The 53826-nt window shown below is 64.1% G+C and carries 45 protein-coding genes, 3 tRNA genes, 2 rRNA genes and 1 pseudogene; 26 read left to right on the plus strand and 25 right to left on the minus strand.

Translation table 11 applies throughout. The features are described from left to right. Nucleotides 1-298 precede the first annotated feature (298 nt). The 10 genes from AOG28_RS16755 to ffh all read right to left on the minus strand — a co-directional run bounded on the left by AOG28_RS16755 (nucleotide 299) and on the right by ffh (nucleotide 11062). Complete coding sequence (locus AOG28_RS16755) at nucleotides 299-2104, minus strand: single-stranded-DNA-specific exonuclease RecJ (protein ID WP_054557290.1); 1806 nt, start codon at nucleotides 2102-2104, stop codon at nucleotides 299-301. Between the two features lie 159 nt (nucleotides 2105-2263). Further along, the gene (gene thrC, locus AOG28_RS16760) at nucleotides 2264-3655 is read right to left on the minus strand and encodes a threonine synthase (protein WP_043336430.1); all 1392 of its coding nucleotides are present in this window, start codon (nucleotides 3653-3655) and stop codon (nucleotides 2264-2266) included. Between the two features lie 115 nt (nucleotides 3656-3770). Further along, a complete protein-coding gene (locus tag AOG28_RS16765) occupies nucleotides 3771-5087 on the minus strand; it encodes a homoserine dehydrogenase (RefSeq protein ID WP_054557271.1) in 1317 nt (438 codons plus the stop codon). Between the two features lie 172 nt (nucleotides 5088-5259). Then, complete coding sequence (locus tag AOG28_RS16770; RefSeq protein ID WP_054557272.1) at nucleotides 5260-6030, minus strand: DsbC family protein; 771 nt, start codon at nucleotides 6028-6030, stop codon at nucleotides 5260-5262. 39 nt (nucleotides 6031-6069) lie between these two features. Then, complete coding sequence (gene xerD, locus AOG28_RS16775; RefSeq protein ID WP_054557291.1) at nucleotides 6070-6975, minus strand: site-specific tyrosine recombinase XerD; 906 nt, start codon at nucleotides 6973-6975, stop codon at nucleotides 6070-6072. A 270-nt stretch (nucleotides 6976-7245) separates the two neighbouring features. Continuing rightward, nucleotides 7246-7602: a 50S ribosomal protein L19 gene (rplS, locus tag AOG28_RS16780; protein ID WP_043336437.1), complete on the minus strand. Its 357-nt coding sequence runs from the start codon at nucleotides 7600-7602 to the stop codon at nucleotides 7246-7248. Nucleotides 7603-7798: 196 nt separating this feature from the next. Continuing rightward, nucleotides 7799-8551, minus strand: a complete 753-nt coding sequence (gene trmD / locus AOG28_RS16785) for a tRNA (guanosine(37)-N1)-methyltransferase TrmD (protein WP_043336440.1) — start codon at nucleotides 8549-8551, stop codon at nucleotides 7799-7801. A gap of 25 nt (nucleotides 8552-8576) precedes the next feature. Next, nucleotides 8577-9143 carry a ribosome maturation factor RimM gene (gene rimM, locus AOG28_RS16790; protein WP_082388946.1) on the minus strand — a complete coding sequence of 189 codons (567 nt, stop codon included), beginning with the start codon at nucleotides 9141-9143 and terminating at the stop codon, nucleotides 8577-8579. 7 nt (nucleotides 9144-9150) lie between these two features. Further along, entirely contained in the window at nucleotides 9151-9402 is a 252-nt protein-coding gene (rpsP, locus tag AOG28_RS16795) for a 30S ribosomal protein S16 (RefSeq protein WP_043336448.1), read from the minus strand. 223 nt (nucleotides 9403-9625) lie between these two features. Beyond that, nucleotides 9626-11062, minus strand: coding sequence for a signal recognition particle protein (gene ffh / locus AOG28_RS16800; protein WP_054557273.1), 1437 nt, complete (start codon nucleotides 11060-11062; stop codon nucleotides 9626-9628). Nucleotides 11063-11447: 385 nt separating this feature from the next. On the opposite strand from ffh, the gene AOG28_RS16805 reads away from it, so the two are divergent. The 3 genes from AOG28_RS16805 (at nucleotide 11448) to AOG28_RS16815 (ending at nucleotide 15189) form a co-directional block, all read left to right on the plus strand. Then, nucleotides 11448-12245 (plus strand): cytochrome C assembly family protein, encoded by a 798-nt coding sequence (locus AOG28_RS16805; RefSeq protein WP_054557274.1) that lies wholly within the window; start codon nucleotides 11448-11450, stop codon nucleotides 12243-12245. Nucleotides 12246-12344: 99 nt separating this feature from the next. Next, complete coding sequence (locus AOG28_RS16810) at nucleotides 12345-13622, plus strand: HlyC/CorC family transporter (protein WP_043336457.1); 1278 nt, start codon at nucleotides 12345-12347, stop codon at nucleotides 13620-13622. A gap of 331 nt (nucleotides 13623-13953) precedes the next feature. Next, nucleotides 13954-15189: a multidrug effflux MFS transporter gene (locus AOG28_RS16815; protein WP_160317893.1), complete on the plus strand. Its 1236-nt coding sequence runs from the start codon at nucleotides 13954-13956 to the stop codon at nucleotides 15187-15189. 122 nt (nucleotides 15190-15311) lie between these two features. Here the strand turns inward: AOG28_RS16815 and AOG28_RS16820 are convergent, their stop codons facing one another. Together AOG28_RS16820 and AOG28_RS16825 are read right to left on the minus strand one after the other, a co-directional pair. After that, complete coding sequence (locus tag AOG28_RS16820) at nucleotides 15312-17204, minus strand: MFS transporter (protein ID WP_054557276.1); 1893 nt, start codon at nucleotides 17202-17204, stop codon at nucleotides 15312-15314. Next, on the minus strand, nucleotides 17201-17845 hold the full coding sequence (locus AOG28_RS16825; protein ID WP_043336466.1) for a TetR/AcrR family transcriptional regulator: 645 nt from the start codon (nucleotides 17843-17845) through the stop codon (nucleotides 17201-17203). The genes AOG28_RS16820 and AOG28_RS16825 overlap by 4 nt, the downstream gene beginning before the upstream one ends. 295 nt (nucleotides 17846-18140) lie before the next feature. Here AOG28_RS16825 and AOG28_RS16830 point away from each other — a divergent pair, with 295 nt between their 5' ends. Then, nucleotides 18141-18851 (plus strand): SOS response-associated peptidase, encoded by a 711-nt coding sequence (locus AOG28_RS16830; protein ID WP_082388948.1) that lies wholly within the window; start codon nucleotides 18141-18143, stop codon nucleotides 18849-18851. 140 nt (nucleotides 18852-18991) lie between these two features. Continuing rightward, complete coding sequence (locus tag AOG28_RS16835; protein WP_152965468.1) at nucleotides 18992-21976, plus strand: insulinase family protein; 2985 nt, start codon at nucleotides 18992-18994, stop codon at nucleotides 21974-21976. A 164-nt stretch (nucleotides 21977-22140) separates the two neighbouring features. Here the strand turns inward: AOG28_RS16835 and sbcB are convergent, their stop codons facing one another. The 4 genes from sbcB to minC all read right to left on the minus strand — a co-directional run bounded on the left by sbcB (nucleotide 22141) and on the right by minC (nucleotide 25699). Further along, entirely contained in the window at nucleotides 22141-23616 is a 1476-nt protein-coding gene (gene sbcB, locus AOG28_RS16840) for an exodeoxyribonuclease I (RefSeq protein WP_043336470.1), read from the minus strand. A gap of 166 nt (nucleotides 23617-23782) precedes the next feature. Next, a complete protein-coding gene (gene minE / locus AOG28_RS16845) occupies nucleotides 23783-24043 on the minus strand; it encodes a cell division topological specificity factor MinE (RefSeq protein WP_043336475.1) in 261 nt (86 codons plus the stop codon). After that, nucleotides 24040-24858, minus strand: coding sequence for a septum site-determining protein MinD (minD, locus tag AOG28_RS16850; protein WP_054557277.1), 819 nt, complete (start codon nucleotides 24856-24858; stop codon nucleotides 24040-24042). Before minD ends, minE begins: the two co-directional genes overlap by 4 nt. Before the next feature lie 82 nt (nucleotides 24859-24940). Next, nucleotides 24941-25699 (minus strand): septum site-determining protein MinC, encoded by a 759-nt coding sequence (gene minC / locus AOG28_RS16855; protein WP_054557278.1) that lies wholly within the window; start codon nucleotides 25697-25699, stop codon nucleotides 24941-24943. A gap of 525 nt (nucleotides 25700-26224) precedes the next feature. Here minC and AOG28_RS16860 point away from each other — a divergent pair. Beyond that, on the plus strand, nucleotides 26225-29077 hold the full coding sequence (locus AOG28_RS16860) for a DUF349 domain-containing protein (protein WP_054557279.1): 2853 nt from the start codon (nucleotides 26225-26227) through the stop codon (nucleotides 29075-29077). Between the two features lie 151 nt (nucleotides 29078-29228). Here the strand turns inward: AOG28_RS16860 and phbB are convergent, their stop codons facing one another. Next, nucleotides 29229-29975 (minus strand): acetoacetyl-CoA reductase, encoded by a 747-nt coding sequence (phbB, locus tag AOG28_RS16865; protein ID WP_043336510.1) that lies wholly within the window; start codon nucleotides 29973-29975, stop codon nucleotides 29229-29231. A gap of 370 nt (nucleotides 29976-30345) precedes the next feature. Here phbB and AOG28_RS16870 point away from each other — a divergent pair. From AOG28_RS16870 to AOG28_RS16890, 5 genes are all read left to right on the plus strand, one after another. Then, nucleotides 30346-30422, plus strand: a tRNA-Met gene (locus AOG28_RS16870). 52 nt (nucleotides 30423-30474) lie between these two features. After that, nucleotides 30475-30551: transfer RNA gene (locus AOG28_RS16875), tRNA-Met, on the plus strand. A gap of 43 nt (nucleotides 30552-30594) precedes the next feature. Then, nucleotides 30595-30671: transfer RNA gene (locus AOG28_RS16880), tRNA-Met, on the plus strand. A 169-nt stretch (nucleotides 30672-30840) separates the two neighbouring features. Then, a complete protein-coding gene (locus tag AOG28_RS16885; RefSeq protein ID WP_054557280.1) occupies nucleotides 30841-31176 on the plus strand; it encodes an EVE domain-containing protein in 336 nt (111 codons plus the stop codon). 134 nt (nucleotides 31177-31310) lie between these two features. Then, entirely contained in the window at nucleotides 31311-32276 is a 966-nt protein-coding gene (locus tag AOG28_RS16890) for a tetratricopeptide repeat protein (RefSeq protein ID WP_043336518.1), read from the plus strand. Between the two features lie 608 nt (nucleotides 32277-32884). On the opposite strand, the gene AOG28_RS16895 is transcribed toward AOG28_RS16890, so the two are convergent. Then, nucleotides 32885-34039: a MalY/PatB family protein gene (locus AOG28_RS16895; RefSeq protein ID WP_054557281.1), complete on the minus strand. Its 1155-nt coding sequence runs from the start codon at nucleotides 34037-34039 to the stop codon at nucleotides 32885-32887. 120 nt (nucleotides 34040-34159) lie between these two features. On the opposite strand from AOG28_RS16895, the gene AOG28_RS16900 reads away from it, so the two are divergent. The 9 genes and pseudogenes from AOG28_RS16900 (at nucleotide 34160) to AOG28_RS16940 (ending at nucleotide 41146) form a co-directional block, all read left to right on the plus strand. Beyond that, a complete protein-coding gene (locus AOG28_RS16900) occupies nucleotides 34160-34585 on the plus strand; it encodes a hypothetical protein (RefSeq protein WP_043336524.1) in 426 nt (141 codons plus the stop codon). Nucleotides 34586-35104: 519 nt separating this feature from the next. Continuing rightward, on the plus strand, nucleotides 35105-35542 hold the full coding sequence (locus AOG28_RS16905) for a universal stress protein (RefSeq protein ID WP_043336528.1): 438 nt from the start codon (nucleotides 35105-35107) through the stop codon (nucleotides 35540-35542). An 80-nt stretch (nucleotides 35543-35622) separates the two neighbouring features. After that, a complete protein-coding gene (locus AOG28_RS16910) occupies nucleotides 35623-37164 on the plus strand; it encodes an alanine/glycine:cation symporter family protein (protein WP_054557282.1) in 1542 nt (513 codons plus the stop codon). Between the two features lie 216 nt (nucleotides 37165-37380). Continuing rightward, nucleotides 37381-38403: a zinc-binding dehydrogenase gene (locus AOG28_RS16915; RefSeq protein ID WP_200906828.1), complete on the plus strand. Its 1023-nt coding sequence runs from the start codon at nucleotides 37381-37383 to the stop codon at nucleotides 38401-38403. After that, nucleotides 38400-39221, plus strand: a complete 822-nt coding sequence (locus tag AOG28_RS16920) for a hypothetical protein (RefSeq protein WP_054557283.1) — start codon at nucleotides 38400-38402, stop codon at nucleotides 39219-39221. Before AOG28_RS16915 ends, AOG28_RS16920 begins: the two co-directional genes overlap by 4 nt. A gap of 47 nt (nucleotides 39222-39268) precedes the next feature. After that, nucleotides 39269-39658 (plus strand): annotated as a pseudogene (locus AOG28_RS16925) (acyl-CoA thioesterase); the annotation flags it as partial. Nucleotides 39659-39753: 95 nt separating this feature from the next. After that, nucleotides 39754-40233: an aminoacyl-tRNA deacylase gene (locus tag AOG28_RS16930; protein ID WP_054557284.1), complete on the plus strand. Its 480-nt coding sequence runs from the start codon at nucleotides 39754-39756 to the stop codon at nucleotides 40231-40233. A 78-nt stretch (nucleotides 40234-40311) separates the two neighbouring features. Next, entirely contained in the window at nucleotides 40312-40641 is a 330-nt protein-coding gene (locus tag AOG28_RS16935; RefSeq protein ID WP_043336543.1) for a hypothetical protein, read from the plus strand. Beyond that, entirely contained in the window at nucleotides 40619-41146 is a 528-nt protein-coding gene (locus AOG28_RS16940) for a DUF501 domain-containing protein (protein WP_043336547.1), read from the plus strand. The genes AOG28_RS16935 and AOG28_RS16940 overlap by 23 nt, the downstream gene beginning before the upstream one ends. A 97-nt stretch (nucleotides 41147-41243) precedes the next feature. Here AOG28_RS16940 and AOG28_RS16945 read toward each other — a convergent pair whose 3' ends face one another. Beyond that, nucleotides 41244-42584 (minus strand): sodium-dependent transporter, encoded by a 1341-nt coding sequence (locus AOG28_RS16945; RefSeq protein ID WP_054557285.1) that lies wholly within the window; start codon nucleotides 42582-42584, stop codon nucleotides 41244-41246. Nucleotides 42585-42933: 349 nt separating this feature from the next. Here AOG28_RS16945 and AOG28_RS16950 point away from each other — a divergent pair, with 349 nt between their 5' ends. Next, nucleotides 42934-43476 (plus strand): TIGR00730 family Rossman fold protein, encoded by a 543-nt coding sequence (locus AOG28_RS16950; protein WP_043336551.1) that lies wholly within the window; start codon nucleotides 42934-42936, stop codon nucleotides 43474-43476. 133 nt (nucleotides 43477-43609) lie between these two features. On the opposite strand, the gene AOG28_RS16955 is transcribed toward AOG28_RS16950, so the two are convergent. After that, a complete protein-coding gene (locus AOG28_RS16955) occupies nucleotides 43610-45391 on the minus strand; it encodes a GNAT family N-acyltransferase (RefSeq protein WP_054557286.1) in 1782 nt (593 codons plus the stop codon). Nucleotides 45392-45603: 212 nt separating this feature from the next. On the opposite strand from AOG28_RS16955, the gene AOG28_RS16960 reads away from it, so the two are divergent. After that, nucleotides 45604-46572 carry an NAD(P)H-quinone oxidoreductase gene (locus AOG28_RS16960; RefSeq protein WP_043336555.1) on the plus strand — a complete coding sequence of 323 codons (969 nt, stop codon included), beginning with the start codon at nucleotides 45604-45606 and terminating at the stop codon, nucleotides 46570-46572. 208 nt (nucleotides 46573-46780) lie between these two features. Here the strand turns inward: AOG28_RS16960 and AOG28_RS16965 are convergent, their stop codons facing one another. Both AOG28_RS16965 and AOG28_RS16970 read right to left on the minus strand, forming a co-directional pair. Next, entirely contained in the window at nucleotides 46781-47281 is a 501-nt protein-coding gene (locus AOG28_RS16965) for a 3'-5' exonuclease (RefSeq protein ID WP_043336558.1), read from the minus strand. A 266-nt stretch (nucleotides 47282-47547) separates the two neighbouring features. Beyond that, nucleotides 47548-48033, minus strand: coding sequence for a tetratricopeptide repeat protein (locus tag AOG28_RS16970; RefSeq protein ID WP_043336560.1), 486 nt, complete (start codon nucleotides 48031-48033; stop codon nucleotides 47548-47550). Between the two features lie 317 nt (nucleotides 48034-48350). Between AOG28_RS16970 and AOG28_RS16975 the strand changes: the two genes are divergently transcribed. From AOG28_RS16975 to yaaA, 3 genes are all read left to right on the plus strand, one after another. After that, nucleotides 48351-49382 (plus strand): NADP(H)-dependent aldo-keto reductase, encoded by a 1032-nt coding sequence (locus AOG28_RS16975; protein WP_054557287.1) that lies wholly within the window; start codon nucleotides 48351-48353, stop codon nucleotides 49380-49382. Nucleotides 49383-49462: 80 nt separating this feature from the next. Continuing rightward, on the plus strand, nucleotides 49463-49915 hold the full coding sequence (locus AOG28_RS16980) for a DMT family transporter (protein WP_043336565.1): 453 nt from the start codon (nucleotides 49463-49465) through the stop codon (nucleotides 49913-49915). 107 nt (nucleotides 49916-50022) lie between these two features. Beyond that, nucleotides 50023-50811, plus strand: coding sequence for a peroxide stress protein YaaA (yaaA, locus tag AOG28_RS16985; protein WP_054557288.1), 789 nt, complete (start codon nucleotides 50023-50025; stop codon nucleotides 50809-50811). A gap of 27 nt (nucleotides 50812-50838) precedes the next feature. Here yaaA and AOG28_RS16990 read toward each other — a convergent pair whose 3' ends face one another. Continuing rightward, complete coding sequence (locus AOG28_RS16990) at nucleotides 50839-51444, minus strand: isochorismatase family protein (RefSeq protein ID WP_235507073.1); 606 nt, start codon at nucleotides 51442-51444, stop codon at nucleotides 50839-50841. 74 nt (nucleotides 51445-51518) lie between these two features. On the opposite strand from AOG28_RS16990, the gene AOG28_RS16995 reads away from it, so the two are divergent. After that, nucleotides 51519-52415, plus strand: coding sequence for a Tim44 domain-containing protein (locus AOG28_RS16995; protein WP_054557289.1), 897 nt, complete (start codon nucleotides 51519-51521; stop codon nucleotides 52413-52415). 934 nt (nucleotides 52416-53349) lie between these two features. On the opposite strand, the gene rrf is transcribed toward AOG28_RS16995, so the two are convergent. Both rrf and AOG28_RS17005 read right to left on the minus strand, forming a co-directional pair. Continuing rightward, nucleotides 53350-53465 (minus strand): 5S ribosomal RNA (gene rrf, locus AOG28_RS17000). A gap of 137 nt (nucleotides 53466-53602) precedes the next feature. Beyond that, nucleotides 53603-53826, minus strand: a 23S ribosomal RNA gene (locus AOG28_RS17005); the annotation flags it as partial.

The following is a 53826-nucleotide window of genomic DNA, read 5'->3' on the forward strand; positions in this document are numbered from 1 at the left end:
GAGAAGTCAAGCACTTGATGATGAGTCAGTCGACTGCCTCTAAGCATCATCAAGCGGTGAGGAGCGTTGCTCGATCACCTGTTCCGTAAGGAGTGCGGCGTATTCTAGCGAATCGCCCGGGATTGTCAATCGATGATATCGAAGCGGACTTCAAAAACATCAAGTAAAACAACCACCTGCAAACCTCGTTTACCGCTGGTAACGCCATGCGTCCCCGGCAGCGGATGCGTACTTTACGCAGGAATCGGTTTGATGGCAAGGGCTTTTTGGCCAGATATCGCTGTCAATTCAAACAAGCTCATGCAGGCACTGCGTGCTCCAGCATCAACTGCAGTGACTCTCTTCCCCGCCAGCGATTGCGCGACAACTTGTAAGCACACTTCAGAGAGGCCCCGACGCCGAATGTAGGCGATTCCCCCGGCGACAGCGCACGGAACCAGATCGCCTTGAGGCGCGTACGCCCGAGCGAGAGCTCCAATGACAGGTGCGTGCCATCGGCACCTACCGACCTGAGGCTCTCGACCAGGAAGCTGCCCTCGAAGAGAGGCGCCTCGAACTCACGCCCGAAGGGCGCCAGACGCTCTAACTCATCCAGCGTCTCCAGACTCAACTGCCCTTCCACCAGCTCACCATCACTGAGAATCAAGGGATTGAGCGCCCTCTCCCCCAACTGCTCCGCGGCTGCCTGTTGCAGGGCACGAGTGAAGGTATCCTTTTCCGTCAGCGGCAAGCCCACTCCGGCGGCGCCGCGATGCCCACCGAAGCGCGGCAGACACTGCGGCGCGAGATCATGGGCGCGCTGCAGCGCATCCCGCAGGTGCAACCCTTCGATGGAGCGCCCGGAGCCCGTCAACATGCCGGGCACCGCAGCTGGTGTCAGCACGACGGTCGGTCGCCCGAACTGCTGCACCAGACGCGAAGCGACGATGCCCTGCACCCCGGGATGACCATCCTCCAAGTGGACCACGATCACCTGATGCCCTTCCCGCAAGGAGGTGAACGCCAGGGCACGCGCCGACTCCACCATCTCGGCCTCGATCGCCTTGCGGGACTGGTTGTCCTGATCGAGCACTTCCAGCGCACGCTGCGCTGCGCCATCTTCCCGCGCCAACATGAAATGCAGCGCGGCGTACGGGTCATCCAGACGCGAGCGGGCATTGATACGCGGCCCCATCTGGAAGGCCAGCGTCTCGGCATTGAAGGGCACGCTATCCGCCCCGAGCCGCTCTGCCATCGCGCGCCAGCAGGGTTCCTGCATACGGTTGATCAGCGTGAGGCCGAGATTGACCACCGCGCGATTGATCGCACTCCCCCCCAGTGACACACAGTCCGCCACCGTCCCCAGCGCCACATACGACAGCCATGGCGACAGCTTGGGGGCATCGCTCGGCAACCGGCCCTGTTCGATCAAGACATTGCGGGTCAGTGACATGGTCAGCCAGGCGACCATGCAGCCGGCAATGGTCGCATCGGGATAGGCGCAGTCATCTCGTGTCGGATTGACGGTCGCGTAGGCGGAAGCCGGCGGTCCTTCCTGAGGCAACGCATGGTGATCCGTCACCACCACCTCTATCCCCGCCTCCTTGAGCAACGCCAGACGCGCCTCATCACTGGAGCCGCAGTCCGCGGTCACGATCAGAGACGGGCGCGGCGACAGCGTCATGATGCGCTCGACCAGCGGCAGACTGATGCCATAGCCATCATGGATGCGATGGCCGATCAGGCTGTGCACGCGGTCGTAGGGCACATCGAACAGCTCGGTCAGCGTGCGCAGCATCACCACATGCGAGGTGATGCCATCCACGTCATAGTCGGTGAGGATGCCGATATGCTCCCCCTCGGCGACGGCGCGCGCGATGCGCTCTGCCGCGCGCCGGCCATCGGCCAGCCGTTCGGGATGCTCGATATGCCGGAGCGCCGGCGTGACCAGCGCCTCCAGGGGGGCCTTGCAGCTCTCCAGCGTCAGGCGCCCTGCCAGCACACGTGCCTGCAATTCGCTGAGCCCGGTCGCGATGCCCTGTTGATAGAGACGCTCGTCACGCACGCGCGGCTGAATGACCCGCGCAATGCTGGCCGCAAGCGTGCGCTCGTCCGGACGGCTCATGGAATCTTGCGAGAATGGGGGCGACACGGGGGAAGTGACAGACATGAATAGCTCCTGACAAACGACATGGCCGTCATCTCGGCAGCGGACTGCAGACATGACGGCCATGAAAAGATGACTGCCGATCACCCCGAACGGGCCAACCGGCAGTTGTTGCAATCACCCGCGGCGATTCTCGCGCACGAAGTCCTGCACTGCCGCCAATTCCGCCGGCAGTACGCTGTAACGCTCCTCGCGCTCCAGCAGGTCATGCAGATGCGGCGGCAGATCGACACCAGCAAAGCCGGCACGCGCCACGGCTTCGGCAAACTTGGCCGGATGCGCCGTCGCCAGCGTGATCATCGGCGTCGCGCTATCGGTACGGCAGACCTCAGCCGCACGATAGCCGGTTGCCGTATGCGGATCGAGAATCTCACCGGTGCGATGGTGCGCCTCACGGATGACTTCGAGGATCGTCTCGTCATCGACACTGTGACTGGAGAACAGCTCACGCAGCTTCGCCAGCGGGGCATCCGCCAGTGCTGCCGGTTCCCGCGAGAAGTGCTCGAGCAGCTCACGGATCGCCTGACCATCGCGGCCATAGGCTTCGAACAGCAGGCGCTCGAAGTTGGAGGACACCACGATATCCATCGACGGTGCCAGCGTCGCCTTCAGCTCCTGACGCGAGAAGTCATTGGAGGAGATGGTGCGATGCAGGATGTCGTTGGCGTTGGTGGCGATCACCAGCTGGCGCACCGGCAGCCCCATGCGCGAGGCCAGATAGCCGGCAAAGATGTTGCCGAAGTTGGCCGACGGCACCGTGAAACTGACCTGGCGCGCCGGAGCGCCCAGCGCCACACCGGCGGCCACGTAGTAGACGGTCTGGGCCATGATGCGCGCCCAGTTGATCGAGTTGACCGCGACCAGACGCGTGCCGTTCAGGAAGTCCTGATCGGCGAAGCTGGCCTTCACCATCGCCTGGGCATCATCGAAGTTGCCTTCGATGGCGATGTTGAAGACGTTGGGCGCCAGTACGGAGGTCATCTGGCGACGCTGCACTTCGGAGACACGGTTGTGCGGATGCAGAATGAAGATATCCACATGATCGCAGGCACGGCAGCCTTCGATGGCGGCAGAACCGGTATCGCCGGAGGTCGCGCCCATGATCACCGCACGCTCGCCGCGCTTGGCGAGGAAGTGATCCAGCAGGCGACCCAGCAGCTGCAGCGCGACATCCTTGAAGGCCAGCGTCGGGCCGTGGAACAGCTCCAGCAGGTAATGGTTGCTGTCGAGCTGATTGAGCGGCACGACGGCATCGTGACTGAAGGTCGCATAGGTCTCGCGCACGATGTCACGGAAGGTCTCGTCATCGATGGCGCCATCGACGAAGGGCTTCATGACACGGAAGGCGATTTCCGCGTAGGACTCACCGGCCATCGCCGTCAGTTCTTCGGCGCTGAACTGCGGCAGGGTTTCCGGCACGTACAGGCCGCCATCACTGGCAAGCCCCGTGAGAACCACATCTTCAAAACCGAGCGCCGGCGCCTGGCCGCGCGTGGAGATATAACGCATGTCGTGTCTTCCCGTGGCTCTTGCCACCGTTATGATTCTTGCTCTTCCGGCCTGCGCCGGCTGCCCAGCGAGGCGACGCCATCACCGTCGATAGCCCCGCCCCGTTTGCCCGCGATCAGGCGTTGTCGTCGAGATCCTCGACACGAATGCGCACCACGGAACCGGCGACATCCACCAGCGCTTCCAGCTGACGAATCGCTTCGTTCATGTGCAGTTCGCGCGCACGGTGCGTGAGCAGAATGATCGGCACCAGCTCGCCTTCGGTGGCCTCCTTCTGGATGATCGCCTCGATGGAGATACCCTGCTCGGAGAGAATCGACGCGACACGCGCCAGCACGCCCGGACGATCCACCGCATGCAGACGCAGGTAGCAGGCCGTCTCGATCTCTTCCATCGGCAGGATCGGCAGGGTGTCACCGTGCTGATTGATCTCGGCGAAGGCCAGATACGGCACGCGGTAGCGGTGGTCGGTGGCGATATCGCGCGCCACATCGAGCAGATCCGCCACGACGGCAGAGGCCGTCGGCTCGGCACCGGCGCCGGCACCATAGTAGAGGGTGGGGCCCACTGCATCGCCCATCACCTCGATGGCATTCTTGACGCCATGCACGTTGGCCAGCAGGCGCTCCTTGGGAATCAGCGTCGGATGCACGCGCAGCTCAAGCCCCTTGGCCGTGGCACGGGTGATCCCCAGGTGCTTGATGATATAGCCCAGGTTGTCGGCCTGCTCGATGTCATCGGCCGTGATGCGCGAGATGCCTTCGGTGTAGGCCTTGTCGAACTGCAGCGGCACGCCGAAGGCGATCGAGGCCAGGATGGTCAGCTTGTGCGCGGCATCGATGCCTTCGACATCGAAGGTCGGATCGGCTTCGGCATAGCCCAGCGCCTGCGCCTCGGCCAGCACGTCCTCGAAGCTGCGACCTTCATCACGCATCGCGCTGAGGATAAAGTTGCCGGTGCCGTTGATGATGCCGGCCAGCCACTGGATGCGGTTGGCACCCAAGCCTTCACGCAGCGACTTGATGACGGGAATGCCACCGGCCACTGCGGCTTCGAAGGCCACCATCACGCCCTTCTCGGCCGCGGCACGGAAGATCTCGTTGCCGTGGACGGCGATCAGCGCCTTGTTGGCGGTCACGACATGCTTGCCGTTGGCGATGGCTTCCATCACCAGCTGATAGGCGACATCGTAGCCGCCGATCAGCTCGACCAGCACGTCGATCTCGGGATTGCGCGCGACCTCGAAGATGTCGTGCGTGCGGCTGACGCCGGTGATATCGCAGTCAGGATTGTCGCGTCGTGCGCCGACCTGTTCGACGATGATCGGGCGTCCAGCACGACGCGCAATCTCATCGGCATTGCGAATCAGCACGTTATAAGTGCCGCCGCCTACGGTCCCTAGACCACAGATTCCTACTTTCACCGGTTTCAACGTCGCTTTCCTCTCTTGTTACGGTATCCAGCCTTGAGGGCCGCGCCACTGTCAGCGACGGCCTTGCCGATCTCACGTCGGTCTATTATCCAGACATCCTGCACGTACGTCTGTCGTGACCACGGTAGCAAGGCAGGACGCCCTGTCAACGCGCAGTCTTGTCGCCTGTGGCTCAGTCATCGATGCCCAGCATGCTGGCAAGACGCTCCACCGGCAGGTAGCCAGGCACCATCTGGCCATCCGGCATCACAATGGCCGGGGTGCCCTGCACTCCCATGCGCGTGCCCAGCTGATACTGGCTTTGCACCGGCGCATCGCAGCTGGCTGCCTGCTTGGGCACTTCGCCTTCATTCTTGATCTGGTTCATCGCCTCGGTGGGATTGTCCGCACACCACACCTGCGCCAGTTCACGCGCGCCCTGCGAGCGCATGCCACCGCGCGGGAAGGCCAGATAGCGCACTTCGATGCCACGCGCATTGAGCTCCGGCACTTCCTGGTGCAGCTTGCGGCAATACGGGCAGGTGGTATCGGTGAAGACACTGATCACCGCCTTGACCTCACCCGCCGGGCGGAAGATGACCATATCATCTTCACTGACCTCGGCCAGCAGCTTGAGGCGCTCGCCATTGGCCTTCTGCTCGCTGAGATTGACCAGCCCCTTGTCGCCATCATTGCGGTACATCTCACCCACGATCAGATGCTTGCCGTCGATATCGGTAAAGAAGCTCTCGCCACTGGTCAGGCGCACCTCATAGAGGCCATCGATGGGGCTCGAGGCCAGCGATTCGACCGGCAGCGGCTGGCCATTGACGACGAGCTTGTCGCGCAGATCATCCAGCGCATCAGCCTGGGCCAATGGCGCCACAAGCGTCAGCATGGCGCCGGCGCTCAGGAGGCGGATCGCACGGGACAGGGCCTGCGGACGACGGAAAGACTTGCTCATCAAACACTCCTTGGCGTCCGCGCGCAGAGGGAAGGACACTCAGCCACGCGGATGATGTTCGGCATGCAGACGCTCCAGACGCGCCTGGGCCACATGGGTATAGATCTGGGTCGTGGAAAGATCACGATGTCCCAGCAACAGCTGCACGACACGCAGGTTGGCACCGTGATTGAGCAGGTGCGTGGCGAAGGCATGGCGCAGCGTATGCGGTGACAGAGGCTTGCTGATGGCCGCAGTCACGGCGTGACGCCGGATGCGATGCCAGAAGGTCTGTCGCGTCATGGCCTTGTCGTGTCGGCCGGGAAACAGTGCCGGACGCGTCTGGTCGGCCATCATCGCAGGTCGGCCAACGGACAGCCAGCGTGACAACCAGTCACAGGCCTCCTCGCCCAGCGGCACCAGCCGCTCACGATCGCCCTTGCCGGTGACACGCACGACGCCCTGGCGCAGATTGAGCGCATCGACACTCAGGTTGACCAGCTCGCTGATGCGCAGCCCCGCCCCATAGAGCACTTCGAGCATGGTGCGGTCACGCAGCCCGATGGGCGTGTCGAGATCCGGCGCCTCCAGCAGGCGCTCGACCTCTTCCTCATCCAGCGTGCCCGGCAGGCTGGGAATCACGCGTGGCAGGCGCACCTCATGCAGCGGGTCCGCCTCGATCATGCCTTCGGCCAGCGCCCAGCGATAGAAGCGCCGCAATGCCGACAGCAGACGCGCCGTGGAGCGCAGCGCATGCGACTCACGCCGCGAGTCACAGAAGGCCTGCACCTGCTGCGGTGCCACGCTCAGCAAGGACACCGTGTCAGCGCCCGTCTCCGCCTGATCGGCCAACCAGCGCCGCCAGGCCGTGAGATCACTGCGATAGGCGCCGAGCGTATTGTCACTGGCACCCCGCTCTAGCCACAACGTATCGAGAAAGGCCTCGACCAACGCATCGTCGTCCATCATTCCCGCTTCCCCGTCCTGAATGACGCGCCATCCGCGCTCGCCGTGGCCGTCATGTACAGCGGCACCTGGCCTGCGTGAGCCTCGATTCTACCGTGATGCCCTGACGATGAAATGAACCCGCTGCAAGTCACGCCGGATTTCCCTGGTGCACAAACACGAAGACCCCGCCATGCGATGCATGGCGGGGTCTTCATATGGCGGAGGAGCAAGTGGCAATTCACTCCCCCGCAGTACTGCCGAGTTCTGCAGTCAGGGAATGCGGAGCGCTTAGCCCAGCTTTTCCTTGATGCGTGCAGACTTGCCGCTACGCTCACGGAGGTAGTACAGCTTGGCCTGACGGACGTCACCACGACGCTTGACGTCGATAGCGGCAACCTGCGGGCTGTAAGTCTGGAAGGTACGCTCGACGCCCACACCGTGGGAGATCTTGCGGACGGTGAAGGCGGAGTTCAGACCGCGGTTACGCTTGCCGATCACCACGCCTTCGAAGGCCTGCAGACGCTCGCGAGTACCTTCGACGACCTTGACCTGGACGACGATGGTGTCGCCCGGTGCAAAGGCCGGGATTTCCTTGGCCATCTGCTCGTTTTCGATCGCCTGGATCAGTTTATTCTTGCTGCTCATCGCTAGCTCCAAATTCGTTAGCATCAATCCTGGGATTGATGTTCGTCATGACCCCGGCACCGCAAACGGCCTTGAACACGGGGATCGACCTTGTGTGTGACGCGCCACGGAACTCCCGCAAGATGACTCCGGGCCGTGCCGCACCTCCGCCACGGTGGCGGCCTTCTCCTGACAGCGAACCTTCGGTTCGCAGCGGTCAGGCCTTGCCTTTCCGGGCGTGCTGCGCGATGAACTCGTCGAGCAGCTTGCGCTCCTCACGAGTCAACGTGCGACTCTCCAGCAAATCCGGACGCCTGAGCCAGGTACGTCCCAGAGACTGCTGCAACCGCCAGCGCTTGATCAGGGCATGATTGCCACTGAGCAGAACATCCGGCACCCGCTTGCCGTCGATGACTTCAGGGCGGGTATAGTGCGGACAATCGAGCAGGCCATCGGTGAAGGAATCTTCCTCCGCACTGGCTTCATGCCCGAGTACGCCCGGCACCAGGCGTGCCACCGTATCGATCAGGACCATGGCCGGCAGTTCCCCGCCAGACAGGACGTAATCGCCGATCGACCACTCCTCGTCGATCTCCTCTTCCACCACGCGCTCATCAATGCCTTCATAGCGTCCGGCCACCACGATCAGACGCTCTTGCGTCGCCAGTTCGCGGGCACCGGCCTGATCCAGCTTGCGGCCTTGCGGGGAGAGATAGATCACACGAGCGTTGTCACCGCCAGCGGCGCGGGCGTCACGAATGGCGCCACGCAGGGTCTCGACCTTCATCAACATGCCGGGACCACCGCCGTAGGGACGATCATCGACCGTACGGTGCCTGTCGGTGGCGTAGTCGCGAGGATTCCAGAAATCGACCTCGAGCAGGCCCTTGTCGACCGCTCGGCCGGTCACGCCACTGGCGGTAATCGCCGTGAACATTTCCGGAAACAGGCTCACTACACCAATCCACACAGGCGTCAGCTCTCTGTGCTTAACATCAGAATTCGGGATCCCAGTCGACGCTCATGCGCCCAGTGGTGAGATCCACATCGCGAACCACCTGATCGGGAAGGTACGGCACAAGCCGTTCCTTCTCATCGATGCTGTCGTCGTTCGGCTTTATCACCAGAACGTCGTTGGCACCGGTTTCCATCAGGGTGCTCACTTTCCCGAGGCGCTGGCCATCCAGCGTTACCACCTCGAGACCTTCCAGTTGATGCCAGTAGTACTCACCGACTTCCAGCTGCGGCAGGTGCTGCTTGGGCAGGAGAATCTCCGCCCCGGCCAGCTCCTGTGCTGCTTCGCGACTGTCGATACCTTCGAGCTGTGCCACCAGGCCCTTGCCATGGCGACGTGCCTGAGCGAGGCGGGCGGGAATCTGCTTCCCGTCCAGCTTCAGCATCCAGCCAGCGTAATCGAAGATGCCGTCAATCGGACTGGTGTAGGAATACACCTTGAGCCAGCCTTTGACGCCATAGGGGCTGGTAAGCTTCCCCATTACCACGACATCATCGTCATGCGATGACGCTGCGGTCGGCTGCGGGTTGTTCGGTTGAGTAGGCATCCTGGAATCAAGCCTGCTGCTTGCCAGCTTCCTTGATCAGCTGAGCGACACGGTCAGAGACCTGTGCGCCCTGCTGCTGCCAGTGAGCGACGCGCTCGAGATCGACGCGCAGACGCTCTTCCTGGCCGCGAGCGACCGGGTTGAAGAAGCCGACGCGCTCGATGAAGCGGCCATCACGGGCTGTGCGGGAATCAGCCACAGCGAGGTGGTAGAAGGGACGCTTCTTGGCGCCACCACGTGCCAGACGAATGGTAACCATTGCGTAATCTGTCCTTCGTGTTGAAGTGAAAATCGTGCCACAGAACTCGTCTTCGCATGGAGGGTCCACACGAAGAGGCGACATTCTACGGAAATTGGCAAGCCTTGGAAACCTTTTTCCAAGGCCATACACACGCTCCGTGGCACGGGACGTGCCACGGAGCGCAATTCCTGGGGTCAGCGCCCATGTCTCATCAGCGCTGCATCGGGCATCGGGTCAGCAATCAGCGACGCGGGAAGCGTCCGCCGCCCATGCCGCCGGGGCCACCCATACCGCCCATGCCACCCATACCGCCGGGGCCGCCAGGACCACCGCCACCGCCCATCATGCCGGACATGCCACGCATCATCTTCTGCATGCCACCTTTCTTGCCGGCCTTCTTCATCATCTTGGCCATCTGCTTGTGCTGCTTGAGCAGACGATTGAGGTCCGGCACCTGGGTACCGGAGCCCATGCAGATGCGGCGCTTGCGCGACCCATTGATGAGGTCCGGGTTGCGGCGTTCCTTGGGCGTCATGGAGTTGATCATCGCCTCCAGCTTGCCCAGCTCCTTCTCGCTGGCCTGGCTCTGGGCGACTTCCGCCAGCTGACCCATGCCCGGCAGCTTGGACATCAGACTGCCCATGCCACCCATGTTCTTGAGCTGCTGCAGCTGGTCACGGAAGTCCTCGAGATCGAAGCCTTCGCCTTTCTTGACCTTGCTGGCCAGCTGCTCGGCCTTGCTCTTGTCGACGGTGCGCTCGGCTTCCTCGATCAGCGACAGCATGTCGCCCATGCCGAGGATGCGCGAGGCGATACGGTCCGGGTGGAAGGGCTCGAGGGCGTCGACCTTCTCCCCCATGCCCATGAACTTGATCGGCTTGCCGGTGATGTGACGTACGGACAGGGCCGCACCGCCACGCGCATCACCGTCGGCCTTGGTCAGCACGACACCGGTCAGCGGCAAGGCTTCGTGGAAGGCCTTGGCGGTGTTGGCGGCATCCTGACCAGTCATCGCATCGACGACGAACAGCGTCTCGTCGGGATTGACGCTGCGGTGCAGGGCGGCGATCTCGTCCATCATGTCGGCATCGACATGCAGGCGACCGGCGGTATCGACCAGCACCACGTCGTGGAACTGGATACGCGCGTGCTTCATCGCCGCTTCGGCGATGGCCACCGGCTGCTGGGAGGAGTCGGAGGGGAAGAAATCGACCCCGACTTCCTTGGCCAGTGTTTCCAGCTGATCGATGGCGGCCGGACGATAGACGTCGGCCGAGACCACCAGCACCTTCTTCTTCTCGCGCTCGCGCAGGTAGCGTGCCAGCTTGGCGACGGTGGTCGTCTTGCCCGCACCCTGCAGGCCTGCCATCAGAATGACGGCCGGACTGCCCTTGAGCGTCAGACCTTCATTGGCTTCGCCCATGATCGCTTCCAGCTCCTGCTGGACGATCTTGACGAACTGCTGGCCCGGCGACAGGCTCTTGGACACTTCCTGACCGACGGCACGTTCGCGCACTCGCTCGATGAAGGCCTTGACCACCGGCAGCGCGACATCGGCTTCAAGCAACGCCTTGCGCACTTCGCGCAGGGTGTCCTTGATGTTGTCTTCCGTCAGCTTGGCCTGGCCGGTAATCGACTTCAGCGTATGCGACAGGCGATCACTCAAACTTTGAAACATGGGCCTCTCCGGCTAGGGACGTCTGGGGTCCGCGCTGCGGGGACGAGGGCGTAAGCCACCTCGTGACCGGCGCACGGCATGACGCCCCAGCGCGTGAATGGTTATCCTGTCGCGCATTATACGCACAGGGCGGCCGTGTCTCCATGCATGCAAGACTTGCAAGTCGCCATCACTGGCGATGACATGCATGAAGGAAGCAGCGCCGACAATCGTCATGCAATGCGGAGTCTGTCGCCGCGCAGGCCTCATCGCCCGCGAGAGCACGCGACAGGACACCGCGAGTGGATGCAATCCCGGCGGCGCATTCGGTATAGTCTCTGCAGATAGACAGTGCCTCATGCGAGGCCTGATCTCCCGCTACCCTCCGGCACCTGGACAACAGCACATGCAGGCTCTGCCTTTTGCCTCTCTGGCCATCATCTTCTATCTCGGCGCCGGCCTCTGGCAGGGCCTTACCCTGACACGCCGCGTCCCGGCACGCACGCGTCTGGTGCGCAGTCTGGCGCTGATCGCCGTCGCCTGCCATGCCGTCATCGTCTGGGTCACGCTCAACCACGGTGGCGCGCTGCACCTCGGACTGTTCGAGAGCGCGTCGCTTGTCAGCTGGGCCATCTGCCTGCTGCTGGTCATCGCCAGCCTGTTCAAGCCGGTGATCGCCGGAGGCGCGGCGCTGTTCCCGGTCGCCGCCGCCTGCGTGCTCGGCGTGATGAACCTGCCGAGCGCCACCACCGAGAACCCGCTCTCCCCCGGTCTGGTCGCCCACATCTTCACCTCGGTGGCGGCATTGGCCTTCTCCAGCATCGCGGCCATGCAGGCCGGACTGCTGTCGCTGCAGCAGCACGCGCTCAAGAAGCGCCATACCCGCGGCATCGTCCAGGTGCTGCCGGCACTGACCAGCATGGAACGCGCGCTGTTCGAGCTGATCTGGGCCGGCATGATCCTGCTCAGCGTGTCGATCATCAGCGGCACCATCTATCTGGACAACATGTTCGCCCAGCATCTGGCTCACAAGACGGTGCTCAGCCTCGGTGCTTGGATCATCTTCGCCGTGCTGCTGTTCGGGCATCACGTGCTGGGCTGGCGCGGCCAGCGTGCCGCCCGCTGGACACTGGGCGGCTGCCTGGTACTGGCGCTGGCCTTCTTCGGCACCAAGTTCGTGCTGCAAGTGGTATTTTCCCACTAAGCCCTGCCACCCCGACAGAGATCGCTCGCTGCGCCTGATGCATTGCAGCGAGCGTGTCAGTATCATGCGCCTAAATCCGCCACCGAGGACCCTTCACTCTTGAGCGACGACACCCCGTTGGGGCTGCTGTTCGGCCTACTGGTCATCCTGATCATCCTGTCTGCCTTCTTCTCGAGCTCCGAGACCGGCATGATGTCGATCAACCGCTACCGTCTCAGTCACCGTGCCAAGGGCGGTGAGCGCGGCGCCAAGCGTGTTACCCGCCTGCTTTCCCGCCCGGACCGCCTGATCGGCGTCATCCTGATCGGCAACAACTTCGTCAACAACCTGGCTGCCTCGCTGGCGACCATCATCGCGATCCATTACTTCGGTGATGTCTCGGGCCCGGCCGTCTCGACCGCCGTGCTGACCATCGTGGTGCTGATCTTTGCCGAAGTGACGCCCAAGACCATGGCCGCCGTGAACCCGGAGCGCATCGCCTATCCGGCCTCGCTGGTGCTGGAACCGTTGCTCAAGCTGCTCTACCCGCTGGTCTGGCTGGTCAACGGCATCTCCAATGGCCTGCTGCGCCTGTTCGGCGTACGCGATGTCAGCGGCGGCGCCGACAGCCTGACCCGCGACGAGCTGCGCACCGTGGTCCACGAAGCCGGCAGCATGATCCCGCGTCGCCACCAGGGCATGCTGCTGTCGATTCTCGATCTCGAGAACGTCACCGTCGATGACATCATGGTGCCGCGCCAGGAGATCTTCGGCATCGACCTGGACGATGACCTCGACATCATCCTCAGCCATATCCGCGCAAGTCAGCACACGCGGGTACCGGTCTACAAGGGCGACATCAACAACATCATCGGCATCCTGCACCTGCGCAACGCGGCGCGTTTCCTGTCGCTGGACGAGGTCACCAAGGCCTCCATCATCCAGGAAGCCCGCGAGCCCTACTTCATCCCGGAATCCACGCCGCTGCATACCCAGTTGCTCAACTTCCAGAAGCAGAAGCGCCGCATCGGCATCGTGGTCGACGAGTATGGCGATGTGCAGGGGCTGGCGACGCTGGAGGACATCCTCGAGGAGATCGTCGGCGAGTTCACTACCGATGTCGCCGGTACGCATCAGGAGATCCACCCGCAGGACAACGGCAGCTACGTGATCGAAGGCACCGCCAACATCCGCGAGATCAACAAGGCCATCGGCTGGCAGCTGCCGACTGACGGTCCCAAGACGCTCAACGGCCTGATTCTGGAACATCTGGAATCCTTCCCAGATGCCCCGGCCAGTCTCGCCATCGGCACCACGCGCATCGAGATCCAGCAGGTGAAGGACAACCAGATCACCTCGGCACGCTGCTGGCAGGCGGCTCGCACCACGCGCAGCTGACGCCCTCCCGCATTGTCACGCAGCACGGCACTCTCGACGACAGGCCCGCCAATTGGCGGGCCTGTCGCGTCTGGGGCACGCCAACTCGCCCAGGTGCTCATTTGCAGGTGCTCATTTGCAGGTGCTCATTTGCAGGAGCTCAGACACAGCTGCTCAGGTGCAAGAACCAGCTGCAATACGGTGTTGCAGACCACGACACGCAAGCGGCCCGAACCCACGCTATGCTGTGCGCGTTCGCGCTGCCCGCCAGCGCCAGACGTCACGGACCTGCGCCAGAGCAGGCTGACTCACCGCTCCCCCTGCAATGCCCCACAACCTTCGAATGGCCCTCATGACTTCAGCTTCCGCCCCAACGGCGACCCCCGCCCTGCATCGACAACCTCACTTCACCGTGCTGCTGGCCCTGATGGTGGCCCTTGCCCCGCTATCGATGGATGCCTTCCTGCCCGCGATCCCCGCCATGGCCGCGGAATTCGGTGTCGATCACTCCCGCCTCGGCCTGACCATCACCTTCTTCCTGGCCGGCTACGCCTTCGGTCAGCTGAGTGGTGGCCCGCTGTCGGACAGCCTGGGCCGTCGCCCGATCGCGCTGGGCGGCATCGTGCTGTTCTTGATCGCGAGTCTCGGCTGCGCCATGACGCATAGCCTGGAATGGCTGATGGTCTTCCGTGTCCTGCAGGGAATCGCGACCGGCATGACCGGCGGCGTCTCTCGCACCGTGGTGCGCGATGTCGCGACCGGCAAGGACGCCGCGCGCCTGATGACCAACGTCATGATGGTGCTGATGGCAGCCCCGCTGGTCGCCCCCAGCCTCGGCGCTCTCATCCTGGCGCTGAGCACCTGGCAGATGGTCTTCATCGGCCTGGCCGTCTATGGCGTGATCGCCGGAGTCGCCATTCGCCAGTGGCTGCCGGAGACCCTGCCTGCCAGCGAGCGTTCACCGCTCAGCCTGCGCGGCGCATTGGCCAGCTATCGCACGGTACTGACCACGCGCGGCGTCCCCGGGCACCTGATGCTGCTGCTGTGCGGACCCGGCATCATGTTCACCTTCCTGACCAACGCGAGCTATCTCTATCAGGGCGTGCTGGGGCTGAACTCCGGTGAGTTCGCGCTGGCCTTCGGCGCCAATGTCGGCGCGATGCTGATCGGCAACCGTCTCAACCACTTCGGCCTCAAGCATCTGCGCACGCGCAAGCTGGTTCAGGTAGCGCTGTGCATGCAGGGGATCGGCATCACCTGGCTGATCTCGCTGGTCATCACCGACAACGTCCAGGTCGCCACCCTGATTCCGGGCATCCTGTTCGTGCTGGGCGCCGGCGGCATGATCACGCCCAACGTGATGGCCGACTACCAGTCGCTGTTCGCACGTGGCCATGGTGCCGCCAATGCCATCTCCGGCACGGTGCTGTATCTCGGCGGCGGCCTCTATGGCGCCCTGGCCAGCCTGTGGCTGAGCGGCGATGACATGCTGGCGGTGCCGCTGGTCATGCTGGGCGCCTGGGCCATCGGTGGCTTCGGCTTCTGGGTCACGCGCCACACCGCTCCCTCCGAGCAGTCCAGCGACTGACGCGACGCCGCGCTCGACGCCAGCAGCCATCCGCTGGTCGCCAGAACGAGAAATGCCGCCCCTGCCTGACGATCGTGTCGGCATGGGCGGCATTTTCATGCAGCACTGATAAAAGTGAGCGGCTAGCGGGAGCGCGCCAGGCGTGTCGCCTTGCGATGCAGATCACGCACCGCCTCTTCGAGCTCCACCGCCTTGGTGCCGACAGGGTCGAAGGTACGCCCGACACACAGCTCTACCCGCCCGCGCAGGCGCCGCGGAAACTTGGCGAAGGCAGGCCCGCCGCCGTGGGAGAACCAGGAGCCCCACAGACCGCCCAGCGCCATCGGAATCACCGGCACCGGATCACGCGCCAGAATCAACTCCAGCCCGCGCCGGAAGCGACCGACCTCACCGTCACGCGTCAGCTTGCCCTCGGGGAAGATCATCACGACTTCTCCCTCGCGCAGCGCCTTGCCGACTTCCTCCAGCGAGCGGCGCACCCCTGCCGGGTCCTTGCGTGAGGAATCCACCGGAATCGCCCCGGCGATGCGGAAGAACCACTTCAGCCACGGCGAGTGATAGATCTCGGCATCCATCAGGAAACGCAGCGGGCGCGGACTGGCCCCGCCCAGAATCAGCGCATCCATGAAGCTGACGTGATTGCACACCACCAGCGCCGCCCCTTCCGCCGGTATCCGCCAGCGCCCCTTGAGGTGCAGGCGATACATCAGGTGGATGAGGATGAAGATATTGAGGCGCAGGAAGGGCCGCGGGTCACGCAGCATGCAGACCACCGCGATCAGCCCGCTGATCAGGGACAGCAGCAGCAGGAAGTCCGGGATATCGCGCCCCATCACGCCCAGCACCAGAATGCCGGCACCGGCTGACAGCACCATCAGCAGGGCATTGAGCACGTTGTTGGCCGCGATCATGCGCGCGCGGTGATCTTCAGGACTGCGGATCTGCAGCAGGGTGTAAAGCGGCACGATATAGAGGCCGCCACCGAAGCCGATGACACCGAGATCCAGCCACATGCGCCAGAAACCGGCGATGCCCAGCAGCTCGATCAGCGGTGTGGCCATCTGTGCCTCGGCCAGTGCCGGGCGCAGGGCAAGATCCAGCCCGCCAGCGAAGATGATCAGCGCGCCGAAGGGCACCAGTCCCGTCTCGAGACGCCCGCGCGAGACACGCTCACAGGCCAGCGACCCCAGCCCGATACCGATGGCAAAGGCCGCCAGCAAGGCAGAGGTCGCCCCTTCAGCCCCATGCACGATATCGCGCGCATAGGCCGGCAACTGCGTCAGATAGCTGGCGCCGAGGAACCAGAAGGCACTGATGCCCAGCAGCGCCCAGCGTAGCCGGCGATTGCTCAGCCCTTCACGCATCACCGCGATGCTGCCGGAGAGCGGACGCCACGGTACGGGGCCGGGCGAAGCGGAGGGTGCCGGCGGAATCTTGCCGGCCGCCATCGCGCCCAGCAGGGACAGCGAGACCAGCGACGCGGAGAGCGCCCAGCGTGCCAGCTCGCCGCCCAGTGCCATCAAGGCCGCGGCGGCAAGGGTACCGATCAGGATGGCGAGGAAGGTGCCCAGCTCGACCCAGGCATTGCCGCTGACCAGCTCATCCGGCTTGAGGTGCTGGGGCAGGATGGCGTACTTGACCGGGCCGAAGAGCGCCGACTGGGTGCCCATCATGAACAACAGCGCCAGCAGCAACTCCCAGGCCTCGAAGATCAAGGCGCCGGCCGCCACGCTCATGGTGGCCAGCTCCAGCCACTTGAGCCGCACGATCAGGCGCTGCTTGTCGAGGCGGTCAGCCAACAGACCGCCCCAGGCGGAGAACAGCAGAAAAGGCAGGATGAACAGACCGGCCGCCAGGTTGTTGACGATGCCGGTGTCCCAGCCCCGCTGCTCGATGACCACGAAGGTCATCAGCAGCAGCAAGGCGTTCTTGAACAGATTGTCATTGAAGGCCCCGAGGGCCTGGGTCCAGAAGAAGGGCGCAAAACGGGGTCGCCGGAGCAGTTCTCGACTCATTTGCCAGCTTCCGTGGCATCCCCCGCACACGCAGCCTCGCTGCGTACCTTGAGCCCCGCCAACATGGTGTCCAGCAACTGATCGAGCAGCTCCGTCACTTCCAGTGGCTGCCCCTGCCAGAGTCCCAGACGCTCGTTCATGCCCAGCTGCACCAGACCGTGCACGCTACCCCACAGCGTGCGCGCCATGCGCTTGGCCTCGACGGACTCGACGCGTGGGGCGTACTCGACCAGGGCCCCCTCCACACGCTCGAACAGCCCTTCGATCATCGCGTTCTGACGCTGGTCCAGCTCCCCTTCCTGGGCGAGCGGGAAGTCGAACAGCAGCTGCCAGCGGTAAGGGTCGCGCTGGGCGAAGCCCCAGTAGGCGCGCGCCAGTGCCTTGAGGCGCTCCGAAGGACTCGGCGTCTCCTGTCCGGCTATCGCATCGCGCAGCCTGTCCAGCGTCGCCAGATTGACGTGCTGGAGCAGGTTGCCGAAGCTGCCATAAAGCTTGAGCAGGGTGCTGGGCGCACAACCGACTTCGCGAGCCAGGTTGCGCAGAGACAGGGCGTGAACGGGCTGCTCTTTGAGCCATTCATCGCAGGTCTCCATTACCCGCGCATGCAGCGCTTCCGGTGCATGCTGACGTGGACGGGCCATCGAATTCCTCTGATGCTTGAGATGCGTTACCGCGTAGCGAATCTGACGCGGTGTGTGTTCGGACAGCACGGGTGGGCAAAGGGTTGCGACGCCTAGCGGGCATCTCTTGGAGCACCCCGTATCGGTCATTGAATCGAACAGTGTTTCCGTCCAGCATATCGAGACTGAGCACAAACGCAAGCACCACCAAGGTGTGGCATGCTGGCATTCGTGGCGTGCAGCGCGATCCACACCCCATCTCAGGCAGCAGCTGCCGCTGCATGTTCCCTTCGCCTCATCGCCTCAAAGGATTCTCGTGGCCGGTCGTCTGTATATCCCCCCCTACCCCGCTGACCTGCCCCCCGACGAACTGTTCGGGTCGCTGGCGACTCCCGCGCTCGAACGCCAGTTGCGCAGCGAACTGCTGGTCAGCGCCAATCGCGCCCCGCGCATGCCCGCCTCGATGCTGCGCCTGGAAGGCCCCCGCCTGCGCCTGGTGCCGGCACTCTGGGGCCTGACTCCCAGCTGGCTGGAGATCATGGACCACGCCCCGCACGTGGCGCGGGCAGAGTCGCTGGAAACGCGACGCATGTTCCGCGAGTCGTTCATCAGCCAGCGGGCACTGATCCCCGTCGGCGGTGTCTATGTGTGGAAGGAACAACCGCGCATGAAGCAGCCGTTTCTGGTCACGCACCCGACCCGCGCCCCGCTGTTGCTGGCCGCCCTGTGGACGCGCCACTTCAGCGCCCCCCTGATGGAGGGGCTGCCCCCCGAGGGGCGCGACAGCTTCGCGCTGATCAGTGTCGAGTGTGCCGGGGTCACATCACGTTTGACCGATCGCATGCCCGCCGTGATCGCGCCGCATCAGGTACGCGACTGGCTGAATGCCGAGACGCCGCTGGAGACGGTACGCAGCATGCTGACGCCGAACGCCAGCCTGGCCGCCTTCCCGGTCGCACGCCTCGTCAACGACCCCGAGCATCAGGAGTGGAGCGTCGCCCACCCCACCGGCCCGATGCTGACCTGAATCCGCCTGCGCCAACGGCACGTATCGAGGATGGCGGCACTGCATCGCTCTACCGCCTCGCGCGCATGTTCGCCCAATGAGAACCATCACCGAGTCAGCGCCACCTGCCCGAGCAGCGGTGGCATGAATCAGGAGAGAAGATGTCACTGCCTTCAGGATTTCGCCCTCTTGCACTGAGCACGGCCATTGCCGCCATTGTCATGAGTGGTCTGGCGCCGGCCATCAGCCATGCCGATACCCGCCCGACTTCCGCGCCCGCGTCGTCCCTCGCGCCGGCCGCCAATTCCGCCTCAAGCACGGCGCCCGCCAGGGCCGAGCAGGCCAGTCCCGTCATCAAGAGCGAGAACGACCAGCGACTCTATCGCAGCCTGACCCTCGACAACGGCCTCAAGGTCCTGCTGGTCAGTGATGCCAAGGCCGACAAGGCCGCCGCCGCCGTCGATGTCGAAGTCGGCAGCGCCCAGGACCCCGACGATTTCCCGGGGCTGGCACACTTCCTGGAGCACATGCTGTTCCTCGGCACCGATCGCTATCCGAAGCCGGATGCCTACCAGGACTTCATCACCAAGCATGGCGGCCAGCACAACGCCTTCACCGCCAGCCAGGACACCAACTACTTCTTCGACATCGACCCGGATGCCTTCGATGAGGCACTGCCGCGCTTTGCACGCTTCTTCGTCGCCCCGCAGTTCAATGCCGACTACGTGGATCGCGAGCGCCATGCGGTCAATTCCGAGTATCAGGCACGCCTGCAGGACGATGGCCGGCGCATCTACGAGGCTGTCGAGGCGGCCCTCAACCCGGAACACCCCTTCAACCGCTTCAGTGTCGGCAGCCTCGAGACCCTCAAGGACACCGAGGCCGGCAGCCTGCGCCAGCGTCTGGTCGACTTCTATCAGGCCCACTACGGCGCCAACGTGATGCGCCTGTCACTGGTCGGGCCGCAGTCATTGGAAACGCTCGAACAGCTGGCCCGTGACAACTTCAGTGATGTGCCCGACCGCGGGCTGTCGCGCCCCGAGATCACCACGCCCCTGGCCAGCGGTGACGAGCTGCCGGCACGCCTTGAGGTCAAGGCGCTCAAGCAGGAGCGCAAGCTGTCGTTCATGTTCCCCATCGACGACCCGATTGCCCACTACCGCTCACAGCCGGTCAGCTACCTGGCCAACCTGATCGGTCATGAGGGCGAAGGCAGTCTGCTGGCGGTGCTAAAGGACAAGGGCTGGGCAGATGGCCTCTCGGCCGGCGGTGGCCTCAGTGATGGCGAGCATGCCCTGCTCAGCGTCGACATCAGCCTGACCCCGGAGGGCGCGCAGCATCAGGCGGAGATCCGTGCCGCGCTGTTCGACTATCTGGCGCTGATCCGCGCTGAGGGCATCAACGACTGGCGCTATACCGAACAGGCACAGCTGGGCGAGCAGAGCTTCCGCTTCCAGCAGCGCAGCTCGCCGGTCAATCTGGCCAGCAATCTGGCGATGATGATGACGCGCTATCCGATCGAGGACGTGCTGGCGGCGCCCTACCTGATGCAGGACTTCGACCCTGACCTGATCAAGGACACCCTCGCTCGTCTGACACCCGACAACCTGCTGGAGGTCTACTCCGGCCCGCAGGTGGAGGGGGATCAACAGGGCGAGTGGTTCAAGGCGCCCTACACCCTGACGCGCCTGACGGCGGATGCCACTGCTCAACCAGCCGGCGGCGACACCCTGGCCAGCCAGCTGGCGCTGCCCAGTCCCAACCCCTATCTGGCCAAGGACTTCCGCGTACTCGACCTGGCCGACGCCAAGCCGAGCCAGTTGATCGATGAGCCCGGTGCCGAGCTCTGGTATCAGGGCGATGCAAGCTTCGGCGTGCCGAAGGCCGAATGGCGCTTCGGTCTGCTCAATCCCGACGTCAGTCGCTCGGTGGATGATCAGGCCATGAGTCAGGTGCTGGCGGCGTGGCTGAATGACAGCCTCAACGCGCGTCTGTATCCGGCGCGTCTGGCCGGGCAGGATGCGCTGGTCTATGCCCATGGGCGTGGCATCACCCTGCAGTTCAGTGGCTGGCGTGATGGTCAGCAGCCGGAAATGCGTGAAGTGCTCGACCAGCTGGTGAATGGCGAGATGGCCCCCGCCACGCTGGAGCGCATCACTCAACGCCTGCGTCGCAGCCTGCAGAATCGCGTTCAGGCACCGCTCTACACGCGCCTGGGTCGCAGCCTCAGTGAAACGCTGGTCGGCCTGCCGAGCACCGCCGAGCAACAACTGGCGGCCCTGGACAAGATCGACGCCCAGTCACTGGACAGCTTCCGCAAGCGCTTCCTTGCCAAGCTGCACGTGCAGGCGATGGTGACCGGCAACCTGACCGCCGACCAGGCCCGCGAGACCGGCCAGCTGGTGATCAACGGGCTTGCGCCGCGCATCACGCGCGAGGCGGTGCCAGACCTGGAAGTGCGTCAGGTCACCCAGCACACGGTACTGCGCCCGGACAGCACACGCGGCGATTCCGGTGCCCTGCGCTACCTGCAGGGCAAGGACCGTACGCTGCAGTCCCAGGCCCGCATCGCGGTGCTGGGTCAGCTGCTCGAAGCGCCCTTCTACAGCCAGCTGCGCACCGAGGAGCAACTCGGCTATATCGTCTCCGCACGCTATTCGCCCATGCTCGATGCGCCGGGGCTGAGCCTGCTGGTGCAGTCGCCGTCCAAGGACAGCAAGACGCTGTTCTCGCGCATGGATGCCTTCCTCACCCGCTTCGACAACCGCTTACAGTCACTGGATGAGGCGGCGCTTGCCAGCTACCGCGACGCCGTCGTCGACAGCCTGACCCAGAAGCCCCGCAAGCTGTCCGAGCTGGCAGCGCGCAACTGGAGCGAGCTGAGCTTCGGCTGGACAGGCTTTGACCGCCGCCAGCAACTGGTCGCGACCGTCGAGCAGGTCAGCGCGCAGGATATCCGCGCCATCTGGCAGCAGCTCAATGACTCCAGCGCGCTGGAACTGGCCTTCGACCCCGGCACGCCCAGCGACTTCGACCAGCGCCTCACGAAACTGGACCTGCCGCCGCTGCCCGAGGCGCCGCGCGCCGAGACAGGCGCGACCCTGGCGGCACCCTCTGCCGAAGCCAGCGGCAATGCTCAGCATTGAGTCTCGCCGGCCCGCTAGCGGCTTGGCGGGCAAACAAGGCGCCGGCCCTCACCGGACGGGCGCCTGAAACGACAAGACCCCGACGAGGTGCAGTTCAATAACCGCGTCGGGGTCTTGTTCATTCATGCCTTGCCGGCAAGCACAGCGGGCCGGCTAGCCCGTCATCAGCCGAAGGCCTGCGGCGGCATGATGCCTTCCACGTACATCGCCAGTTCTTCGAGAATCTGCACGCGGTCCGGGTCCTGTTCGCTCTGGGCCAGCCGCTGGATCTCGCTGACGAAGCCCTTCACGGTCAGGCTCGCGACCTGCTCATCGTTCATGCGCTCCCAGCGCCACTGCTCCCAGCGTTCGCGCTCGGCGGAATTGAGCGTGTAGCCGTAGCTGCGCGCACGATAGCGGAACAGCATCTCCTCGAGTCGGCCATCCTGGAAGGCGAACGGCGTATCGTCGAGCGCCTCGGGATGGGTGGCCCGTACCCGCTCCATCTCCTTGCGGTCCGCAGGCGAGAAGAAGCCACCGGAATAGAGCATCAAGTCCGGATCAGCCGGGCCGGCCGGCGGCGCCTCGGCGAATACCTGCGCCACCTTCACGCCGACACCGGCGTTGTCCTTCAGCCACTTCCAGTGCACGCGACACTGGGCGGGGTCGATCTTGAAGCGCGCGGCGATCTCGCCGTACTCGCCCTCATGCGGCCCGGATACATCCTTGAGCGCATTGGCCGGCAGCAGCACCGGGCTCTTGTTGAGATGGATGACCTTGAGCGGAATCCGCTCCTCGCCTTCCGCGAGGTCATCGGCACTGGCGAAGACACGGGCACGAATCTCTTCCGGTGACAGCTCCATCAACGGCGCCGGGTCGACCGAGAGGTCATAGACGATCACGCCATTGGCATTCGAAGGATGCTCCGCCAACGGCACCACCAGCGCGCCACAGGCCCGCGAGGCCGGATAGCGACGCGAGATGTGCAGCATCGGCTTGCGTGCGCCGATATCCAGCAGGCTGGCGACATGGCGCTTGTTGCGTAGCTTGAGCAGATAATCGAACAGCCGCGCATTGCGCGACTTGAGCAGACGTGCCAGCGCGATGGTGGCGCGCACGTCCACCAGCGCGTCATGCGCGCCGGCGTGCTCGATGCCATTGGCCGCCGTCAGATGCTCCAGACGGAAGCTGGGCGCACCATCTTCTCGTTTGGGCCATTCGATGCCCTCCGGGCGCAGGGCATGGAAGGCGCGCACGACATCGATCAGGTCCCAACGCGAATTGCCGTTCTGCCACTCACGTCCGTAGGGATCGAGGAAGTTGCGGTAGAACAGATGACGGCTGACTTCATCATCGAAGCGCAGGCTGTTGTAGCCCAGCGTGCAGGTCCCCGGCACGCTCATCTCGTCATTGATGCGCCCGGCGAACTCGGCCTCGGGAATGCCGCGACGTTCGGCCTGCTGCGGGGTGATGCCGGTGATCAGACACGCCATCGGCTGGGGCAGGAAGTCATCGGCCGGCTTGCAATAGAGGGTCAGCGGCTCGCCGATCTCATTGAAGTCAGCATCGGTACGGATGGCCGCGAACTGCGAAGGACGGTCACGGCGCGGGTCGGCGCCGAAGGTCTCGTAGTCGTGCCACAGGAAGGTGGGCTCTGCCACAGGATGTCTCCACGCGGGCGGTCGAAAAATGAACGTGCCAGAGCACCGTCTCCAGCGAGGCTGGCACGGTGCTCTGGCAGGCAATGGGCATGGGCTGGGTCGGGACGTCGCAGGCGGTGCCCGCTCGGCAACGCCTCAGGTAGCAAGCACCCGACGCCCCGCGAACTCAGGCCTCGCCGGGGCGCGGCAGAGTGACGTTGAGTTCCAGCACCGAGCAGTCGTCTTCGCGGTCCAGCGAGATGTTGATGGCATCCTGGTCGACCTGCACATACTTGCGAATCACCTCGAGCAGCTCACGCTCCAGCATCGGCATGTAATCCGGCTGGTCACGCTGGCTACGCTGGTGCGCGACGATGATCTGCAGCCGCTCCTTGGCGACATTGGCGGTCTTCTTGCGCTCTCGCTTCAGAAAATCCAGTAATTTCACTTGCGCCCCCCTCCAAACATTCTGGCCAGCAGGCCGCGCTTCTCGACTTCATGGAAACGCAGCTGCACTTCCTCGCCCAACAGGCGGGACACGCAATCCACGTACGCCTGGCCGGCATCGCTCTTCTGGTCATGCGTGACCGGCACACCCTGGTTGGACGCGCGCAGCACGGCGTCGGATTCCGGAATCAGGCCGATCAGCGGGATCGACAGGATTTCCTGGATATCGGTCAGGTTGAGCATGTCACCGCCGGTGACGCGCGCCGGATGGTAACGGGTGATCAGTAGGTGTTCACGCACCGGGGTGTCGCCATTCTCGGCGCGACGCGTCTTGGAAGACAGCAGGCCGATGATGCGGTCGGAGTCACGTACCGAGCTGACTTCCGGATTGGTCACCACCACGGCCTCGTCAGCGAAGTACATCGCCAGCTGGGCACCGCGCTCGATACCGGCCGGCGAGTCACAGATGACGTAATCGAACTCCTCGCGCAGCGCGTCGAGCACCTTCTCGACGCCTTCCAGCGTCAGCGCGTCCTTGTCACGGGTCTGGGAGGCCGGAAGGATGTGCAGGTTGTCGATGCGCTTGTCGCGGATCAGGGCCTGCTTGAGATTGGCTTCGCCCTGGATGACGTTGACCAGGTCATAGACCACACGGCGCTCGCAGCCCATGATCAGGTCCAGGTTACGCAGGCCCACATCGAAATCGATCACTACGGTCTTGTTGCCGCGCAAAGCCAGTCCGGTGGCAATGGCGGCGGCGCTGGTCGTCTTGCCGACTCCGCCCTTGCCTGACGTCACTACGATAATCTTGGCCAAAGGTATCTTCCTTGCTGAGAGTCCCTCGCCGAGCGAGGATCACCTGTAAATATTGGATATCGTTCAGAACACAGTGCTGGGGTCAGCCGAGTCGTGCGATACAGAGTTGGTCGTGTTCAAGCACGACTTCGACATTGGCACCCAGCAGGCGATTGTCGATGTCATCGAGTCGCTTGTAGGTTCCGGCCACCGAGAGCAGCTCGGCGTGCAGTTCCTTGCAATAGATGCTGGCGTTGCGATCGCCATGGATACCCGCCAGCGCGCGGCCACGCAGAGCGCCATAGATGTGCACACTGCCGGCGGCCAGGATCTCGGCGCCGGCATTCACCGCGCCGATGATGACCAGATCGCCCTCCGGTGCGCTGACCTGCTGGCCCGAGCGCACCGTGCCGCGATACACCTTGCTGGCGTGGGCTGGCTCCGCTTTTTCAGCCGCGCTGTCCGCGACCATCTCGGCAGGCTCGGCGACCGGTTCAGCGGCCACCGGCGGCACGGACTCGAGGGAGCGCCCGCGATTCTCCTGCGGCGGGAACCACCCCAGCCCCAACGCCCAGGCGGACTGACGCACCGGGTCTCCACCGCCACGCACCGCGACCGGCAGCAGCTTGTGCCCTCGGCAGACGGCACAGATGCGCTCCAGCGCCAGATGCGGCTCGTCGAGCTTCTCGACGCTCAGCACCACCGGCGTATGTTGAAAGAAGGCCGGCGACTGGCTGAGCTTGCTGGCCAGCTGAGCACGGATCTGCTCCGGATCACCGCTGACCAGCTCCATGACCGTCATCGGCAGCATGCCGCCCTTGAAGGTGAAGGCCTGAGGGGCCCTGTCCGTACTGAGACTCATGACCTGACTCCGGTTGCGTAAGGAGTGTCGAAGCCCTCCGACACTCTTGATGATGCACGTGCTGTTCACGGCATCCTCAAGGCGACCCTCGAATGGAAAGGCCACCTGAATAACATAGCTCGCCGTCGCACACGGCACAGCGACTGCTTGATAGGCGCCGAGCATGAATGACAGACACTGAATGGCATAGCGGTAACGTACAAAACTATGTGAGCGAACACAGTGCTGCAACTGATGATACGGCCAGCAGCAGGCACTGTCAGGTGTCGCGAGCCTACGACGTGGCTCCCTTGCCGACCTGCCACCCGCCGCCGGTCGCCCTGCACGCCGCCGCGCGCGTGCAATAAGGCACATCGATCGACATGCGATACCACACAACGGGGGGCTGTGACTGGTAAGATAGCGGGGTGACGAAATTCATGCGCCGTCACTCCGCCCACTCCGTCGTGCCCACCCGATTGCACCCGCCGAGTGTGCGGCCAATTGTTGCGCCCCTCTATTTTTTGCCTGGATAACCGCTCTCTCATGACCGGACTGCTCTCCCGCCTCACTGGCCGCCTGTTCACTCCTCGCTGGCAACACGCCAACCCTGCCATTCGCTCCGCTGCCACTGACCAGCTTGATCCGGAGATTCCAGACCAGCGCAAGATCCTGGAGACCCTGATTCTCGAAGATGACGCCCTGGAAGTGCGCCATGCCGCCCTGACGCGCATGCAATCTCCCGAGCGCCTGCTGCCGCTGCTCGACCGCGCCGATGGCCTGGTACGCGAGCGCCTGATCGAACTGTTGAGCGGCGGCCAGGATGCGCCCTCACTGTTGAGCCGTGAACAGCTGGTCGAGCGCCTGGACGATAGCGAACTGCTGTCCGCCGTGGCGTCCCGCGGCGACAACCAGCAACTGCGTCTGACCGCACTGAGTCGTCTGGAAGATGAAGAGGCGCTGATCCACCAGGCCTGCCACAACACCATCGCCGCCGTGCGCCATGCTGCCGCCGCCCGCATCACCAGCCAGGCCGGCCTCGAGCGTCTGGTGCGCGATGCCAAGCGGGACCGCCACGTGCAGCGTCAGGCGCGCGACACTCTCGCCCAGCGCCGCGCCGATGCTCAGCAGGCCGACGCGCTGGCCGCCAGCCGCGACAACCTGCTGCGCCAGATGGAGAAGCTGCCGCGTCAGGCGTGGGAAGACAGCGTGCCCTCGCGTTACCGCTCGCTGCTGCGCGAGTGGGAGCGTCTGCCGGCCGCGGACTACGAGATTCAACAGCGCTTCGAAGAGGCGCGCCAGCAGGCGCACAAGGTCATCAGCGACCATGAGGCCCGCGAGGAAGCCATTCGCGCCCATGAGCGCCTGAGCGCCAACCTCAATACGCACCTGGAAGAGATCCTCAGCGCCGTGGATCAGGCGCGGGAAGACCTCTACAGCCGCGACTGCGTCAATGACCACGACTTCGCCAGCCTGCAGGCCCAGCGCCGTCTGCAGGGAGAACGCTGGAGCGAGTTGACCGACCAGTTCTCGGCCCCGGCCGAACTGCTCGAACGTCAGCAGCGCCTGCAACAGCAGCTTCAGGATGCCCTCGATGCCTGGCATCGCCATCAGCTGTGCCAGGGCGAGCTGGATGCCGCGCTGGTCGACAATGACATCGACCAGCTGCGTCGTCTGGAAAGCGAAGTGGCCTGGCCTGCGGGTCTGCCGCAGACTGCCAGCCTGAATGCGGTGCGTCAGGCGATCAGCGCGGCGCAGCCGGAAGAGCCGGAAGAGGCAGCGCAGGAGCAGGACGCGCTCGATGGCAGCCCTGCACAAGACGCCGAGTCAGCCGACGCCTCCCGCGAGAGCGACGGCGCTGCGCGCAAGGCGAGCCTGGATCTGGACGCACTGGATGCCGAACTGGCACGCCTGGAAGCGGATCTCGATGCCGGCAAGCTCAAGCCGGCCAGCCGTCTGCATCGTTCACTGCGCGATCGCACCGAAGGCCAGCTCGACAATGCCCGCCAGACACGCCTGCGCCAGCTGGGCGCGCGTGTCGCGGAACTCCGTGACTGGCAGAACTTCGTCGCGGCGCCCAAGCGCGAGCAGCTGCTCGAGGCCATCACCACCCTGAGCGAGCGTGATGACATCAGCGATGAGCAGCGCGACCGCCAGCATCAGCAGCTGATTCAACAATGGCGCGAGCTGGGTGATGCGGCCGCCAGCCGCGATGCCAGCCAGGCCTTCCGCACCGCCTCTGACGCCATCAAGCTGCGCCTGCGGGATTACCGCGAATCGCGCAAGCAGCTGCGTGAACACAATCTGGCCATGCGCGAAGCGCTCTGCGAGCAGCTCGAATCGCTCAACGGCCACGCCATGGATGATGCCGACCCCGACTCCCTGCGCCAGATCCGTGATCGCGCCCGTGAGGAATGGCGTCGCCACACGCCGGTGCCCGCGGGCCCCGGTCGCCAGCTGTCGCATCGATTCGGTGAGGCACTGACGGCACTGCAGGGGCTGATCGACAGCCGCGCGGGCCAGATCGCCGCCGCCAAGCAGGCACTGGTCGATGCCGTCGAGGCGCTGGCCAATGAGGACTCACCGGCACGTGCCCGCGCCGAACAGGCCAAGGCACTGCAGAGTCGCTGGCGCGAGATGGGCCGCGCGCCCAAGGGCGAAGAGCAACGCCTGTGGGCCGCCTTCCGCGCGGCGTGCGACCGCATCTTCGCCGCGCGCGACCAGGACCGCGAAGACCGCGACAGCCGCGAGCAGGCACGTCTGGATCAGTGGCAGGCGCTGATCGAGCGCCTCGACAGCTGGGAGCCGGAGACGCTGGAAGACGCCGCCCTGCTCGATGACGCCCTGAAGGAAGCCGACACCCTCGGCCCGCTGCCGCGCGGCAAGCGGGGTGACGGCATGCGTCGTCGCTGGACCGGCATTCTCAAGCGTCGTGAGCAGCGTCTGGATGAACTGCACGCCCTGCAACTGCGCGAGGAATGGCAGCAATGGCGTGATCTGCTCGAACAGCACGCCGTGGCGGATGCCAGCGCTCGCAACGGCGACGTGCAGGATGTCGAGCTGCCGAACACCTCGGCCTTCGACGACAACAGCCGTCAGGCCAATGCGGCGCGCAACCAGATGCGCCAGGCCCTGCCGAGCAACTGCAGCGCCGCCAATGAGCGCCTGGCCGAGCTGCGTGTCCACCTGGCCATTCTGTTCGAGGCCCCGCTGGGCAGCGAAGATGAATCACGCCGCCTGACCGTGCAGGTCGCGCGCATCAACCAGCAGCTGGGTGAGCGCATGGAGCGTGAAGAAGAGCTGGATGAGGTGCTGGATGCGCTGCTCGCCAACGGTCCGCTGGACTGGGACGCCTGGCAGACCGAACTGCCGCGCTTCGATGCGCTGTTCAATCACTGAGCCAGTGCTCTTGAGCTGGTGACGACGCGCACGCAAGACTGAAGCCATGGCAACGAAAAGCCCCCGCCTCGAGAGAGACGGGGGCTTTTTCATTCTCTTGCCAGGCGGGGCCGGGTGCCAACCCTGCACTGGCTCGCGCTAGCGCAGGGCATCAGCCCATGAACTGGCCGCCATTGATATCCAGGTTGGCACCGGTGATGAAGCCGGATTTCTCGTCGGCCAGGAAGGCGACCGCACGTGCGATCTCGTCCGGCTGACCATAACGCTTGACAGGGATGGTCTCGCGGATCGATTCACGGATCTCTTCGGGGATCTTCATGATCATGTCGGTGGCGATGTAGCCCGGCGACAGGGTGTTGACGGTAATGCCCTTGGTCGCGGTTTCCTGCGCCAGCGCCATGGTCAGACCATGCATGCCCGCCTTGGCGGCCGAGTAGTTGACCTGGCCGAACTGGCCCTTGCGGCCATTGATGGAGGAGATGTTCACGATGCGGCCGTACTTGTGCTCCAGCATGTCATTGATGACGGCACGGCAGGTGTTGAAGACGCTGTCGAGGTTGCAGTTGATGACTTCGCGCCACTGCTCATAGCTCATCTTGCGCATGGAGGTATCACGCGTGATGCCGGCGCAGTTGACCAGAACCGCGATCGGACCGAAGCGCTCGCGGATTTCGTTGACGCCTGCCTGACAGGCTTCGAAGTTGTCCAGCTCGATGCCGGACAGTGCGATGTTCTCGAACCCGGCAGCGCGCTGTTCCGACAGCCACCCCTCTGCCTTTTCCTTGTTCCTGTAACCCGCAATTACCTGATACCCCTGGTTCGCCAGCTCGCGGCAGATAGCGGAACCAATGCCACCGGTACCACCGGTAACCCATGCGACGGGTGCTGTTTGTGTCATCTTATTGTGTCTCCCTAATCCTGGAACGTCCTGTGTCCTTGGCTTGGGCACAGCTTGGCGAATCTGCGGACACCCCCGCCCTGAGAAAACGAGAATGCCTGCAACGACAACAATGACCCGCGTCTCTAACAGCCTGATGACAATCGTGCACTCTGTGACGCCTGCCATCCGCCTGCGCGAGGCGCGTCACCCTCAGTATGGACAGGATGCAGCGGGAATGTATGTAGCAGATCTCTCACACAAGATGCCGATAATCGCTCAAGAGGCGCAGACGGGTTGGTGACGACTCACCGGACACGAGAAGTTTGCGTCAATTACGGGATAACGGTTGACGCAGCACTGTATATCCTTATACTACGCCCCACGTTGATGCGGGGTGGAGCAGTCTGGTAGCTCGTCGGGCTCATAACCCGAAGGTCATCGGTTCAAATCCGGTCCCCGCTACCACTGACAAGTCGTTGCCTATCAGGCAATTGCCGGTCAGACACCAACGTGATGTTGCGGGATGGAGCAGTCTGGTAGCTCGTCGGGCTCATAACCCGAAGGTCATCGGTTCAAATCCGGTTCCCGCTACCAACCTCTGATGCGTCAGAGTTGGAGCAAAGGCAGTACCCAGTGTTGCGGGGTGGAGCAGTCTGGTAGCTCGTCGGGCTCATAACCCGAAGGTCATCGGTTCAAATCCGGTCCCCGCTACCAAGAATTCGAAAGGCCTGATGCCATGCATCAGGCCTTTTTCGTATGCGTGAAATTCCTGTGCGATGATGGCGAGGAAGCCGGTTCACGGGCCTGGCTACTCCTATCCACACCGGGCCTCTTCACACCCGGCCCTTCACACTCATCACGTCAGTCCCAAGGGAGTGCCTGCATGCGCCACTGGCTGGTCAAGACCGAACCCGATGCCTTCTCGCTGGATGACCTGCGCCGCGAATCACCGGCGCTCTGGGATGGCGTGCGCAACTATCAGGCGCGCAACTTCCTGCGCGAGATGCAGCTCGGTGATGTCGTGCTCATCCAGCACTCCAGCTGCAAGTTGCCTGCGGTGGTCGGACTGGCCGTCGCCCTGCCCATCGCGCGCCTGAAGGCCCGGCCCGAGCTGGCGGACAGCCACCTGGTGCGCCGCGCACGCCTGTCCGTGATGCCGCTCAGCGAGAGCGAAGCCGCCTGCATCGCCAGCCTGGCCGGCGACACCCTGCTGCCGTGAACCGACGCGCCCGGGACGCTCGCGCGAGGAAGTGTCCGGCAGCGCCTTGAACTCCTCTGCGACGGGCCGCATCATCAGGCCAACCGGCTCGCGCGCGAGCCTTGAATCGCAGACAGAATTTCGGGGCATGCACCATGATCATCGATCCCAATACCGGCCAGCCACTGACCGGCAATGACACCACCGCCGCCCAGCCACAAGGGGTGGTCGGCGGCGGTGCCGCCAGTGCACCGCGCCAGGCAGAAGACGCCAACACCTACATCATCGATGTGGACATGAGCAATCTTCAGCAGGTGCTGGAAGCCTCACAGCAAGTGCCGGTACTGCTGGATTGCTGGTCGCCGCAGAGCGAGCATTGCCTCGTCCTGACGCCGATCCTCGAGAAGCTGGCACGTGAATATGCGGGCGGCTTCATCTTGGCCAAGCTGAACGCCGAGGAGCAGCAGGACATCGCCGCTCAGCTGGGCGTGCGCTCGGTGCCGGACGTCAAGCTGGTCATCCAGGGCGGTCTGGCAGGCAACTTCACCGGCGCACGTCCGGAAGCCGAGATTCGCCAGTTCCTCGAGCAGCACAAGGTCCAGCCGGCGGCAGGGGCAGGCCCCAGCCTCGCGGAGCAGGCGGCCACTGCACTGGAAAGCGGCGACCTCGTCACCGCCAAGGCGCTGTATCAGCAACTGGCACAGGAATCCCCCGAGACACCGGAATACCGCATCCACCTCGCCTCGGTGCTGGTCGCCGAAGGTAATGGTGAAGAGGCCCGTCAGCTGCTGGACTCCCTCAAGCCGGAAGACCGTGACGGCGCCCAGGCGCGTGGTGTACGTGCGCGCATCGACTTCATCGCCGAGGCACCGTCGCCCGAAGAGGTGCAGGCGATGATCGAGCGGGACGACAGCGAAGCCCGCTACCAGCGCGCCATGCGTGATCTGGCGGATGGCCATTACGAGCTGGCGCTGGATGCCCTGATCAGCCTGGTGAAGACCGATCGCCAGTACGGCGATGATCTGGCACGCAAGACGCTGCTGCGTGTCTTCGACGCCCTCGGTGCGACCCATGAGCTGACCGTGCGCTTCCGCCGTCAACTGTTCGCTCTGATGTACTGATCGTGCTGATGCGCTGATCTTGCTGCTGACCGCACTGATGAGCTGAACACGCCACACAGACGACAAGGCCCCGCCCCCGGTAAAGGAAGCGGGGCCTTGTCATTGAGGGCCAGCCGTCGCACCGACTCAAGGGCTAACGACGGCTCCAGCCCTTGAGAAGCGAGGGGCGAGCACGCGATTCGCGCACGCTGGGCGGAAAGTCCACCTCTAGTTCCTGGCCCGCAGACTTCACGGCGTCTGGCGCAGACGGGGTGGCAGATGACGCCGCGGGAGCACGGCAGCGGGAAGATGGCGGCGACGAACGCGCCAGGCGCAGGCTCCCGCCCTGACAACACCATTCACGACAGGCCGTCACGCCTGCATTCCTGCTTGCTGGCCGCCCCTGTCGCGGCGTCTCTGCCACCTCATGTCTCATCGTCGCATCTCCTGATGACAAGCCCCTCCCGATGAGCGGCCTGACCTCAGAGTTAACGATAATGATTCTCAATTCAAGTTTGCGATGAGCGATAGCTGCCAACGAAACGCCGCAGACTGACCCAGATCAACTCCGGTACTGTCGACCCCCCTTCTCGGCCGCTTCGCTCGCCCCCTCGTTCCCTTCGCCAACCTCAGCCTTTCTGCAGGCGCTCATCCATCTGCTGCAGCGCCTTCTTCAGCTGCACGCGCGTGGTGCCGTAGTTCAAGCGCACGAAGCCCGGCCAGCCAAAGTCTGCGCCATCCGACAGCGCGACATCGCACTCCTCGAGCAGGGTCTGCTGCGGAGACTCCCCGAGCCCTGCCTTGCGCATATCCAGCCAGGCCAGATAGGTGGCCTGCGGGCGCGACATGCTGACGCCGTCCCAACGTGCCACATGGCTTTCCAGCAGATCGAGGTTGTCACGCAACACGCTCAGCAACTCCTGACGCCACGGCTCACCCTCGCGCCACGCCGCTTCGGTCGCGGCCATGCCCAGCACATTGGTATCGGGCATCAAGCCATTGGCGGCGCCGGTGAAGCGTGCACGCAGCTTGGGATCGGTGATTACCGCGCAGGCAAACGTAAGCCCGGCAGTGTTGAAGGTCTTGGAGGGCGCCCACAGGGTCACGCAGCGCGCCGCCAGTCGCTCGCTCAGGCTGGCCAGCGGAATATGGCGGGCCGCCGGGTCCACCACCAGATCAGCATGCAGCTCATCGGAGACCACCAGCAGATCGTGACGCTCGACCAGCTCCGCCAGCGCCTCGAGCTCTTCCTCGCGCCAGACGCGGCCGGTAGGATTGTGCGGGTGGCACCATAGCAGCAGCTCGGTCTCGGGCGTGATGGCCGCTTCCAGGGCCTCCAGATCCAGACGCCAGGGGCCGCCTTGCGTCTCGGGCTCTGCCAGCGGTGCCATCTGCGCCAGTCGCCCGGTCTTCTGGGCCACCTTGAGGAAGGGCGGGTAGATCGGGGTCGTCGTGACCACGCCCGCGCCGGGAGAGGTCAATGCCAGACTGGCCAGATGCAAGGCCGGCACCACGCCCGGCAGCCAGACGATGGCGTCACGCGGCACCTCCCAGCCATAATGCTCGCGACTCCAGTCACACAGGCTGTCATCGAGGCCCTCCGACGGCTTGGCATAGCCGTAGACCGGGTGCGCCACTCGCTCGGCCAGCGCTCGCGTCACGGCGGGCGGGGCGCTGAAGTCCATGTCGGCGATCCAGAGGGGCATGACGTCCGAGGCGTAGCGATCCCACTTCTGGGAAGGATACTGGCGTCGATCGAGCGGGGTGATGAAATCGAATGGCAAGATGGAGTCTCCCTGTGGCGGGCAAATTTGGCAGGCAACGCGAGCAGTGCTCTCGACTCACGCCGCCCGAGGACGGCGAGAAGAATACCTGTGGACCAACTACAGCATAAGGCTTTGTGCATGTCTGAAGACACCTTTTACCCACAGGCCCAGCGCGGGCTGCCCGGTCTGTTGCGTGCCTGGCTGACCCATGGCCGCGGCGATAGCGAGCGTCTCGCCGTGCTGCTGGCCGATACCGCGCGCGTCGCAAGTCTTGGCCAGCCCGCCAGCAATCCCGATGGCGAGACGCTGGAGCAGTGGGCCGCCGAGGGCGGTGCGCCGCTGTGGGCACCCAAGGCAGCGCTGTTCCTGTTGATGCAGATGCCGGCACGCCCGGTGCCGCAGGGCCCGGATGACGCCTGCGCCTGGGCCTATTGCTGGTTGCGCATGCGCGAACACGACAGTCCCACGGCCGCCCTGATGGCACTGCCGGAACACCTGCGTCAGCCGCTGGCCTGGCCCATCGAAGCCGCCTGGCAAGACCTGACGCATCAGCGACTGATCTAGCCGCGCTCGATTGTCGAGCGCCCGCAGCGCTGTTGGTGAGCAGCGCTGCGTTTTTCTCTACTCTCCTCTGCTCTCCTTCCTCACCGCCCTCTTCTCTGCTCTTCTCTGCTCTCCTCCCTCACCTCCCCATCCTCTGCTTTCCCTCCCCTGCTTACCCTCTCTTGCCCGCTCTATTCTCTTGTCCGCTCCCACTCCCCCCTGCCACTGATGGCGATTCTGATGGTGACCCTGCTGGCCCCCTCAAAGGACAGCTCGTCCCGCTCTCGCCATTGCTGACAGCCATGGGTAGCAGTTTTCTCAGCGAATATCGTCACCACCGGCTAATGGCGTAGCGGAAACCTGAGACTCGTCAACGCGTAACTGACGCCATTTCGTTTAATCATCGTTTTGTGAAGCGATACACCCGAAGGGATTTCTTGTGTGAGCGAGGAGTAAAGTTCTTTCAACCGCAACGAAACGGTAATTCAACAAGAATCCGCTGGCGCGACACGACGACCAGCAAGCTTCAGGAGAAGCTCCATGACCACCTCCCTGATTGTCGGACTGGATGGAACCCCGGGCGGCGACAGTGCCATTGCCTATGCCAAGCGCGTCGCCTCTCTGGTGGGCGCGGAAACCAGGATCATTCTCTGCTACGTGGTCGAATGGTCGCCCTACAGCTTCAACACGCCGGAGGAGAACGCCCAGCGTGCCAGCCGCCGTGAGAACGAGATCAAGCTGGCCCGCGAGCGTGTGCTGGCGCCCGCCATCAGCGAGCTGGAAAAGGAGGGCTATCAGGTCGAGGGGCGTGTCCGCCACGGCGATGCCGCCGAGATCCTCAGCCTGCTGGCGCGTGAAGTGAATGCCGAGCAGATCATCGTCGGCCGCAAGGGGGAAAGCGTGCGCTCACGCATCTTCGGCAGCGTCACCGCCCATCTGATTCAAGAGGCCTCGGTGCCCGTCACCATCGTTCCCTAAGACAGGCGCCTCCCGCACCCGCCGCCTGCAGAGATTCGCACCAGACAATAACGACAATTCGCTTTTCGAGGTTACCTCTCATGAGTCGATTCCGCTCCCTGGCCCCCTGGGCTGCCGCCATGGCAGCCCTCATGGCCGCAAGCTCTGCCCGTGCCGAAGGCATGGACCAGGCCATCAGTGACATCGTCGGACCGATCGTCAACCCGATCGTCTCGACCATCTTCTATTCCGTGCCGGTGGCCGGCACCCAGTTCCCGTTGATCGTCGGCTGGCTGATCATCGCGGCCGTCATCTTCACGCTCTATTTCGGCTTCGTGCAGTTCCGCCTGTTCGGCCATGCCATCCGTCTGGTCAAGGGCGACTACACCGACCCGAAGGATGAAGGCGAGGTATCCCACTTCCAGGCACTGGCCACGGCGCTGTCCGGCACGGTCGGCCTTGGCAACATCGCCGGCGTCGCGGTCGCCGTCTCGCTGGGCGGCCCGGGCGCCACCTTCTGGATGATTCTGGCCGGTCTGCTCGGCATGGCCTCCAAGTTCTGTGAATGTACGCTTGGCGTGAAGTACCGCAACGTCAATGCGGATGGCTCCATCTCCGGCGGCCCGATGTACTACCTGTCCAAGGGCTTCGCGGAAAATGGCAAGGCGGGTCTGGGCAAGATTCTGGCGATCTTCTTCGCCATCTGTGCCATCGGTGGCTCCATCGGCGGCGGCAACATGTTCCAGGCCAACCAGTCCTATCAGCAGGCCGTCAACGTCACCGGCGGTGATGCCAGCTTCCTGGTCGGCTACGGCTGGCTGTTCGGTCTCGTGATGGCCGCCATCGTCGGCATGGTCATCATCGGCGGCATCAAGTCCATCGCACGTGTCACCGAGAAGCTGGTACCGATGATGGCTGTCATCTACGTGATCGCGGCACTCATCATCCTCGGCTTCAACTTCAGTGCGATTCCGGCCGCCTTCGGCGCCATCATCGAAGGTGCCTTCGCACCGGTCGCGGTCGGCGGCGGTATCGTCGGCGTGCTGATCCAGGGCTTCAAGCGTGCTGCCTTCTCCAATGAAGCCGGTATCGGCTCCGCGGCCATCGCCCACTCTGCCGTCAAGACTTCCCAGCCGGCGACCGAAGGGATCGTCGCCCTGCTCGAACCGTTCATCGATACCGTCGTCATCTGCACCATGACCGCGCTGGTCATCGTCATCACCGGCGCCTACCAGGTCGAAGGCCTCGGCGGCGTCCAGCTGACCTCCTACGCCTTCGAGACCGCCTTCCCGTGGTTCCCGTATGTGCTGGCCCTGGCGGTGCTGATGTTCGCCTTCTCCACCATGCTGTCCTGGTCCTACTACGGCCTGAAGGCCTGGACCTACCTGTTCGGCGAGAGCAAGGGCTCCGAGATCGTCTACAAGCTGATCTTCCTCGCCTTCGTGGTCATCGGTTCCTCCATGAGCCTCGGCCCGGTCATCGACTTCTCCGACGCCATGATCTTCGCCATGTCCATCGCCAACATCATCGGCCTCTACTACCTGATGCCGGTCGTGAAGCGTGAGCTGGCCCAGTACATGGCCAAGCTGAAGTCCGGCGAGATCGCACCGGTCGACAAGGAGGCCAAGCGCCAGAACGCGTGACCCCCATCACGCCCAGGCGGGCCTGACACAGCCGTCAGCCGCCGCATGACCCAAGGCCCCTGCCCATCGGCAGGGGCTTTTTCGTTGCCGATCATGCAATTCCGTGCATTGGACGGCTGAAACCACCCAAGTCGGATTGCCGCAACGCAGCGCAATGGGTAGGGTGTGGCGCTCACTGGCCACACTGGCCGGAACCCGTATCAACGAGGACGTCTCATGCTCGCTTCCATGCATGCCATGGTGCTGCGCAATCCCGGCCCGGATGCCGACTTCGTGGCGACCGAATGCCCGCTGCCCACTCCCGGCCCCGGCCAGGTGCGCATTCGCGTCGCTGCCTCCAGCGTCAATCCACTGGATCTCAAGCTGGCCAGCGGCCAGGTGCCTCTTTTGCCGCCAGCGCCCTGCGTACTGCACGGCGACGTGGCCGGTGTGATCGATGCCGTCGGCGATGACGTGCTGGCCTTCTCGCCCGGCGACGAGGTGCTCGGCTTCGCCGGCGGTGTCGCCGCTCATCCGGGGGCGCTGGCGGATTACATGCTCGCCGATGAGCGCCTGATCACCCGCAAGCCGCGCCGCCTGAGCTTCATGGAAGCCGCCGCGTTGCCGGCAGTGTTCATCACCGCCTGGCAGGCACTGGTGGAGCGTGGCCAGCTGGGAGCGGGACAACGCGTGCTGATCCACGGCGGCGCCGGTGGCGTCGGCCATGTGGCATTGCAGATCGCCCGTTGCATCGGCGCGGAAGTCGCCACCACGGTGTCCAGCGATGACAAGGCCCGGGCGGCACGCGACTGTGGCGCGGACCACGTCATTCGCTACCGCGAGGAAGCCGTGGCCGATTACGTGGCCCGGCTGACGGGTGGCGAGGGCTTCGATCTGGTCTTCGACTGCGTCGGCGGCGACAACCTGGCCGCCAGCTTCGCCGCCAGCAAGCTGGGCGGACGCATCGTGACCATCAATGCGCGCACCACGGTGGATCTCTCGCCGCTGCACGCCGGCAGCCGCAGTCTGGAAGTGCTGTCGATCCTGCTGCCGCTGACCGCTGGCATCGGGCATGAGCAGCAGCGCCAGGCACTGGGCAAGCTGGTGGAGCTGGTCGAGGAAGGCGAATTCAAGGTGCGCCTCGATGAGCGTCAGTTCGACTTCAGCGAGGTCGCCGAGGCCCATCGTCATCAGGCCTCCGGCAAGGCGGTGGGCAAGATCTCGCTGGTGCGTCGTCAGTTCTGGGACGCCGCCCAATGAGCGCAGCGCTTCAGGGTGAGCTGGGCCTGCAACTGCTCAAGCTGCTGATCTCGGTGGCGGTGGTGATCGGGCTGTCATTGATCGCGGAGCGCCTCTCGACGCGCATGGCCGGACTGCTGTCCGGCTACCCGCTCGGCACGGCCATCACGCTGGGCTTCATCGGTGTGGAGATCTCCCCCGAGTTCGCCGGCCAGAGCGCCGTCTACACTCTGGCCGGCTTCTCCTCGACGCTGGCGCTGGGGGTCGGCTACTGGCTATGTGGGCGTGCACAAGGACTGCGCGGCGTCATCAATGGCACCCTGGGCGGCCTGCTGGGTTGGCTGCTCGCCAGTCTGGTGCTGGCGCAGTTCGAGTTCACGCGCGTCAGCGGCGTGATCGTGACGCTGATCGCCATCGTGCTGTGCATGCGCCTCTATCGCGGCGTACCGGAGAGCACGGCGCGCAAGTCGCCCTTCTCCTGGATCTCGCTGCTGGCGCGCGCCGGACTGGCCGCCGGCATCGTGTTCGGCATCACCGCACTGGCCCATCTGCTGCCGCCCTCGTGGGCAGGTCTGGTGGCGGCCTTCCCGGTCACCATGTACCCGCTGCTGGTGATTCTGCATCTCACCCAGGGGCCAGTGGCCGTCGCGACCGTCATCAAGCACTACCCGGCCGGCCTTGGCTCGCTATTGTGCTATGCGTTGGTGGTCTCGCTCAGCTACCCCGGCATGGGGGTCGGCCTGGGCACCCTGCTCGGTTTCATCGTGGCGACGGCGTGGCTGGGCGTGTTCACGCCGTTGCAACGTCGACTAGCCTCACGACGTACAGCCAGCGCCTGAGCTTCCTGATAGGCTGAAATGCCGCATGGATGCCCAGGAGCGATGACATGTACTTCAAGACGCTGGAACCGGCCTTCTACGACACCGATGCCCTCGGGCACGTCAACAACACGCGCCTGCCGGCCTGGTTCGAGTGGGCGCGCAATGACCTGTTCCGTGTCTTCGTGCCGGACCTCGACCCGCGCAAGTGGCCGCTGATCATGGCGCGCATCGAGGTCGACTTCCTCGCCGAGCTGCAATACGGCCAGCCGGTGGAGATTCGCACCTGGCTGTCGCGTCTCGGCGGCAGCTCCTTCACCGTGACCCAGGAAGCGTGGCAAAGCGACGTCTGCGGCGCACGCGGCCACTGCGTGCTGGTGCAGTTCGAACATCATGCCAAGCAGTCGCTGCCCATCGAGGGCGAGCTGCGCGCGACCCTGGTCAGCCATGTGCACGAACACACCGACAGCGCGGAACTGGAAGTCCCGGCCCTGCGCGAGGCCGCCCGGGCACTCGGGACGCACAGCGCAACCTCCGAAGGGAGCGTGCCGGCATGACACCCGCGCTCAAGCTGCTCAAGGGCAAGCCGCACCGCACACTCGAATATGCCCACGACCCGCGCGCTCCCGCCTACGGGGAAGAAGCCGCCCGCACGCTGGGGCTTGATCCCGCCCAGGTCTTCAAGACCCTCGTCTGCCAGCTGGAAGGCGGCAATGCACGTCAGCCGCTGGTGGTCGCCGTGGTGCCGGTCAGCGGTACGCTCGACCTCAAGGCATTGGCACGCGCCTGCGGGGCACGCAAGGCGGCACTGGCCGCGCATGAGGCCGCCGAACGTGCCACCGGCTATGTGGTCGGCGGCATCAGTCCGCTGGGGCAGAAGAAGCGCCTGCCACTGTGGGTCGATGACAGCGCCGCGACACAGGCGGAAATCTTCATCAGCGGCGGCCGTCGTGGACTGGAGATAGCGCTCGCCCCCGCGTTACTGTGTGAGCTGGGCAATGGTCAGTTCGCCCCGCTGGCCCGTGACGACTGATGGCCACGGGCCAGGCCCTGCATGATGGACTCTCCATGACGAGCACCCGCCATAGCACCGCGTCAGCGAGGAGGCCCGATGGGCATTCGCTACAGCAAGTGGATCTACCCGGACATGACCGAGCTGCATGCGCAGGTCGAGGCGGCGCTGGAGCACTGGTTCAGTGAGCGCTTCGCCGACTACCCGCACATCAGCTTGCCGGGCCTTGACCCCTACGATTATGATGGCTGGTTCAATCGTCTGGCCCCGGAGCTAATGGCGCGCGGCAGTGACTACTGCGAGCGCGAGTGGCATGGCTATGTGCCGAGCCCCCAGCAGCTCAACCAGGCTTTCTTCCGGGCCGTATCCCGGTCCAACAAGTGTGTGCTGGAGCCTGACCGCAAGCATGGTGATCCTGACCAATCATAGTCCCGACGCGCGGGAGCTCGAGATCATCGAGCGCCAGCTCGGACGCAAGCCGCGCGGCATCCAGGCCGTGGCCGCCACCGATGGCGAGGGCACTCCGCTGGTACTGCGCATGCATTCGCTGGTGGACGGCAAGCCCTTCCCGACCCTCTACTGGCTGTGCGATGAACGCCTCAAGATCTCGCTGTCACGCATCGAGGCCGAAGGCGTCATCAAGGGGCTGGAAGAACGCCTCAAGACCGACGAGGAACTGCTGGCGCGCTATCGTGCCAGCCATGAGGCCTATGTCGCCGAACGCTGGAGCTTCATGAGCGAAGCCGAGCGCAGCGCCATCGAGTCCCAGGGCTTCGCCGACCTGATGCGTGAACGTGGCGTCGGCGGCATCCGTGACTGGAATCAGGTGCGCTGCCTGCACACCCAGTACGCCCAGCATCTCGCCTACGCCGAGGGCAACGCCATCGGTCACTGGGTCGATGCCCATTACGACGTGCTGTCCGAGCTGCCCTGAGCTCTGGCGACGATCGAGCCGATGCCGTCGGCTTGAATGCAGAAAACGAAGAAGCCCGCCAATTGGCGGGCTTCTTGCGTCGTGACGAGTGTCAGGCCTACAGCGAGTGCGCGAAGACCAGCGCGATGCACAACGGGCAGATCAGGCGCACGTACCACGGCCAGATCTTCCAGAACAGGCTGGACTCGATGTCCGGCGCCCCGCTCTGGATCTCCTTGAGCAGCGCATGACGCGACATCGCCCAGCCAACCAGCAGGCACATCACCAGCGCGACCAGCGGCTGGCTGTACTGGGTGGTCAACATGATCACCAGGCCGAACAGTGCCCCGAAGTTGGCGGCGATGGTCAGGCTGATGGCCATGATGGCGGCACCGACGGCCAGGGTGGCGGCACGCCGACCCAGCCAGCCACGCTCGACCACGAAGGACACCGGCACTTCCAGCATCGAGATGGAAGAGGTGATGCCCGCCACGCTCATCAGCGCGAAGAACGCCACCATCAGGATGTCACCTGCGCCGCCCATCTGGCCGAACAGCGCCGGCAGCGTGTCGAACAGCAGGGTGTCCGAGCTCTTGAGCAGGCCATCGGCATCGAAGATCTCGACGCCCAGATGACGCGCGGCGTACATGGCCGGAATCACCAGCAGGCCGGCGAGGAAGGCGATGCCGACATCGATCAGCGTCACCAGCACGCCCAGACGCGGCAGGTTCTGCTCCGGCCCCAGATAGGAGCCGTAGATCAGCATCGCGCCCACGCCGAGAGACAGCGAGAAGAACGCCTGGCCCATCGCGCTCAGCATCAGGTCGGCATCGAAGATGCGGTCCCACTGCGGCGTCAGGTAGACACTCAGGCCTTCATCGGCACCCGGCAGGGTCAGCACGTAGCCGATCAGCCCGACCAGCAGCATCAGCAACAGCGGCATCAGACGCGTGGACCACTTCTCGATCCCGCCGCGCACACCGCCGACCACGATCGCCATCGTCAAGGCGAGGAAGACCGCCGTCAGCGAGACATTGCGCGTGAAGTCGAAGGTGGTCAGCCAGCTGGAGGCGGAACTCATGCCCAGCGCCTCGCTGACCGGCGCGGCGGTATAGCCCAGCAGCCAGCCCGCGACGATGGCGTAGAAGGCCAGAATCAGGCTGGCGGTCAGCATGCCCGCCCAGCCCGCCAGCGCGCCGAAACGCTTGGTGATGCCTCGACCGAGACTCATGCTGGTGACGATGTTGGCCTGACCATGGCGGCCGATGACCAGCTCGGCCATCAAGGCCGGCCATGCCAGCAGGAAGGCCAGCACCAGATACATCACCACGAAGGCCCCGCCTCCGTTGTTGGCCGTCTGGGACGGGAAGCCCCACACGTTGCCAAGTCCTACTGCCGAACCAGCGGCGGCCATCAAGAAGCCCAGCCGACTGGCAAAGCGTCCGCGCACCTGCGCCATCTGCCTCTCCTGCCTTGTTGTTCCGCGTCCGTCGAAGACGACGTCGCGATGAGTCCACGCTCGCCGAAGGCGGCGTCGCGATGAGTTGGGGTGCATCCCGGTGCAAGCTCACGGGGCGCCAGCGCCCGCCAGCCGTCGCCTGCGGGGGCGGCAAGGGTAGCAGAGCAGGCCCGCGAATGCAGGCGACAACGCCGAAAGTCAGCACGTACCCGCGTTGGCCACGGGGCAATGCCGAGTTCCTCACCGGCGTCATAGCGTCGCCGCACAACTCGCGTAGGATAGGAAGGACATGACATCAAGGCACGGCAGCCAGCAGTGAGCGCCGCCGAGAAACATTCAGGAGAGCAACATGCATCGCATCTGTGTCTATCTGGGCTCCCGCGAGGGCGTCTCCCCACAGCACCGCCAACTGGCCGAAGCCCTGGGCACGGCCATCGCCGAGCGCGGCTGGGGACTGGTCTACGGAGGCGCGCGCGCCGGGCTGATGGGGGCCTTGGCAGATGCCGCGCTGGCAGCGGGCGGTGAGGTGATCGGCGTGATCCCCCAGGCACTGGTACGCAACGAGAAGGCACATACCGGTCTGACGCGCTTGATCGAGGTGGCGGACATGCATGAGCGCAAGGCGCAGATGGCCGCACTGGCGGATGCCTTCGTGACCCTGCCCGGCGGGATTGGCACCCTGGAGGAATTGTTCGAGACCTGGACCTGGCAGTACCTGCGCTTTCACGCCAAGCCGATCGCCGTCCTCGACAGTGATGGCTTCTTCGCGCCCCTGCTCGAGTTTCTGGACCGCACCGTCGAGGCGGGCTTCCTCGATGCAGACACTCGCGCGCGCCTGATCAGCGAGCGCGAGATCGCGCCCCTGCTGAAGCGACTGGCGCCCGAGACGTAAGGCTTGAGACGTAAGGCCTGAGACCTGACTGCCTGTCGCGTCACTCCCCATCAAGCGCATATGCCAGCGCCATGGGGAGTGACTCTGCGAGCGGCCGTCTCAGCTCAACGCGCTATCTCAGCAGGGCGCCACCTCAGTTCAGCGCCGTCTCACCAACAGCCTCAACGGCGTCGTCCGAGGCGGCCTGCTGCTGAACGGGTTTGCCGATATAGCGCGCCCGCTTGCTGGCGGTAACCTGCTCGACATCGACCATCACCAGGCCGTCGATGCAGTAACCGAAATCGGCGTCGACACTGAAATCGAGGAAACGGGTGCCACCGGGCTCGGTGACCTCGGCGTACTGTTTGTAGAGCGTCGGCACCGTCACACCCATCGCATCCAGCTGGGCACGCAGGCGGCGGAAATCGCCATCGGCGTCCTGACCATCGAACAGCCGCTCCGCTTCATGGGCGGCGCTGCCCGGCACGCTCTGGGCGACCGGTGCCCGCGCACGTGCCAGCCCCTCATCATCCCCGTAATAGTGACGGTAGTAGCTGACGATCAGTGCCCTGGCAGCCTCCGGATAGCTGTTGGAGAGCGTGACCGGGCCGAACAGCCAGCGAATCTCGGGATGACAGCGCAGATAGGCGCCCAGCCCCTGCCACAGGTAATCGAGGCTGCGCCGCCCCCAGTAACGCGGCTGCACGAAGCTGCGCCCCAGCTCCAGACCGTCCTGCATGCGCTCGAACATCTCGGGCGTGAAGCGGAACAGGGTCGGACTGTAGAGCCCCTTCTCGCCATGTGCCGCCATGATCTTGCGCACCTCACCGATGCGATAGGCACCGGCGATCTCGAGATCGGCGTCATCCCACAGCACCAGATGACGGTAGTGGGCGTCATAGCGATCGATGTCGCGCCGCTCACCGGTGCCCTCGCCGACCCGCCGGAAACTGATCTCACGCAGTCGCCCGATCTCGCGCATCACGCTGGAGCCGGGGAAGGCATCGAACAGATAGATCTTCTTGCCGTCGCGGGTCTCGCCCAGCAATTCACAGGGCGTCAATTCCTCACGCAGCGCCTGGCGTTCCTCCGGATGGCCGATGGCCTTCTCGGTCACGAACAGGCCACGCTTGCCGCGCCCGATGCGATACAGGTGCTTGCGCAGCAGGCGCGTCTTGGCGTTGGTATTGAGGGCATCACTGTCGAGGCGCTCCAGCGGAATCAGCTCGCCGATGCGCAGCTTGAGCTGACGCTCGCGCTGGCGAAACATCTCGTGGGCCAGCAGGGGCGTACCGAAGCTGCGGTTGATCGACGACAGCGCATAGAAGAGCGTCGAGTTGCGCCCGCTGACGTGGATAGGCAGCACCGGCGCGTTGGTCTTGCGCGCGAAATGCAGGAAGCCCGACAGCCACTTGCCGTCACGTGGCCCGGTCGGGCCTGCACGCGAGACCTCGCCGGCAGGGAAGATGATCACGGCCTCTTCATTCATCAGCGCATCGCAGATCTGACCACTGCTCTTGCGATAGCCACGGCGACTGAGATTGTCCAGCGGCAGCAGCAAGGGTGCCAGCGGCTCGACCTTCATCAGGATGTCGTTGGCGACGATCTTGACGTCGCGGCGCACTTCGCCGACCAGCTTGAGCAGTGCGAGGCCGTCCAGTGATCCCAGCGGATGGTTGGCGACGATGACGACACGCCCGTAGGCCGGAATGTTCTCGCGCTCCCGCGAGGACACCGAGTAGCCGAAGGAGAAGTGATCGAGCACGCGGTCAATGAAGTCGAAGCCGCGCTGGTCCGAGTTCTCGCCGAGGAAGGCATTGATCTCGCCCTCGTGCACCAGGCGCCGTAGCATGGCCAGAGCTGGCCGCCGGATCAGCGGGTGACGTTTGGCAAAGGCAGGATACTTGGCAGCGATGACGCGGGCAGTATCGATCATGCTCTCTCCTTGGCCGCACGGAGTGCGGAACGCGATGTCTGGATCATGGGGCTTGATATCACGTCAGGTTCGCGCCACTTCATGACAGATGCGTCACAGTCCCCGTACAGTGAGATGACAGTCGCCCACGTGATCCGCGGCCGATGCGCCCCGGCACAGAGATCATCCGCGTACGAACAGGCAGCGCGACTGCCACGCCAAGGAGAGAGCGAATGTTTGCGATAGCCGTCGAGAATGAATCACTGGTCTGGCAGGAAACCGAGGCCCCGCACGGGATCGCCTCGGATGAGGTGCGTATCGAGGTGGCCTGGGCCGGCGTCAACCGCGCCGACCTGATGCAGCGCGCCGGCCAATATCCGCCCCCCGAAGGTGCCAGTCAGATTCTGGGGCTGGAGGTCAGTGGCACCATTCGTGAGGTCGGCCGCCACGTCGAGCGCTTCAAGGTCGGTGATCCGGTCTGTGCGCTGCTGTCCGGTGGCGGCTATGCCGAGGAAGTGGTCGTCAACGCCCTGCAGGTGTTGCCGGTGCCGGAGGGCTATAGCCTGCGAGACGCCGCCGCGCTGCCGGAGATGTTCGCCACCGCCTGGCTGAACCTGTTCATCGAGGGCAATCTCAAGCACAAGGAGCGCGTGCTGCTGCACGCCGGTGCCAGCGGCATCGGTACCACCGCCATCCAGCTGTGCGGGCTGTTCGGGCATCCGTGCTTCGTGACCGTCGGCAGCCAGGAAAAGCTGGAGACCTGCCTGCGCCTCGGCGCGGATGCCGGCTGGAATCGCCACGATGGCAGCTTCGTCGAGGCCGTGAACGACTGGGGCGGCGCCGACATGATTCTCGACCCGGTGGGCGGCGGCTATCTGGCCGACAATCAGCAGGTGCTGAAACAGGATGGCCGCATGGTATTGATCGGTCTGATGGGCGGGCGCATGGATGAGCTGGATCTGGGTCGCATGCTGATGAAGCGTCAGCGCCTGATCGGCTCGACCCTGCGCTCGCGCTCCCCCGATGGCAAGGGCATGGTGCTGGATGCGCTCTACGTGCATGTGTGGCCACGCCTGGCGCGGGGTGAGCTGCGCCCGCATATCGACAAGAGCTGGCCGATCCAGGAAGCCGATGCCGCGCATGCCTATGTGCAGGACAACGCCAGCACCGGCAAGGTGTTGCTGGCGGTGACGGGTGCCTGAGCCTCGTCATGGCGCTGATGACATCAGCAGCATGAAAAAAGCGACAGCATGAAAAAGCGGCAGCCCAGTGGGCTGCCGCTTTTTTGGCTTTATTGACGCTATCTCGTGCTCGCTGCTCCGCCTGACAACATCTGACCTGACAACACCCGGCCTGACAGCAGTGTCGCTCATGCCGCCAGGCGTAGACCCCGAGGCACCTGGCAGAGGCTTATTCGCTGCGCCCGATCGACTGGGCTTTCTGCCAGGTGAGTTGCAGCAGACGGGCGTCGTCTCCGGCGCGATGGCGCTGGATGCCACCCTCGGCGATCACCGCTTCCTTGAGCTCCGCCCAGCAATTCAGCTGCTCCTCATCGAGCAGCCGTCTGAGCGCCTCGAGACGAAAGCGCGGCAGCATGCCGGCATGATAGAACAGCAGCGAGAGCCAGGTATTGTCGTAGCCCCAGCTGTCGCTATAGGCGATTCCCGCCTCACCCAGCTCATCATTGACCCACTGCGCCACCTCACGCACTGGCCGCCCTTCGCGTGCCAGCCGCGCCCGTGAGATGCCGTGCAACAGCTCCGCCTTCGGGTCCCAATGCACCCACTCATCAAGAGGCTGTATCAGGAAGGCGCAACTGCTGCCGTCGGCACGCGCCAGCCCGATCTCGATCGGATAGCTACCACGGCCAAAGCCGGAGGCTTCAATATCGAGCAGAATAGGCAGCGTCACACGAATCTCCCAAGGTATCTCAGGCAGACAGGGCCCGGGCGAGAAGAGGTTGAATGTCCTCAGGTTACGGGAATTGCCCCCTGCTTGGCGAGTCCTGAGCGCGACGCTGTCAACGCAGGCATCAGGTCGATCTGCTCCATCACGCTGGCATCACGTTCAAGAGACGCGCGCGGGAGGGCCAGAGACGACAACGCCCTCACGAAGAGGGCGTTGTCACTGGCAGCGAGGGCAGCACATCAGCTGGTACATCCGGTCAGTACATCAGCTCAGTGCAGGTCTGCCTCGCCACCCGTGCGGGCGTGGGCTTCCCACTGCTCGGCCTTGTGCGGGCAGACCGCCAGACCGAGGGAGCCTTCACGATAGGCACGCGCCAGGCGCTGGGCCGCGAGAGCATGGCGGCACTCGGCGGCACGTGCGTACCAGGTCACGGCCTTGGCCGGATCGCTCTGATACTGGGCACAGCCATACTCATAGATACGCGCCGCCTGATACTGGGCATGCACGTCGCCGGCCTGCGCGGCCTTGATGACGAAACGCGCGCCCTTGGCCTTTTCCTGAGCGGAGTTGCCGCGCTGGAACAGCATGTGCCCGTACAATGACAACGCACCGGTGTGACCGGCATTGGCGCAGTGATTGAACAGACGCATGGTCAGACGATGCTTCTGCTGAGAGCCGGACAGCCAGGAGGCGTGGAACAGACGCTCCGCCAGGCGGTATTTCAGTCCAGTCATCAGGGTTGGGGCCTGCGGCATGACGAGTAACCTTGATACAGAATAAGAGGGGTGACGCCGTGTCCTGGCCCGATCCTGAGCCCGCGACGCTATTCTCCTTGCCAACACTGTCAGTTTGCCCTTGCGGGCGGCCTAGAAAGACTGCTCCCCTGACAGCGGGGCGCCAAGCATACTCGCGCAATCGGGGGGACTCAAGCCCGCCTTGTGGGTTTTTGTTACGCTGCTAATATGTGCGCCATCCTTGGGGTAAAGTACGCGCGCGAACCGCGCGCCACGCGCGTGCTGGAAGCACTCGTCCTGCCCGCTACATTGACACCTACCCGATAGGGGAATCCTGCATGCAACGTAGAGCTCTTGGCCGTACTGGCATCGACGTCAGTCTGCTATGCCTTGGCACCATGACCTTCGGCGAGCAGAACAGCGAAGCCGATGCCCACCAGCAGCTGGACCGCGCGCTCGACGCTGGCATCGACTTCATCGATACCGCCGAGATGTATCCGGTGCCCCCGAATGGCGAGACCCAGGGCCGTACCGAGGAATACATCGGCAGCTGGCTGGCGGCACGCGGCAATCGTGATCAGGTCAAGATCGCCACCAAGGTCACCGGCCCGGGCATGGATTACCTGCGCGGTGGTTCACGCCTGACGCGAGAGCAGATCATCGCCGCCTGTGACGACAACCTGCGTCGCCTGGGCACCGATTACATCGACCTCTATCAGCTGCATTGGCCGGACCGCAAGACCAACTTCTTCGGCAAACTGGGCTACCAGCCGACCGAAGACGAAGACATGACGCCGCTGGAAGAAAGCCTGTCGGCACTCGGCGAGCTGGTCACCGCCGGCAAGATTCGCGCCGTCGGCCTGTCCAACGAGACGCCGTGGGGCGTGATGCAGTGCCTGAATCTGGCCGAGCGCCTGAACCTGCCGCGCGTGGCCAGCGTCCAGAACCCGTACAACCTGGTCAATCGCAGCTTTGAAGTGGGCCTGGCCGAGTTCGCGCACCGCGAAGATGTCGGCCTGCTGGCCTACTCGCCGCTGGCCTTCGGCACCCTGTCCGGCAAGTATCTGGACGGCGCCCGTCCGGAAGGCGCTCGCCTGACGCTGTTCGAGCGCTTCCAGCGCTACAACGCCGAGCCGGCTCAGCACGTCATCGCCTGCTACGTGGACATCGCGCGTCGTCACGGCCTGAACCCGGCCCAGATGGCCCTCGCCTTCGTCAACACTCGCCCGTTCCTGATCAGCAACATCATCGGTGCCACGACGATGACCCAGCTGGAAAGCAACATCAAAAGCCTCGAGGTGGAGCTGAGCGAGGAAGTACTGGCCGAGATCGAGATGATCCACAACACCGCACCCAACCCGTGCCCCTGAATCGCCTCTGACCCGTAGCGGATACACAACCCCGACAGGCCGGTCATCATGACCGGCCTACTCGTGACCAAGGACCCCTCATGAATCCCGCTGAATTGAGCATGATCCTCATGGCTGTCGCCGCCGGTGCCATGATGCCGATTCAAGCTGGCGTCAATTCCACGCTGGCCCTGCAGACCCACAGTTCGCTCATGGCTGCCATGGTCAGCTTCGTGGTCGGCTCGATCGCGCTGGTCGTCATCGTGCTGGCCATGCGCCTGCCCATGCCGGGCGTCGGCGCCCTCAAGGCAGCCCCCTGGTGGAGCTGGACCGGCGGTCTGCTGGGCGCCTTCTTCGTCGCGGCCAGCGTGATACTGGTGCCCAAGCTGGGTGCAGCCACCATGATGGCCACCTTCCTGGCGGGGCAGCTGACGGCCTCGGTGGTGCTGGACCACTTCGGCTGGGCGACCTTCCCGCAGCATGATCTTTCGCTGGGGCGCGTGGCAGGCGTGTTGCTGCTGTTCGCGGGGGTCTTCCTGATCCGCCGCTATTGATGCCTCTGGCGTCACGCAGTGCAATCTATGGCCCCGATAGTCCTGGCGGACTCGGGGCCATCTTGTCTGCCTGATATACTGAGACCTTTCCCTGCCAGGAGGTCTACATGCTGAGTGTGATTTCGCCCGCCAAATCGCTGGATTTCGACAGCGCCCCCGTGACCTCCCGTCATAGCCAACCCGATTTTCTCGAGCAGGCTCAACCGCTGATCGACATCCTGCGCGAACAGTCGCCGCAGGACATCGCAAGCCTGATGAAGCTCTCCGACAAGCTGGCCGGCCTCAATGCCGCTCGCTTCCAGGAATGGCAGCCGCCCTTCACGCCGGATAACGCCAAACAGGCGGTGCTGGCCTTCCAGGGGGATGTCTATCAGGGCATGGCGGCGGATTCGTTCAGCGAGGAAGATTTTGAACGCGCACAACACAAGCTGCGCATTCTCTCCGGCCTCTATGGGCTGCTGCGCCCGCTGGATCTCATCCAGCCGTACCGTCTCGAGATGGGCACGCGTCTGAGCAACCCGGCCGGCAAGGACCTCTACGCCTACTGGCGCAAGACGCTGACACCGGCACTGGAGCAGGCCGTCGAAGACAGCGGCACGCCGATACTGGTCAACCTGGCCTCCAATGAATACTTCAAGGCCATCGATGCCAAGGCGTTCCGCCACCGCATCGTGACGCCGGTGTTCAAGGACGAGAAGAATGGCCAGTCCAAGATCATCAGCTTCTACGCCAAGCGTGCGCGCGGCCTGATGAGCGCCTGGATGCTCAAGCACGATATCGAGACAGCCGAGGACCTCAAAGACTTCGACGTGGCCGGTTATCGCTTCTCCAAAGCCGCTTCTGAGGGCGATACGCTGGTCTTCACGCGCAGTGAGGCCGACGCAGCACGCGCCTGATACGTGACCGGCGGGTCACTTCACGCCTCATCCGCCCAGCCCCGGGAAAGTCAGGTGTTCTGCGGCGCGTGGTTTGAGGTAACGGCGATGAATATCGCCGAACAGGACGTGATCTGCACACCCAAGCCATTCATACGCCACCATCTCGGCACTGACGATACTGGCGCCCGCGGCCTCGCAGCGGGCCACTCCCAGCGCCGCCTCCCGCGGGCGGCGACTGGCGACCCCATCGGCGACCAGCGCCACTCGATAGCCTGCGCCACACAGGGACAGCACGGTCTGCATCACACAGACGTGCGCCTCGGCACCACATACCACCAACTGGTCACAGCCACTCTGTTCCAATGCCTTGCGAAAGTCCTGCGCATCCAGCGCGCTGAAACTGCGCTTGGTAAAGCAGCGGGTGCGCTCGCTCAGTAGATGCGTCATCGGAGCACTTGCACCCAACTTGTCGGGGCAGTGCTCGGTCAGCCAGACGGGAATTTCCAGCGCCTGGGCGATTCCGCCCAGCCAGATGGCACTGTTGATGGCCTCGGTTCCGCCACTCAGAACCGGCATCAGGCGAGCCTGGAAATCGATCAGCAACAACAATGATCGCCTCGCCATCAGGTGTTGAGACTTTTCGTCGTCCATTGGTCCTCCCACGACGATTCTAAGGCTAGAATGGAGCTTCCACTTACACGCTAGCGCATCCAAGGAGATCCCACATGCGCCATCTGTTCATCATGCTGATGGTCGGCTTGCTCGGCTTCGGTCTGAGCGTCGAACACGCAGAGGCCAAGCGCCTCGGCGGCGGCAAGAGTTTCGGTAGCTACTCACGATCCGCTGACAGCGGAAAATCCTCCAGCTCACTGTTTGGCAGCAACAAGGCCACCAACAGCAGCACCGCAGCGAAGTCCAAGCCCTCCAGCGGCCTGTCCAAGTTTGCCGGACCTCTGGCAGGCCTGCTGGCAGGCGGCCTGCTGGCATCGCTGTTCTTCGGCGGCGCCTTCGATGGTCTGCGCATGACAGACTTCCTGATCATCGCGGTGATCGCCTTCATCGCCTTCAAGTTCCTCAGCGCGCGCAAGAAGGCCGCCATGGCGAGCGGCGGGCCGGCAGGTAGTGGTGGTTCCTCTACACGCCACGATGACCAGCCGCGCAATGTGCAGGCGCGTGAAGCGCATCAGCCGCAAGGCGAGTCGCTGGCTCCGGCCGGTGGTATCGGGGCAGGCCTGACGGGCGGTGCCCCTACCAGCGAACCGGCCTGGTTCGACAAGGAGCAGTTCCTCGGCGGCGCCAAGGAACACTTCATGACGCTGCAGCGCGCCTGGGACAACAACGACCTGCCGCGCATTCAGGAGTACGTCACGCCAGAGCTCTACAATCTGCTGCGTGAAGAGCGCGCTCAGCAACCGGCCAACAACCGTACCGAGATCGTGCGTCTGTTTGCTGAACTGGGCAGCGTGCAGGAGATTGGCAAGCAGGCGGAAGCGACGGTCCTGTTCCACGGCGTGCTGGATGAAAATGGCGAGCAGAACGAGTTCAACGAGACCTGGCACCTGGTCCGTGAACTGCGTGATGGCGCCGACTGGCACATCCAGGGCATCGAGCAGAACAGCTAAACCGTTCCTTGCTCACTGACGTGACCTTCACTCCGTGAGGGCCACATCAGATGCCAAAGCGGCCGGATGATCACTCATCCGGCCGCTTTTTTGTGTCTCGCTGCAAAAAGTCACCGGAGGCTTCGCAACAGTTCACCGAAGACCACAAAGGCATCGCCGGAATGACAGGCATAAAAAAACCGGCCACTGGGGAAGTGACCGGCGGATAGGCTGCTCGACTGCAAGGCAGGAGCGCCAGATCGCAAAAAGTCTGCTGATGGGATAGCACAGACAAGTTTCTAAGCAAGGGAACGTCGAAACTCACATACTCAGAGTCGCCGATTGAGCTTTAGTTCAGCCTGATCGTAAAAAACATGAGCAACCCTGAGGTGCAGAACCCGCGACGCCTGATCAGCCTCCACCATCAGCCGGCTGTACTCAAGATGTCCGCAAGGCTTGCCTACTCCTGGAAACTCCTCGTGCTCGACAAGCCCTTGTGGATAATTCAGGTGCCATTCCCAGATTCCGGTTGTCCACAGGCGGATCCCTGCACACCTCCCTTCCTCAGCAGGGCGCCTTGCACCCCCTATGCACTGCCACAGACAGCACTGCCACAGACAGCACCGCCACTGCAGTAAGGCGACAGGGGCGGTTCGGGACAAGTGCCTGACGAGCTTTTCATGACCGCCCTTGGTACAGGCCTCCCATGAGCTGGCCATCCGTGGACTTTCTGTGCACCAATTTTTTGAGCACAAAGAGAACCGCCCCTGCAGCAAGGCTACAGGGGCGGTGCGGGACAAGTGCCTGACGAGCTTTTCATGACTGTCGTGGGGCGGCCCTCCGCGACTCTTGCAGGGAGAAACTGTTCTAGCCGCATTCTTTCCTGAGCACAACATTTCTCACCACAAAGAGAACCGCCCCTGCAGCAAGGCTACAGGGGCGGTTCGGGATAAGTGCCTGACGATGACCTACTCTCACATGGAGAAACTCCACACTACCATCGGCGCTAAGCGGTTTCACTTCCGAGTTCGGCATGGGATCGGGTGGTTCACGCTCGCTATGGTCGTCAGGCGAAACGGTGGCATCTTGCGATGCCTGAGTCYCGAGGCTTGTGGCCTCGCGACTCGCAATATGAATCATGCTGACCGATATGTCTCGATCCTGTCGCAATCCCGGCGGTTTGYCTGCGCAAACCCCTTGGGTGTTATATGGTCAAGCCTCACGGGCAATTAGTACTGGTTAGCTCAACACATTGCTGTGCTTCCACACCCAGCCTATCAACCTTGTAGTCTTCAAGGGCCCTTCAGGAGGCGCRAGGCCTCAGGGAAGTCTCATCTTGAAGGGGGCTTCCCGCTTAGATGCTTTCAGCGGTTATCCCGTCCGAACGTAGCTACCGGGCAATGCCATTGGCATGACAACCCGAACACCAGAG

This window comes from Cobetia sp. UCD-24C (assembly GCF_001306765.1).
GTDB classification, from domain to species: domain Bacteria; phylum Pseudomonadota; class Gammaproteobacteria; order Pseudomonadales; family Halomonadaceae; genus Cobetia; species Cobetia amphilecti.

Coding starts and splice junctions, on each gene's coding strand:
- rimM (WP_082388946.1), bottom strand. CDS start 9,143: ATGCCTACTCAACCGAACAACCCGCAGCCGACCGCAGCGTCATCGCAT.
- AOG28_RS16930 (WP_054557284.1), top strand. CDS start 39,754: ATGACACCCGCGCTCAAGCTGCTCAAGGGCAAGCCGCACCGCACACTC.
- xerD (WP_054557291.1), bottom strand. CDS start 6,975: ATGGACGACGATGCGTTGGTCGAGGCCTTTCTCGATACGTTGTGGCTA.
- AOG28_RS16905 (WP_043336528.1), top strand. CDS start 35,105: ATGACCACCTCCCTGATTGTCGGACTGGATGGAACCCCGGGCGGCGAC.
- AOG28_RS16970 (WP_043336560.1), bottom strand. CDS start 48,033: ATGCCGCAGGCCCCAACCCTGATGACTGGACTGAAATACCGCCTGGCG.
- AOG28_RS16940 (WP_043336547.1), top strand. CDS start 40,619: ATGGTGATCCTGACCAATCATAGTCCCGACGCGCGGGAGCTCGAGATC.
- AOG28_RS16960 (WP_043336555.1), top strand. CDS start 45,604: ATGTTTGCGATAGCCGTCGAGAATGAATCACTGGTCTGGCAGGAAACC.
- AOG28_RS16860 (WP_054557279.1), top strand. CDS start 26,225: ATGACCGGACTGCTCTCCCGCCTCACTGGCCGCCTGTTCACTCCTCGC.
- AOG28_RS16820 (WP_054557276.1), bottom strand. CDS start 17,204: ATGAGTCGAGAACTGCTCCGGCGACCCCGTTTTGCGCCCTTCTTCTGG.
- AOG28_RS16900 (WP_043336524.1), top strand. CDS start 34,160: ATGTCTGAAGACACCTTTTACCCACAGGCCCAGCGCGGGCTGCCCGGT.
- AOG28_RS16770 (WP_054557272.1), bottom strand. CDS start 6,030: ATGAGCAAGTCTTTCCGTCGTCCGCAGGCCCTGTCCCGTGCGATCCGC.
- AOG28_RS16815 (WP_160317893.1), top strand. CDS start 13,954: ATGACTTCAGCTTCCGCCCCAACGGCGACCCCCGCCCTGCATCGACAA.
- AOG28_RS16945 (WP_054557285.1), bottom strand. CDS start 42,584: ATGGCGCAGGTGCGCGGACGCTTTGCCAGTCGGCTGGGCTTCTTGATG.
- AOG28_RS16920 (WP_054557283.1), top strand. CDS start 38,400: ATGAGCGCAGCGCTTCAGGGTGAGCTGGGCCTGCAACTGCTCAAGCTG.
- AOG28_RS16835 (WP_152965468.1), top strand. CDS start 18,992: ATGTCACTGCCTTCAGGATTTCGCCCTCTTGCACTGAGCACGGCCATT.
- rpsP (WP_043336448.1), bottom strand. CDS start 9,402: ATGGTTACCATTCGTCTGGCACGTGGTGGCGCCAAGAAGCGTCCCTTC.
- yaaA (WP_054557288.1), top strand. CDS start 50,023: ATGCTGAGTGTGATTTCGCCCGCCAAATCGCTGGATTTCGACAGCGCC.
- AOG28_RS16995 (WP_054557289.1), top strand. CDS start 51,519: ATGCGCCATCTGTTCATCATGCTGATGGTCGGCTTGCTCGGCTTCGGT.
- AOG28_RS16885 (WP_054557280.1), top strand. CDS start 30,841: ATGCGCCACTGGCTGGTCAAGACCGAACCCGATGCCTTCTCGCTGGAT.
- AOG28_RS16755 (WP_054557290.1), bottom strand. CDS start 2,104: ATGAGCCGTCCGGACGAGCGCACGCTTGCGGCCAGCATTGCGCGGGTC.
- ffh (WP_054557273.1), bottom strand. CDS start 11,062: ATGTTTCAAAGTTTGAGTGATCGCCTGTCGCATACGCTGAAGTCGATT.
- AOG28_RS16955 (WP_054557286.1), bottom strand. CDS start 45,391: ATGATCGATACTGCCCGCGTCATCGCTGCCAAGTATCCTGCCTTTGCC.
- AOG28_RS16980 (WP_043336565.1), top strand. CDS start 49,463: ATGAATCCCGCTGAATTGAGCATGATCCTCATGGCTGTCGCCGCCGGT.
- minC (WP_054557278.1), bottom strand. CDS start 25,699: ATGAGTCTCAGTACGGACAGGGCCCCTCAGGCCTTCACCTTCAAGGGC.
- AOG28_RS16910 (WP_054557282.1), top strand. CDS start 35,623: ATGAGTCGATTCCGCTCCCTGGCCCCCTGGGCTGCCGCCATGGCAGCC.
- phbB (WP_043336510.1), bottom strand. CDS start 29,975: ATGACACAAACAGCACCCGTCGCATGGGTTACCGGTGGTACCGGTGGC.
- rplS (WP_043336437.1), bottom strand. CDS start 7,602: ATGAGCAGCAAGAATAAACTGATCCAGGCGATCGAAAACGAGCAGATG.
- AOG28_RS16805 (WP_054557274.1), top strand. CDS start 11,448: ATGCAGGCTCTGCCTTTTGCCTCTCTGGCCATCATCTTCTATCTCGGC.
- thrC (WP_043336430.1), bottom strand. CDS start 3,655: ATGCGTTATATCTCCACGCGCGGCCAGGCGCCGGCGCTCGGTTTTGAA.
- AOG28_RS16890 (WP_043336518.1), top strand. CDS start 31,311: ATGATCATCGATCCCAATACCGGCCAGCCACTGACCGGCAATGACACC.
- AOG28_RS16825 (WP_043336466.1), bottom strand. CDS start 17,845: ATGGCCCGTCCACGTCAGCATGCACCGGAAGCGCTGCATGCGCGGGTA.
- AOG28_RS16990 (WP_235507073.1), bottom strand. CDS start 51,444: ATGGACGACGAAAAGTCTCAACACCTGATGGCGAGGCGATCATTGTTG.
- AOG28_RS16935 (WP_043336543.1), top strand. CDS start 40,312: ATGGGCATTCGCTACAGCAAGTGGATCTACCCGGACATGACCGAGCTG.
- AOG28_RS16975 (WP_054557287.1), top strand. CDS start 48,351: ATGCAACGTAGAGCTCTTGGCCGTACTGGCATCGACGTCAGTCTGCTA.
- AOG28_RS16915 (WP_200906828.1), top strand. CDS start 37,381: ATGCTCGCTTCCATGCATGCCATGGTGCTGCGCAATCCCGGCCCGGAT.
- AOG28_RS16950 (WP_043336551.1), top strand. CDS start 42,934: ATGCATCGCATCTGTGTCTATCTGGGCTCCCGCGAGGGCGTCTCCCCA.